The following is a 55,365-nucleotide window of genomic DNA, read 5'->3' as shown; positions in this document are numbered from 1 at the left end:
GGCGGACCGCGGCGGGACATGGCCCGAAGGCCGGGAGAATTCCTCGGATACCAGTGCCAGCTCGCGCTCGGGAAGTTCGGGGAGAATGATGTCGATCATTTCCGTGCCCCCTTTGCGGCTCAGGATTGGTAGAGCGCCTCGATTTCGACGGCGTACGCCTGCTCGATCGCCTTCCGCTTCAATTTCAGGGAAGGCGTCAGGAGACCATGCTCCTCCGAGAACTGAGCGGCAAGTATCCGGAACGTACGAATCGACTCCGCCTGGGAAACCTGCGTGTTGGCGGCGATCACCGCCCGCCGTATCTCCATTTCCAGATCCGGCTCGCGCACCAGCTCCCGCGCCGCCAGCTCCGGCTTGCCGCGCATCGCCAGCCAGTGCGAGACCGCCTCCGCGTCCAGCGTCACCAGCGCCGCCACGTACGGCCGGTCATTGCCGACCACGATGCACTGCGCGACCAGCGGATGCTCCCTGACCCGCTCCTCCAGGACCACCGGCGAGACGCTCTTGCCGCTGGAGGTCACCAGGATCTCCTTCTTCCGCCCGGTGATGGTCAGATAGCCGTCGTCGTCCAGCGTGCCCAGGTCGCCGGTGGCCAGTCGGCCGTCCCGCAGCACGGCGCCGGTCGCCTCCGGGTCGTCCAGGTAGCCCGCGAAGACCTGGTCGCCGGCCAGCAGCACCTCGCCGTCGTCCGCGATGCGCACCGTGGTGCCCGGCAGCGGGACGCCCACCGTGCCGAAGCGGGTCCGGTCGGGCGGATTGGCGACGGCCGCCGCGGTGGACTCGGTCAGCCCGTACCCCTCGAAGATCGTGACCCCGGCGCCCGCGAAGAACAGCCCGAGCCGCCGCTCCATCGCCGAGCCGCCCGAGAAGGCGTGCCGGACCCGGCCACCCATCGCCGCCCGCACCTTGCTGTAGACCATCTTGTCGAAGAACTGGTGCTGCACCCGCAGCGAGGCGCTCGGCCCAGGGCCCAGCCCGAAGGCCCTGGCCTCCTGCGCCTCCGCGTACCGCACCGCGATGTCCACGGCCTTCTCGAAGGGGCCGGTCCGGCCCTCCGCCTCGGCCTTCCTCCGCGCCGCCGCGAACACCTTCTCGAAGATGTACGGCACGGCCAGGATGAACGTCGGCTGGAACGACTGCAGATCGGGCAGCAGCGCGGCCGCGGTGAGGCTCGGCTGGTGGGCGAGTTTCACCCGGCCCCGGATCGCGGCGACCTCCACCATCCGGCCGAAGACGTGCGCGAGCGGCAGGAACAGCAGCGTCGATGCCTCGTCGCCCCGCTTGGAGTGGAAGACCTCCTCGTAGCGGGCGACCACGGTGTCGCACTCGGCCATCAGATTGGCGTGGGTGATGACACAGCCCTTGGGGCGGCCGGTGGTGCCCGAGGTGTAGACGATGGTCGCCGGGTTCTCGGGCTGCAGCGCCTTGCGGTGGCGGTGCACCACCGCGTCGTCCACCGCCGCCCCCGCCGCGGTCAGCTCGTCCACCGCGCCCGCGTCCAGCTGCCACAGCCGGGTCAGCCGCGGCAGCCGCCCGACCACCGAGCCGATCGTCATGGCGTGGTCCTCGTGCTCCACGACACAGGCGGAGACCCCCGCGTCGTGCAGCATCCAGAAGACCTGCTCGGCGGAGGAGGTGGGGTACATCGGCACGCTCTGCGCCCCGATGGACCACAGCGCGAAGTCGAACAGGGTCCACTCGTAGCGGGTGCGGGACATCACGGCGACCCGGTCGCCGAACCGCACACCCTGCGCCAGCAGCCCCTTGGCCAGCGCCAGCACCTCGTCACGGAACTCGCCCGCGGACACGTCCCGCCACTGACCCTCCGCCGTCCTGCGCCCCAGGGCCGCCCGGTCCGGATCCGCGTCCGCGTGCTCGAAGACGGGATCCGCCAGTCCTCCGGCCCGCGGCGGGCTCGTCAGCGGGGGGACGGTGAACTCGCGCAATGACATGCTCCTCGAAGCGCTCCGCACGGCGCCGTGACCGTATCTGATCTGGTCCTATGAGCCCGATGTGCGACTCATGTGTGACGACTTTCTCCACCGAATCTCTCCCATCGGGGCACAGCTCGGGGCCGAGCCCGGGGAGCGGGTGGGGGCACGGCGTGGGCGCGCGGGGGCATGGCGCGAGGCATGGCGCGGGGCTTGGGGCAGGGTACGGCTCAGGGCACGGGGCCCGCAGGGTACGGCTCAGGGCACGGGGCCCGCAGGGTACGGCTCAGGGCACGGGGCCCGCAGGGTACGGCTCAGGGCACGAGGCCCGCAGGGTACGGCTCAGGGCACGAGGCCCGCAGGGTACGGCTCAGGGCACGGGGCCCGCCAGGATCGCGGCGGCCAGCCGGTCGGCCGCGGCCCGGGCCGCCGAGTCCCGCTGCCGCCTCCCGTGCAGCAGGACGAACTCCACCGGCCCCAGATCGGGCAGCCCGGCCCGGTCCGGGACCGGCGCCAGGCCGGGCGGGATCAGACCGCGCGTGTGCGCCATGACCCCCAGGCCCGCACGCGCCGCGGCGACCAGCCCGTTGAGGCTGCCGCTCGTGCACACGATCCGCCAGGGCCTGCCGTGCCGCTCCAGCACCTCCAGCGCCCTGGCCCGGGTCAGGCCCGGCGGCGGGAAGACGATCAGCGGCAGCGGGCGGTCGGGGTCGAGCCGCAGCCGCTCCGCGCCGATCCACACCAGCTTGTCCCGCCACACCAGCCGGCCCCCCGGCCGGTCCTCGGAGCGCTTGGCCAGCACCAGGTCCAGCTTCCCCGCCGCCAGCCGCTCGTGCAGCGTGCCCGACAGCTCGACGGTCAGCTCCAGGTCCACCTCGGGGTGGTCCCGGCGGAAGCCCTCCAGGATCTCGGGCAGCCGGCTCAGGACGAAGTCCTCCGAGGCGCCGAAGCGCAGCCGCCCGCGCAGCCGGGTGCCCCGGAACCAGCTCGCCGCCCGCTCGTTCGCCTCCAGGATCGTCCGCGCGAAGCCCAGCATCGCCTCGCCGTCCTCGGTCAGCTCCACCCCGTGGGTGTCCCGCGCGAACAGCGGCCGGCCGACCGCGGCCTCGAGCCTGCGCACCTGCTGGCTCACGGTGGACTGGCGCAGGCCGAGGCGGTGGCCGGCCTGGGTGAAGCTCAGCGTCTGGGCGACCATGAGGAAGGTGCGCAGCTGGGACGGGTCGTACACACCGCCAGTGTAGGCGGCGGTCATCACGGAAGGCGATGACAGTCAGAGCGGTCAGTGGGATTCCCGATAGCGGTGATCAAGCGCAAGCTGGAGAGGGCACCGTCCGTGTCGCCGCTGGGTGCCGTGCCGCGCCCGGCCGTTGTCGAGGACATGCCGAGAACAGGACGCCGAGAAAGAGAGCACATGCGCCGCCGTAAGATCACCCTCCCGTCCTGGCTCCCCCTCGACTGGTTCATCCTCGCGCTGATCGGCACCGTCGGCCTCGCCGCGCTGCTCCCCGCGAGCGGCCGCGCCGCGACCGTAGCCGACGGGGCCACCACCGTCGCGGTCGCCTTCCTCTTCTTCCTGTACGGCGCGCGTCTCTCCACCCGCGAGGCGTTGGACGGGATACGCCACTGGCGGCTCCACCTGACCGTGTTGGCCTGCACCTTCGTGGTCTTCCCGGCGCTCGGCGCGGCCGCCCGCGGCCTGGTGCCGTACGTGCTGACGCACCCGCTGTACACCGGCCTGCTCTTCCTGTGCCTGGTGCCCTCCACCGTCCAGTCCTCGATCGCCTTCACCTCGATCGCCCGCGGCAATGTCCCGGCCGCCATCTGCGCGGGCTCCTTCTCCAGCCTGGTCGGCATCGTCCTCACCCCGCTGCTGGCCGCCCTGCTGCTGGGCAGCGGAGGCGGCGGGTTCTCGGCGGACGCGATGGTGAAGATCGCCCTGCAGCTGCTGGTGCCCTTCCTCGCCGGGCAGCTGCTGCGCCCCTGGGTCGGCGGCTTCGTCGCCCGCCACCGCACAGTTCTCGGCTACGCCGACCGCGGCTCCATCCTCCTGGTCGTCTACGCCGCCTTCAGCGAGGGCATAGTCCGGGGCATCTGGCACCAGGTGACCCCGGTCCGGCTCGGCGCGCTGCTGGCCGTCGAGGCGGTGCTGCTCGCGGTGATGCTCCTGCTCACCTCGTACGGATCGCGGCGGCTGGGCTTCGGCCGCGAGGACCGGATCGCGATCGTCTTCGCCGGGTCGAAGAAGAGCCTCGCGGCCGGACTGCCCATGGCGAGCGTGTTGTTCGGCGCGCAGGCGAGCCTGGCTGTGCTGCCGCTCATGCTCTTCCACCAGATGCAGCTGATGGTGTGCGCGGTGCTGGCCCGGCGCTTCGCCAGGACGGCGCCGGAGCAGGCGGTTCCGGGGCAGGACGCCCCCGGGCCGGGCCGCGCGACGGCGGCGGCGCGCGAGACGAGGGCGCCGGCCGGCGTCTGACCGGACCGTTCCTTCCACGGGACCCCTCCTTCCCCGGGACCGCTCCTTCTCGGGCCCCCTCCCGGAAACGGCGGCGAACAATGGGCCGACCCATGCCCGTTCCCCCGAACAGGAAGGCGGATCCCGTGACGCGCATCCGCAGCATCGCCCTCGCGGGCCTCACCGCGGTCGCCTCGACGGCCGCCCTCGCGCTCCCCGCGCAGGCCGGCACCCCCACCGCCCGCCTGACCCCGCCGTCGCCGGGGTCGGGTTCGGGGTGACGCCGTGGACGTCGTGGACGTCATGGACGTCATGGACGTCATGACGGTGGCCGCACTGGTCGCCGTCACCCCGAACCGAGAACCTCAGCGGTCGTCCGCCGGGCGGACGCGGTCCAGGGGGAGCCGGACCAGCGCGGCGTAGTCCTTGCCGCCCCGCTCGACCCGGTCGCCGTGGCCGTCCGGGTCGCCGCGTCCGTCCGGGGTGGCGTTGAACTCCCGGACCTGCCGCAGCTCGGTGTCCGACAGCGCGCGCCCCCACACCCGGACCTCGTCCAGAGCACCCGTCAGGTGCGAGCGGCTGTCGACGGCCTCGCCCACATGGATGCCGAACGGCGAGGTGCGGGTGACCGGCCCGGGCACGTCGGCGGCGGAGACGGGCGTGCCCCCGTCGATGGCCAGGCTCAGCCGGCCCCCGGCGCGGATGAGCGCGGCGTGGTGCCACTGCCCGTCGTTGTACGCCGAGCCGGTGCTCACCGAGGCGCTGGCGAAGGTGGCGGTGCCGTTCACCGTGGTGATCAGCGCCCGCACCCGGCCGCTCGAGGGCTCGCCGCGCAGCCACACCTGCGGCTGTTTGTTGCCGATGCCGCCCATCCACAGGAACGGCTGCTGGCCCGTGGCGGCGGTGTAGCGGAACCACAGGCTCACCGTGAAGTCACGGGTGCCGAGCGGCAGCGTGGGCCGGAAGGGTACATGGACGGCGTCGTCCGTGCCGTCGAACGAGAGCCCCCGCCCGAACCGCCCCTCGGTCCCGGCCGGGCCGCCGAGGACGGTGGCCGGGCGGGCGCCGGGCGCCCGGTCGGCGGTGGTCGGGTCGGGGCCGCGGCGCGGCCCGAGCCAGTCCTCGGTGAACCGCGCGAAACGGATCTCGTCCCGGGCGTCCACCGCACCACCCTCGTACATCAGCCCCACCTCGTCGGGCGAGACGCGGACCATGTCGGAGTAGCCGGACCAGTCGGTGGTCACCACCTTGCCGCGGTCGGCGCTGTCCCAGTCGCGCCCCTCGTTCCACGAGGACCGGATGGTCATGGTGCGCCGGCGGTCGGGGTCGGCGGGCGCGGCGAGCAGCAGCCGGCCGTAGCCGTCCCGGCCCTCGCTCCGCAGCCGCAGGATCGAGCCCTGCACCTGGGGCGTGTACAGGTCGGGGATGGTGCGGAACGGCCCGGTGAAGCTCTCGCCGCCGTCGCGGCTGACGGCGAAGTCGCGATGGCCGAGGTCCGTGCCGTCCTGCTCGCGCCCGTTGACGTAGACCGAGCCGTCCTCGCGCTCCACCAGCGTCATCTCGGAGGGCTTCTGGCGGAATGTGCCGTCCGCCGCGACCGGCCAGCTGTCCACCGCGCCGACGCGCCAGGTGTCGCCGCCGTCGTCGCTGTAGGCCAGCGCAGCGTGGTTGGCGGTGATCCGGGTGCCGTCGTGGCTCTCGGTGTTGATGGTGAAGAGCAGCCGCCCCCGGTGCCGGCCGTGGGTGAGCTGGATGCCGTGCACGGGCCCGGTGGCGTACCAGGAGTTCCACGAGGCGGGCAGCAGCGAGTCGCTCAGATCGCGCGGGGTGGACCAGGTGACGCCGTCGTCGTCGCTGTACTGGAGGTGCGGGGTCCGGTCGCAGGGCACATCGCAGCCCTGGGAGTCGTCGCGCCCGGTGTTGTACGTGCTGGCCAGCAGGATGCGGCCGGTGCGCAGGTCCACGACGGGGGCGGGATTGCCGTGGGTGTCCCCGGCGCCCTCGTTGATCACCTGCAGCGGGCCCCAGGTGCGGCCGCCATCCGTGGAGCGCTTCAGGACGAGATCGATGTCACCGGCGTCGCCGCAGTTGTTCACCCGCCCCTCGGCGAAGGCCAGCAGCGTGCCGTCCTTCGACTTGACGACGGCGGGGATCCGGAAGCACGAGTACCCGCTGTCCTGGGAAGACTTGAAGAGAACTTGCTGCTCGAAGTCGGTACGGGCCGCGGAAGCGGAGGATTCCGCCTCCGCGGCCCGGACCGGAACCGGAATCAGGGCCAGCGCGGCGGCGGCGAGGAACACCGCCGCCCGGCGCCGCCATGGTCTGGACCGCTTGCGTGGAGCGCGAAGATCTGAGGTCATCGTCACCGACCTGCCCTTCAGCGGCATCTGGACATGCGACTGGACATCACGAGAGACGTGCATCTGGACGTCACGACATCAAGACATCCAACGTCTGATCGAGTGGTGCCGGAGAAGTGTCCCGTCTCGCCCCCGCGCCCCACAAGGAGCGTGCGTCAGATCGTGTGCGCTCCCGCCGGGTCGGCCGCCTTGCCAGCCGGCCGGGTCAGTCGGCTATGGCCAGTTGGGTGCGGTGGGTCTCGGGCTTCTCGATCTCGTCGAGGACGGCGATCGCGAAGTCGGCGTGGGAGACCCGGCCGCCGCCCGGGGGCAGCTGACCGCCGTAGCGGCGGTAGCGGCCGGTGCGCGTGCCCTCCGGCTCGAAGGACATCGGCGGGTTGACGACCAGCCAGTCCACCCCGTCGGGCGCGGAGCGCAGCACATCGAGGCCCGCCGCGTGTCCGAGGCTGAAGGTGCGGAACGCCTCGGGGAAGTCGGGCGCGTCCAGCACCCGCACGCCCGGCTCCGTCTCCAGCGTGGAGGCGAGCCCGACGACGACCAGCCGCCCCACCCCGGTCTCGCCCAGCCCCGCGAGCAGCGCCCGGGCCGCGCCCCCGTACAGCTCCTTCGCGTCGATGTCCTCCCGGTAGATCGAGCTGATCACCGCGTCATGTCCGGTGACGGCCGCCGCCACGCCCGCCGGGTCGGTGACATCGCCCGCCATGACCGTGACATTCCCGGCGGCGAGCCCGGGGTACTTGGCCGGGTCGCGGACGACCGCGGTGACCTGGTGACCGCGGCCGTCCGCCTCGGCGACAAGATGCCGGCCGACCCTTCCGCCGGCCCCGAAAACAGCGATGCGTGCCATGGCGGCACTCCCTTCGGTTCAGTAGCTGGACTGCTGGACTGCCCGGACCGTAACGGCGGAAGTGCCGGTTACTTCAACGATATCGGCGGCCGTCGGCGGCTACTGGCGGCTGCCGGCGGCGCGGGCCACCCGCGTCGGCTACCGTCGGAGCGGTGACCGACTCGCTTACCGAGCCCCTGCCCGGGCCGTCGCCCCAGCCGCTGACCGCCGACATGTTCGACCCCGAGTGCCCGAACCGCGCCATGCCCATCCGGCTCGAGGCCAAGTGGGCCTGGCTGATCATCCGCTGTCTGGAGGGCGGCCCCCGTCGCTTCTCCGAACTGCGGGTGCCGCTGGCCCGGGTGACCCCCAAGGTGCTCAGCGAGTCGCTGCGCGCGATGGAGCGCGACGGCCTGATCACGCGGACCGCCTACCCCGAGAACCCGCCCCGCGTCGAGTACGCGCTGACCGACCTCGGGCGCTCGCTGCTCGGCCCGATGGACGCCGCCTGCGAATGGGGGCGGCGCCACCTGGGCCGGCTGCTCGACGCGCGCGAGGCGTACGAGCGGCGGCGCGCGCCCGGCCCCTCCGAGCCGGCTAGGCCGTCGTCGCCAGCCCGGCCATGATCACCGAGTCCAGCAGCGAACGCGAGGTCTCGAGCTCCTCGATGGCCGAGGTCATCCGGGCCCGCTCCGCCCGCAGCTGGGCGATGAGGTCGGGGCAGGTGGGCACCAGACGCTCGTCCTCCTCCCGCAGACACGGCAGGATCTGCGCGATCGTGGCGGTCGACAGCCCGGCGGCCAGCAGCGAGCGGATGCGGTTCACCGCGGCCACGTCCGACTCCCGGTAGACGCGGTAGCCGCTGGGCAGCCGCTCCGGCTGGAGCAGACCCTGCTGCTCGTAGTAGCGCAGCAGCCGCTCGTTCACCCCGGTGCGCCGGGTCAGTTCACCGATGCGCATGACATGTCCCCTCATCGCGCCACAGGCCTCCAACGGATGTCAGAGTTTACCCGGCGCGCCGGCACAGCACGTCGTCTATGAGCGCCTTCACCGCCTTGTCCGTCCGCTCCTGCCGTGCCGTGTCCGACTCGTCGAAGCTGTTGGTCGACACGGTCACCGCCCGTCGCCCGTCGTCGGTGACGCCGTTCTCGCTGGAGTAGCCCAGGGCGTTGCCGCCGTGGTGCCAGTAGAAGCCGCCGCAGCTCAGCGGGGTCGTCTCGAGGCCGAGACCGGCACCGCGCCCCGGCTGGTCGGGCATCGGGACGGTCCGCCGCATCTCGGCCAGCTCCGCCGGGCGCAGCAGCCGGCCGGTGAGGAGCGCGCTGAAGAAGCGGTTGACGTCGTGCGGGGTGGTGACCAGGTCGCCCGACGCGTCGGCCGCCGTGGCGTTGAAGACCGTGGTGTCGACACGGCGCCCGTCCTCCGCGTAGGTGTGGTACCCATGCGCGTACGGCGCGGGCAGATACGGGTGGTCGCCCGGCAGGGTCGTGCCGGACAGCCCCAGCGGTCGGACGATCCGGTCGCGGACCTCCGTGCGCCAGGGGCGCCCGGTGACCCTCTCGATGATCATTCCTGTGACAACGTAGTTGGTGTTGGAGTAGCGGTACGCCGCCCCGGGCTCGGAGTTCGGAGGACGGCCCACCGCGGCGGCCACCAGCTCCCCGGCGGTGTAGTGGCGGAAGCGGTTCTCGTAGTAGCCGCGCGCGGAGTATCCCGCCGGGAAGAGTTCGGGGATGCTCGTGTAGCCCCGCAGCCCGCTGGTGTGCTGGAGCAGCTGCCGGACGGTGATGTGGCGCCCGTCGTTGCCGTGGCCCGACACCAGGCCCGGCAGCCACCGGTCCACCGTGTCGTCCAGCGCCAGCCGGCCCTCGCCGACCAGTTGCAGGGCGACGGTGGCCACGAAGGTCTTCACCGTGCTGCCCGCGCGGTAGTGGGCGTCGGCCCGCATGGGCGCGCCGGTGCGCAGATCGGCCTTCCCCGCGCCGGCCGTGGCCGTGCCGGACGGGGTGTCCACCACGGCCGCCACCCCCACCGCCCCGGCCCGGTGGACCGCCCGCGTGTCGCGGCGCAACACCTCCGCGCCGCTCCCGCCGCTCCCGCCGGGGGCGCCGGGGGCGCCGGGGGCGCCGCTCCCGCCCGGGGCGCCACTCCCGCCCGGCGCGTCGGGCGCCGCCGCCACCAGAGCGGCGACACCCGCCAGGGCGGCCAGGGACGCGGCCAGGCGGCGCCCGACGGTGCTCACCGGCGCACCACCTGCCCGCACATCACACGGTCCAGAAGCGCCTGCATGGCCTTCTCGGCCTTGAGCAGCCGCTCGTCGTCCGACGTGGTCCCGCTGGCACTGATCACCACCGAGCGCCGCCCGTCCGCGCTGAACGCCGTTCTCACCGTGCCGCCTTCGAGGTCGCCGCCGTGACCCCAGCGGTCCCCGCCGCAGCTCAGCGGCTGCTGCATCAGCCCGAGCCCGTACCGCAGCCCGGGGAACGCCATCTCGAAGTCGGCGCCCACGGGGACCGTCCGGCGCATCTCGGCCAGCTGCGCGGCGGGCAGGAGGCGACCGCCGAACAGGGCCGCGAAGAACCGGTCCAGGTCCCGCTGGCTGGTCACCAGCGACCCGGCGGCATCGGCCCAGGAGATGTTCCGAACGGTGGTGTCGGTCCACCGGTCGGAGCCGGTGAAGCGGTGGTAGGCGTGGGCGTACGGCTGCTTCAGATAGGGGTCGTCCCCGGGCTCATAGGTGTCCTTCAGCCCCAGCGGCCGGATGATGCGGTCGCGCACCTCCTCGGCCCACGGCCGCCCGGTGACCTTCTTGATGATCATTCCGGCGAGCATGTAGTTGGGGTTCGAGTAGTTCCATTTCGGTTCCGGGTCGTCCGGGTCGGCGGGCGGGAAGTCGGGGCTGTGCCGCATCGCTCCGGCGATGCTCTGCTCCGGGTCGACGTGGTAGAGCTTCGTCCGCTCGAAGTCCTCGGCCGTGCCCCCCAGGTCCTCCTCCAGGCCGTAGTTGTAGATGCCGCTGGTGTGCTGGAGCAGATTTCGGATCGTGATGCGGCTGCCGTCGTTGCCATGGCCCGACACCACGCCCGGCAGCCACTTCTCCACGGTGTCGTCCAGCGACAGCCGCCCCTCGGCGACCAGCTGCAGCACGACCGTGGCCACGAACGCCTTGGTGGTGCTGGCGGCCCGGAAGTTCGCGCCGTACGGCACCGGGCGGCCGGTGTCCAACTCGGCCTCGCCCGCGCGGGCGTGGATCCGGCGGCGGCCGTCGCGCACCTCCACGGTCATGCCGATGTACCCGGCCTCGCGGAGGGTGTCGGCCACCTCGCGCCGCAACTCGTCCTGGCTGAGCGAGGCGCCGGGCGAGGAGTGGGGCGCCGCGGCGGCCGGGGCCGCTCCGGCCGGGACCGCCGCGACGCCACCGACCGCGGCCACGGCGAGCGCCGCGGCCGCGACGGCCCGACTCCTTAACCGGAGCTTTTTCCCCGATGTCGGGGCGGAGGATGACGTACAGGTCATGGTGGGCTCTTTCATGCCCACCACCATCGCGGAGCCGGTGGTGCCGGGACCATCACGCCAGCCCTAGTTCCAAGGTCGCGCCAGCCCTACTCCGCGGGTATGGCCAGCCCTACCCCTCCCGCCCCGCCCCTCCCGCGATCCGCGCGAAGGGCCCTCAGGCCGAGGCCCCGCTGTCGATGACCAGGTCCGCGCCGACCACCGCGCCGGCCGCGGGCGAGGCCAGGTAGAGCACCGCCGCGGCGACCTCGTCCACCTCGGCGACCCGGCCCAGCGGGGTCTCCCGCTTCATCCGCTCGGCCCGCTCCGCCTCCGTCTCGCCCGGCCGCAGCGACATCGAGGTGGCCGCGGCCCCGGGGCTCACCGCGTTGATGCGGACGCCCTGGTGGACGTGGTCGAGGGCGGCGGCGCGGGTGAGCGCGGACACCGCCGCCTTCGAGGCGATGTACGCGGCGAGGCCCGGGGCCCGGCGGTGCGCGCCCAGGTTGGAGGAGATGTTGACGATGGCGCCGCCGCCGTGCTCCTTCATGTGCGCGATCTCGTGCTTCATGGCTAGCCAGACCCCGGTCACATTGGTCCGCTGCACGGCCTCCCAGTCCTCCTCGCTCACCTCGGCCACGGGCCCGGTGCCGCGCAGTATCCCGGCGTTGTTCACCGCGATGTCCAGCCCGCCGAAGCGGGTGACGGCCTCCTGGACGAGCACGCGGACCTCCCCGGAGTCGGTCACGTCGGCCGCCACGGCCGCGGCCGTCCCGCCCGCGGCCTCGATGAGCTCGACTGTCTCCTCCAGCGTGGCCGCGGTGCGCCCGGCGACGACCACGGACGCGCCCTCGGCGGCGAAGGCGAGCGCGATCGCGCGGCCGAGGCCGGAGCCCGCGCCGGTCACGAGCGCGGTCTTGCCGGGGAAGCGGTTCATGGGTGACTCCTTGAGTGATAGTGAAGCGGAACAGGTTGGGAAAAAGGGAGGTGGTTCAGGAAGGGCATCGGCTCAGCGCGGTGAGCGCGGCCAGCGCGGCCAGCGAGGTCCCCGTCACGGCCAGGGACGAGGCGTCGCCGCCGAGGGTGAGCACGACGGCGAACAGGACGGTCGGGCCGAACTCCATCGCCGTGTTCATCACGCCGCCCGCGAGCCCGGACTGCTCCCGCGGCACGCCGTCGGTGGCGAGCACGGCGGCGCCCGCGAAGGAGGCCGCCGTGCCGGCCGGCAGCAGCACCAGCCCGGGCAGCAACCCGGAGGCGTACGACGTGTCCGTGTCGAGCCCGCCGAGGGCGAGGAGCACGAGTCCCGCCCCGGCGGTGCCGAGCCCGGCGGCGGTGACGGCCCGCGCGCCGTACCGGGCGACGAGCGGTCCCGCCGCCCGCCCGGAGACGAGCAGTGCGGCGGCGAACGGCGCGAAGGCGGCCGAGGTGCGCAGCGCCGACCAGCCGCGCTCCTGCTGGAGGTGGAGCGAGAGGATCACGAAGGTCATCGCGGTCCCGCAGGCGGTCAGCGCGATCGCCGCGAGCGCCAGGGCCCGCCGCCGGTCGAGCAGGAAGCGGGGCGGCAGCAGCGGGTCGCGGACCCGGCGCTCGGCGCACCAGAAGGCGGCGAGCAGTGCCGCCCCGGAGAGCAGCGGCACCAGCACGTCGGCCGATGACCAGGGGCGGCCGTCGGTGACCACGAGCCCGTAGCTGGCCAGCGTGATCCCTGAAGTGGCCAGCGCGGCGCCCGGGAGGTCGAGCGCCCTGCCCCCGCTGGGCGCGGTGTCCGGCAGCAGCCGCGGCGCGAGGGCGAGAGCCGCGCCGGCCACCAGGAGCGGCACGGCGAAGTTCCAGCGCCACGACAGCAGCGTCGAGATGACGCCGGAGAGCAGATTGCCCGCGGTCGCGCCGAGCACCGAGAGGCCGCCCCAGGTCGCCATCGCCCTGCCGAACGCGGCGGGGGAGGGGAAGAGGGCGCGCAGCACGGCCATGGCGGCGGGCGCGCTGAGCGCCGCCCCCGCGCCCTGTGCGAAGCGCGCCGCGAGCAGGGCCTCGATGCCGGGGGCGAGCGGGGCGGCGGCCGAGGCGGCGGCGAAGAGCGCGAGCCCGGCGGTGAGGGTCGGCCGCCCGCCGTAGCGGTCGGCCAGGCGCCCGCCGAACAGCAGCAGTCCGGCGAAGGTCAGCCCGTAGGCGGCGCTCAGCAGGATCACGTCCGAGCGCTGAAGGCCGAATTCGCGCCCGATGCGGGGGAGCGGTACGGAGATGGCGGCGAGCGTGAAGATCAGCGTGGCCTGGACGCCGCCCAGCAGGACGAAGGCGCCGCGCTGCCGGGTGGTGGCGGTCATGATCCCCCCGATGTCGTGACCTGATTATTGACCGAACGGTTCATTATGTGGGTGTGAACAAGGGAGTCCCGTAAGACTCCGAAGCGGCGAGTACGGCTCAGCCGAGGCCCGGTTTGCGGCCCGGTTGCGGCTCAGTCCAGCAGGGCCAGCGCCTGCTCGGCCGCTTCCTTCACCCTGGCCGGGTCCTGCGACGCCTTGCCGACCACCCGCAGGCCCTGCAGCAGCACGAAGAGCATGCGGGCCAGCGCGCGCGGGTCGCGGTCCTCGGCCAGCTCGCCCTGGGCCTGGGCGCGGACCAGCGCCGCGTACAACGGGGTCTCGACGTGCTCCCAGCTGATCTCGACCCGCCGGGCCACCGCCGGGTCGTGCGGGGCCAGCTCCGCCGCGCTGTTGGTGACGAAGCAGCCGTGCCGCCGCTCCTCGGGGGAGGCGGCCTCGGCGGCGAACCGGCGCACCACCGCCCGCACCGCCGGCAGCGCCGGGCCCGGCTGGGACAGCTCGCCCAGCACCGCCGGGTCGCGCGTCTCGGCGTACCGGTCCAGGGCCTTCAGATACAGCTCGCGCTTGTTGCCGAAGGTCGCGTAGATGCTGGCGCGGCCGATACCGAGGTGTTCGACGAGGTCGGCCATCGAGGTGGCCTCGTAGCCGCGCCGCCAGAACAGCTCAAGGGCCGACTGCAGTGCGGCGTCGGGGTCGAATTCCTTGGTTCTGGCCATGGCGAAGACTCTACGGTCAACCAGAACGATCGGTCAATATAGGTTCGTCATGGGTCTGGCGAGCGATGCGTGTCACGAGGCGCCGGGGGAAGGACCGGCCGGCGCAGGGGGCGCTCCTCACCGGCCGGTCCGTCATCCCGTGCAGCGGGCGGGCGTACCGGTGTGCGGACCGGTACGCGGACCGGTGTCAGGTGCCGCCGGCCACCGTCCGCAGGGCAAGCCGGTGCTCGCCCGCGTACACGTTCATCGAGGCGCCCCGCAGAAAGCCGACCAGCGTCAGCCCGGTCTCGGCGGCCAGGTCGACGGCCAGCGACGAGGGCGCCGAGACGGCCGCGAGGACCGGGATCCCCGCCATGACCGCCTTCTGCGCGAGCTCGAAGGAGGCCCGGCCGGAGACCAGCAGCACCGCCCCGGACAGCGGCAGCAGCCCCTGCTGCAGCGCCCGCCCGATCAGCTTGTCCACCGCGTTGTGCCGGCCCACGTCCTCCCGCACGTCCAGCAGCCGGCCGTCCGGCGTGAACAGCGCCGCCGCGTGCAGCCCCCCGGTCCGGTCGAAGACGCGCTGCGCCGAGCGCAGCCGGTCGGGGAGGGCCGCGAGCGTCTCCGGGTCGATCCGCACCGGGTTGTTCTCGTCGTCGCCCACCGGCCAGCGGGCCGTGGTGCGCACCGCGTCCAGGCTGGCCTTGCCGCACAGCCCGCACGAGGAGGTCGTGTAGACGTTGCGCTCCAGGGTGATGTCGGGGATCGGGACGCCGGGCGCCGGCTTCACGTCCACCACGTTGTACGTGTTGACGCCGTCCTCGGTCGCCCCCGCGCAGTAGACGATGTTCGCCAGCTCGTCCGCCCGCCCCAGGACCCCCTCGCTCACCAGGAAACCGGCGGCCAGCGCGAAGTCGTCGCCCGGCGTCCGCATGGTGATCGCCAGCGGCTTGCCGTTCAGCCGGATCTCGAGGGGCTCCTCGGCGACGAGGGTGTCCGCACGCGCGCTGATCGCGCCGTCCCGGATCCGGATGACGCGGCGGCGCTCGGTGACCCGTCCCATATCGATATCAGTCCCGTCAGTCCCTGTCCTGCACGTGCTGGTAGCCGAAGCGCCCCTTGATGCAGAGATTGCCGTGGGTCACCGGGTTGTCGTGGGGTGAGGTGACCTTCACGATCTCATTGTCCTGCACATGGAGCGTGAGGTTGCAGCCCACACCGCAGTAGGCGCACACGGTCGTGGTCCGCGTCTGCGCCGACTCGTCCCAGGTCCCGGCCGCCCGCATGTCGAACTCCGACCGGAAGCCGAGCGCGCCGGTCGGACACACCTCGATGCAGTTGCCGCAGTAGACACAGGCCGAGTCGGTCAGCGGGGCGTCGTGCTCGGTGGAGATCCGGGCGTCGAAGCCCCGGCCCGCGACCGCGATGGCGAAGGTGTTCTGCCACTGCTCGCCACACGCGTCCACACACTTGTAGCACAATACGCACTTGTCGTAGTCGCGGACATAGAGGTCGTTGTCGATCTTCGGCTCCTCGTCCACCCGGGCGGCGTCCGGCCCGAAGCGGCCCGGCTCGGCCCCGTACTCCTCGATCCACTCCGCGGCGCGCGGCGTCGTCGACATGTCGACCGAGGAGGCCAGCAGCTCCAGGACGACCTTTCGGCTGTGCCGGGCCCGCTCGGTGTCCGTACGCACCTCCATCCCCGGCTCCACGCGGCGCAGTTCGCCGCTCGCGGGGTTTCGCACGAGCGGGTGGGTGAGACGGGGGTAGCGCCTGGGCTGTCGGTCGCGGTGACGGGCCACGGCGGGCTCCTTAAGGCGGCATGACGGCTCGTACATCGTCGGCAACGCGGGCATGTCGACAGGATATTGAATACAGTATGCCTGCCAGAGTTGTCAGGGAAGGGCTCCACAGCGCCCTTGCAGCGCAGCCGCACCGTACGCGCATTACCCCTGACGTAATCGACCGTCCGAAATCCGCCGGGCAGAGTGGTTTCCACCAGGCCACGGGCCGGCGCACTCCGGCCCGAGACCCTGGCAGACCACCCCACGGGACCCCGACGCACACGGAGGCCGATCCGTCATGTCCGCTGTTCAGCTCGCCGCCCTGGCCCGCACCTCCGAGCCGCAGACCATGCTGCGCCGCTTCCTCGCCCTCGACGCCGTCGTCACCACCGGCAACGGGCTCGCCTACCTCGTCGCCTCCGGGCCGCTCGGCCGCCTCCTCGGCATGGGCCAGGGGCTGCTGCTGGGACTCGGCGCCTTCCTCACGCTCTTCGGCGCGGGCGTCGGAATCCTCGCCACGCGCCAGAGGCCGCCGGTGCTGCCGGTCCGTGCCGTCATCGAGTCGAACGTGGCCTGGGCCGTGGTCAGCCTGATCGCGCTCGCCACCTGGCTGGCGCCGACGACGGCGGGCGCGGTGTGGATCCCGGTGCAGGCCGTCACGGTCGGCGGCTTCGCGGCCCTCCAGTACGCGGCGCTGCGCGCGACGCGGACCTGACGCAGACCTCCGGACAGCGAGCTGGTTCCGGAGTGCGATCACCTCCACCCGTGACGCTGCCACTCAAGGCCGAAACCGGCTCATGAACCCGCGAGACTTCCTCTCCGGACCGAGCCCCCGGGCATTTCCCCATGCCCGGCGACGAGACGAAGAGGCCCCGGCCCGCTCTGACCGGGCGGCCGGGCCTCTGCCTACGGGTCCGCCCGTAGCGTTGAATGGGCCGGGTGCCCCGGCCCATTCGGGCTCAGCCGGTGAAGAGCTGGGTGGCCTTGCGGACGAGCTCGTAGACCCCGTAGCCGAACTGGAGGACCACCCAGGCCCAGACGGCCATGGTCAGCGCCGTGCGGTTCCTCATCGGGCGGTTCCCTTCTCGGCGGGGGCGGCTTCTTCGGTCACGGCCGGCTCTCCGGCGGGCTCGTGGAAGCGCGGATGGACCGGCCGGATCAGCTCGTTGGCCAGGAAGCCGACGACGAGCAGGCCGATCATGATGGACATGGAGAGCGAGTAGAGGCCGGGGCCGGTGTGTCCGGCCTCCTTCTGGTGGTCGGCGACCTTGTTGACGATGAACGGGCCGAGGACGCCGGCCAGCGACCAGGCCGTCAGCAGCCGCCCGTGGATCGCGCCCACCTGGTAGGTGCCGAACAGGTCCTTCAGATACGCCGGTACGGTCGCGAACCCGCCGCCGTAGAAGGAGAGGATCACCAGCGCGCAGACCACGAACAGCGGCTTGGAGGAGTCGCCGAGCCGCGCGATCGCCAGATACATCAGCGCGCCCACGCCCAGGTAGATCCGGTACATGTTCTTGCGGCCGAGCAGGTCGGAGGTCGACGACCACAGCAGCCGCCCCGTCATGTTCGCCGCCGAGAGCAGCGCCACGAAGCCCGCGGCGGCGGAGGTGGTGACGGAGGCCGAGGTGTCCCTGAAGTAGTCCGTGATCATCGGCTGGGCCTTCTCGAGGATGCCGATGCCGGCCGTGACGTTCATGCACAGCACGACCCACAGGCACCAGAACTGGGGGGTGCGGACCGCGTTGCGGGCGGAGACGTCGGCGGTGCTGACGAGGCGGCCGGACGCGCTCGGCGGCTCCCAGCCGTCCGGCCGCCAGCCGTCCGGCGGCACCCGCACCAGCAGCACGCCGAGCGTCATGAAGGCCGCGTAGGTGAGCCCGTGCACCAGGAAGGTGGACGCGATGCCGGAGCTGTCGGTGCCGAACGCCTCCAGCAGCCGGGTCGACCAGGGGGAGGCGATGAGCGCGCCGCCGCCGAAGCCCATGATGGCGATGCCGGTGGCCATGCCCGGCCGGTCGGGGAACCACTTCATCAGCGTGGAGACCGGGGAGATGTACCCGATGCCGAGGCCGATGCCGCCGACGAACCCGTAGCCGAGGACCACCAGCCAGTACTGGCTGGTGGCGGCGCCCAGCGCGGCGATGAGGAAGCCGGAGGAGAAGCAGACCAGCGACACGAACATCGCCCAGCGCGGGCCGTTGCGCTCGACCAGCGTCCCCCCGAAGGCGGCCGAGAGGCCCAGCATCACGATGCCCAGCTGGAAGGGGAGCGCGCTCGCCGTCCCCGACAGGCCGAGCGAGGACTCCAGCGGTGGCTTGAACACGCTCCAGGCGTACGCCTGGCCGATGGCGAGATGGACGGACAGCGCGGCGGGCGGGACCAGCCAGCGGCTCCAGCCCGGCGGCGCGAGCGAGCGGGAGCGGTCGAGGAGGCCGGGGCGGGGAGTGGAGGGCATGGCCGCGACTCTATGGATTCGGCCACGGCCTGACCAGATGTCAGGCCGCTATGTGTGGACAGTATGAGTAAACTGTAGACAATAGCCAATCCGGAGAGTCCGTCCCTAGGGGGCCCGATGACGGTGAGAGGACTGCCGCAGGGTGCCGTGCCCAGGCTGGAGCGGCCGGGGCCGCTCCGCGAGCGCGTCTACGAGGCCCTGCTCGAGCTGATCACCACGCGCGCCCTGCGCCCCGGTCAGCACCTCGTCGAGAGCGAGCTCGCCGCCCAGCTCGGCGTCTCCCGCCAGCCGGTGCGCGAGGCGCTCCAGCGGCTCAACACCGAGGGGTGGGTGGACCTGCGCCCCGCCCAGGGCGCGTTCGTCCACGAGCCCACCGAGGAGGAGGCCGACCAGCTCCTCACGGTCCGCACCCTCCTGGAGGCCGAGGCCGCCCGGCTGGCCGCCGCGAGCGCGGGCCCGTCCGGGGTCGCGGCCCTGGAGGAGCTGTGCGCCCGGGGCGAGCGCGCGGTGCTCGCCGACGACGTGGACGGCGCGGTCGCGGCCAACGCGGAGTTCCACGCCAAGGTGATGGAGCTGGCGGGAAACGCGGTCCTGGCCGAGCTGGCCGCCCAGGTGGACCGCCGGGTGCGCTGGTACTACACCCCGGTGGCCCGGCAGCGCGGCAAGCAGTCCTGGATCGAACACCGCGAGCTGATCGCGGCCATCTCCGACCACGACGAACAGCGCGCCACGGCCGTCATGCGCACCCACACCGAACACACCCGCCGCACGTATCACGAGCGCGAGCGCGACTGACGGGCTGACGGGTCGCCGCGGAGGCGTGTCACCCCATGCGGTCGACCGCCTCCTTGGCCTCCTTGAGGTCCGCGCCCGCGATCTCCCGGTAGGCCTTGACGGCGTGGATCTTCTTCCCCTCCACGATGAGGGCCCGCACCCGCGCCAGATCCGGCTGGGGCTCCTCGATGCCCAGGTGTTCGAGTATCAGGTCGACCTTGCGGTTCAACTGCGCGGCCCTGCGGTTGAGCTTGTCCACCTTGCGCTCGATGGCCGACCACATCGTCGCGATGACCATGATGAGCAGGGCTACCACTGTCAGTTCCATGCTCCGCGATCCTAACGAGGACGCGGGTCCGTCGCCCCGCCGGGAAACGGGACGGCGGCACGCCCGTGGTGCCGGGCGTGCCGCCGTCCCGAACCGGCCGCCGTCGGGCGGCCGTCCTCATATCGCCGTCACACCGCCTCCCGGCTGATCGGCCGCGGGTTGGGCGCGATGTCGCGGACCCTCGGGCGGCCCGGCTGGCGCAGCAGCAGGGCGACCCCGGCGGCCAGCATGGAGATGCCACCGGCCAGCGCGTAGGCGCCGTCGTAGCCCCAGGCGTCGACCACCATGGAGCCGAGGCCACCGCCGAACAGCCCGCTGACCAGCTTTCCGCTGTACACCAGGCCGTAGTTGGTGGCGTTGTAGTTCTCGCCGAAGTAGTCCGGGGTCAGGGCGGCGAACATCGGGTAGAACGCGCCGCCGCCGAAGCCGGAGAGGAAGGCGAAGGCCAGGAACAGCGCCTCGTTGTGCAGATGTCCCGCCCAGATCACCCCGAACTGCGCGAGGCCCAGCAGCACGATCACGACCACCAGCGTCGTCTTGCGCCCCCAGATGTCCGAGAGCCAGCCCACGACCCCGCGCCCCACGCCGTTGACGACGGACATGATGCCCATCGACGAGGCCGCGACCAGCGGGCCGAAGCCCACGTCCCTGGCGTAGTCGACCTGGAAGGAGATGCCGAAGATGGACACCCCGGCGGTCATCACCAGCGCCAGCCACATCAGCGGCAGCATGCCGGACCGGATGGCCTCCTTGGGCGTGTACTGCCGCACCGCGGGCGGGTTCTTGGCCAGGCTCGCGGCGCTCTTGGCGGTGCCGCCGACGCGGGTCGGGTCGATGTGGGCCGGCCACCAGTTCTTGGGCGGGTCCTTGAAGAACCAGGCGCAGACCGCCACCACGAGCAGGACGTAGACACCGATGAGGTCGAGTACCTCGTGGTAGTTCCCGGTGTCGAACCAGTAGTTGAAGATGAAGATGAACGGCAGCGCGCCATAGGCGAAGCCGCCGTTGACGAACCCGGTCTTCGCGCCGCGCCGCTCCGGGAACCACTTGCCCACCATGTTGATGCACGTGGCGTAGACGAGCCCGGAGCCGAGCCCCCCGATGACGCCGAAGCCGCAGATCGCGGCGAAGACGTTGTCGAGGTGGGAGAGGGCGAGGAAGCCCACCAGGCACAGGCCCGACCCGGTGTACATCGCCCTGCGGGCGGTCAGGATCCCCCTCTCCCGCAGCCAGCCGGCGGGGAAGGCGATCCCCGCCTGGAAGAACACCCACACGCTCAGGATCCAGAACGTGTTGCTCTGGCTCCAGCCGTGGGCGTCGGAGAGCGTGTCCTCCGCCGATCCGTACGCGTACTCGGACACGCTGATGGCCATCATCGCGATCCACGGCAGGTAGACCATCAGCTTCCGGCTGTGGCCGAGAATGTCGCGGTCCGTCTCACCGACGCGGTAGACGCGCCCCTTGCCGTCCCGCACTTCCCGGTACGGCACGGTCCCGTTCCGGTGTTGCTCTGTGCTCATGACGTCCCCTTGGCTTCGAAGGAACTGGCCAGCGCCCCCTGTCCAAACTCTTCGTGCTCGGGAGAACGGCGGGGTCTACGTGAGCAACCCCGCTGACCGGGCCCAGCGGTACTTCGCGCCCAGGACGGCCACCGGCTTCTCGGTGGTGTAGGGGTAGGCCACCACACCGCGCTCGAAGAGGTACTGGCTCGCCTCCTCGACCTCGGTGTCGCCCGCGAGGGAGGCCACCACCGGCTTGTGGATCCCGCGCGCCCGGAACTCCGCCACGACCCGCGCGGTCAGCTCGGCGAACACCATGGGCGGGGTGACGATGGTGTGCCAGTAGCCGAGGACGAGCGCGTGGATCCGCGGGTCCGTAAGGCCCAGCCGGATGGTCGCCTCGTACGTGGCCGGCGGCTCGCCGCCGGTGATGTCCACCGGGTTGCCGGCCGCGCCGAAGGGCGGGATGTAGCGGCGGAAGGCCGCATCCAGGTCCGCCGGGATCTCCATCAGGGACAGCCCGTTGTCGACGATCGCGTCGGACAGCAGCACCCCGGAGCCCCCGGCGCCGGTGATGATGACGACGTTGTCACCTTGCGGCGTGGGCAGCACGGGCAGCGCCCGCGCGTACTCCAGCATCTCGTTCAGCCCCGGGGCGCGGATCACCCCGGCCTGGCGCAGGATGTCGTCGTAGACCGCGTCGTCACCGGCCAGCGCCCCGGTGTGCGAGCCCGCGGCCTTCGCCCCCGCCGCCGTACGGCCCGCCTTGAGCACCACGACCGGCTTCTTCGGCACGGTGGCGCGCGCGGCCTCGACGAAGGCGCGGCCGTCCTTCAGGTCCTCCAGGTGCATGGCGATGCACCGGGTGTTGGGGTCCTCGCCGAACCAGGTGAGCAGGTCGTCCTCGTCCACGTCCGACTTGTTGCCGAGGCCGACGATGGCCGACACGCCGGTGCGGGTGGTGCGGGCGAAGCCGAGGATCGCCATCCCGATGCCACCGGACTGCGAGGTCAGCGCCACCGGGCCCTTGACGTCGTACGGGGTGCAGAAGGTGGCGCACAGGTCCTGCCAGGTCGAGTAGTAGCCGTAGATGTTCGGCCCCAGCAGCCGGATCCCGTGCTCCTCGGCGATCGTCACGATCCGCCGCTGCAGCTCGTGTTCGCCGGTCTCGGCGAAGCCGGACGGGATCAGCACGGCGTTGGGGATGCCCTTGCGGCCGACCTCCTCCAGCGCGGCGGGGACGAACTTGGCGGGGATCGCGAACACCGCCACGTCCACCTCGCCGGGCACCTCCGTCACCGACCGGTACGCCTTACGGCCCAGGATGTCGTCGGCCTTCGGGTTCACCGGATGGATCTCGCCGGGGAAACCGCCGTCGATGAGGTTGCGCATCACCGAGTTGCCGATCTTGCCCTGCTCGTTGGAGGCGCCGATGACGGTGACCGAGCGCGGCCGCATCAGCCGCCGCATCGCGGCCAGGATCTCCTCCCGCGAGTAGCGGCGCCGCTCGGCGGGCGGCGCGTCGCCGATCAGGATCCGTACGTCGGCGGCCAGCACCCCGTTCGGCGAGGCGAACACCGGGTTGAGGTCCACCTCCGCGATCTCGGGGAAGTCCGCGGCCAGCCGGGAGACCCGGACCACCAGGCCGGCCAGCGCCTCCCGGTCCACCGCCGCCCCCCCGCGCACCCCGCGCAGCACCTCGGCCGCGCGGATGGAGTCCAGCATCGACAGTGCGTCGTCCCGGCTCGCCGGGGCCAGCCGGAAGGTGATGTCCTTCAACACCTCCACCCGCACCCCGCCCAGGCCGAACGCGACGACCTTCCCGAAGGTCGGGTCGGTGACCGCGCCGATGATGACCTCCTGGCCGCCCGCCGGCACCATCTGCTGCACCTGCACGCCCTGGATCCGGGCCTCGGGGTCGTACGCCCGGGCGTTCGACACGATCGCGGTGAACGCGCCGCGCACCTCCGCCGCCGACGCCAGCCCCACCCGCACCCCGCCCGCGTCGGTCTTGTGCAGGATGTCCGGGGACACGATCTTGAGCGCGACCGGGAAGCCGATCCGGTCCGCGAGCGCCACCGCGTCGTCCGCGCACTCCGCCAGCCCCTCGGCCGGGGTGGGAATCCCGTACGCGTCGGTGATCCGCTTGCCCTCGGGCGCCGTCAGCGCCGAGCGGCCCTCCGCGCGGGCGGTGTCCAGCACGGCCCGCACGGCCGCTGTGTCATACGTTGGCTCCGCCACCGTCAGATCACTCCGTTCGCCTTGAGCAGCCGCACTTCCTCGCCGTCGAGGCCCAGCTCCCCGACGTACACCTCTTCGTTGTGCTCGCCCAGCAGCGGCGAGCGCTCCACGTCCACCGGGGAGTCGGAGAGCTTCAGCGGCGAGCCGACGGTGGTGAAGGTGCCGCGCTCGGGGTGGTCGACCTTCACCACCATCCCGTTGGCCGCGAGCGACGCGTCCTCGACGATCTCCTTGGTGGACAGGATCGGCCCGCAGGGGATGTTGTGGGCGGTCAGCGCCTCCAGCACCGCCCACTTGGGCAGAGTGGCGGACCACTCCTCGATCAGCTGGAACATCTTGGCCAGCTTGGGCAGCCGCGCCTCCGGTGTCGCCCACTCCGGATCCTCGGCCAGCTCCGGCCGGCCGATCAGCTCGGTGATCGGCTGCCAGCCGACCGGCTGCACGATCACATAGACGTAGTCGTTGGGCCCGCCGGGCGCGCACTTGACCGCCCAGCCCGGCTGCCCGCCGCCGCTCGCGTTGCCCGAGCGCGGCACCTCGTCCCCGAAGCTCTCGTTCGGGTACTCCGCGAGCGGCCCGTGCGCCAGCCGCTGCTGGTCGCGCAGCTTGACCCGGCACAGATTCAGCACCGCGTGCTGCATGGCCACATTGACCCGCTGGCCGCGCCCGGTGCGGGTGCGCTGGTAGAGCGCGGCCAGGATGCCCGCCACACAGTGCACCCCGGTGCCCGAGTCGCCGATCTGCGCCCCCGTCGCCAGCGGCGGCCCGTCCTCGAAGCCGGTCGTGGACATCGACCCGCCCATGGCCTGCGCGACCACCTCGTACGCCTTGAACCTGGTGTACGGGCCGTCGCCGAAGCCCTTGATCGAGGCGTAGACGATCCTCGGGTTGATCTCCTGGATGCGCTCCCAGGGGAAGCCCATGCGGTCCACGGCCCCCGGGCCGAAGTTCTCCACCATGACGTCGCTGCGCCGGATGAGCTCGGTCAGGATCTCCTTGCCGCGCTCCGTCTTGGTGTTGAGGGTGATGCTCCGCTTGTTGCAGTTGAGCATCGTGAAGTAGAGGGAGTCGACGTCGGGGAGGTCGCGCAGCTGCTTGCGGGTGATGTCCCCGGTGGTGGACTCCAGCTTGATGACGTCCGCGCCGAGCCAGGCGAGCAGCTGGGTGGCGGAGGGACCGGACTGTACGTGCGTCATGTCGAGGACGCGCACGCCCTCGAGAGCCTTGGTCATCTCGCGGCCCCTTCACTTGTACATGGTCTGGTTCATCGTTCCGGGGGCGTACGCGTCCGGGTCCACCCAGACGTTGATCAGCGACGGCTTGCCGGACTCGCGGGCGCGCCGCAGGGCCGGGCCGATGTCCGCCGGGTCGCGGACCTCCTCGCCGTGGCCGCCGAGCATCCGCGCGAACTGGTCGTACGGCACATCGCCCAGGGTGTTGCCGACCCGCTCGCGCCCCTCGCCGTACTTGGCCTTCTGGCCGTAACGGATCTGGTTCATCGAGGAGTTGTTGCCGACGACGCCGACGAAGGGGAGGTCGAAGCGGACCAGCGTCTCGAAGTCCCAGCCGGTGAGGGAGAACGCCCCGTCCCCGAAGAGGGCCACGACCTCCTTGTCGGGGCGGGCCTGCTTGGCGGCCATCACGAACGGCACCCCGACCCCGAGGGTGCCCAGCGGCCCCGGGTCCATCCAGTGGCCGGGCGACTTGGGCTGCACCACCTGGCCGGAGAAGGTGACGATGTCGCCGCCGTCGCCTATGTAGACCGAGTCCTCGGTGAGGAAGTCGTTGATCTCGCTGACCAGCCGGTACGGATGGATGGGGGAGGCGTCCGAGCGCAGCTGCGGCAGCCTCTTCCCGATCGCGTTCTGCTCGGCGGCGCGCAGCTCGTCCAGCCACTCCTTGCGCTTGCCGGCGCCCCCGTCGATGCGGCCCGAGGCGGCCTGGGTGACGGCCGACAGGACGAGCCCGGCGTCGCCGACGATGCCGAGGTCGATGTCGCGGTTCTTGCCGACGGTGCGGTAGTCGAGGTCGATCTGGACCACCGCGGCGTCGGGGGAGAGCCGCTTGCCGTAGCCCATGCGGAAGTCGAACGGGGTGCCGACGATCACGATCAGGTCGGCGTTGGCGAAGGCGTAGCGGCGGGAGAGCTGGAAGTGGTGCGGGTCGCCGGGCGGCAGCGTGCCGCGCCCCGCGCCGTTCATGTACGCGGGCACGTTCAGCGTCCGCACCAGCTCGATGGCCGCGTCCGTGGCCCGGCAGGTCCACACCTGGCTGCCGAGCAGGATCGCCGGCTTCTCGGCCCGCACCAGCAGGTCGGCCAGTTTCTCGACGGCCTCGGGGTCCCCCGAAGTGCGGGTGGAGGCCCGGTACTTCCCGGCCTCGGGGACCCGGGCCTTGGTGACCGGGACCTTGGCGTCCAGGACGTCGCGCGGGATCTCCAGGAAGGAGGGCCCCGGCGCGCCGTGGAAGCACTCGCGGAAGGCCATGGAGACCATGTCGGCGGCGCGGGCGGTGTCCGGGACGGTGGCGGCGAACTTGGTGATCGGCGCCATCATGTCCACGTGCGGCAGGTCCTGGAGCGACCCCATCTTGTGCTGGGTGTGGGCGCCCTGGCCGCCGATGAGCAGCATGGGGGACTCGGCGCGGAAGGCGTTGGCGACGCCGGTGACCGCGTCGGTGGTGCCGGGTCCGGCGGTGACGACCGCGCAGCCGGGCTTGCCGGTGATCCGGGCGTAGCCGTCGGCGGCGTGGGCGGCCACCTGTTCGTGGCGTACGTCGATGACGTCGATGCCCTCGTCGACACAGCCGTCGTAGATGTCGATGATGTGGCCGCCGCAGAGGGTGTAGATCACGTCGACGCCCTCTGCTTTGAGTGCCTTGGCGACCAGGTGCCCGCCGGAGATGAGTTCCTGGCTGTCGTCGGGCATGGCGATGCGCGTCCCTTCGTCGGGGGGTGGGGGTGCGGTCTCGCGTGTCTCACATGGAGGCAGATTGCATACAGTCGACGTTATGCGGTATGAACATTGTTATCCCGCATCGACTGATCGATGTCCAGGGGGCGTTCGGCAAGGGTTTGACCAAGCGCTGCGACCGGGCCGCTGCGACCCGGACCGAAGGAGCGGGCATGGACCTGTTCGAACATCAGGCACGGGAACTCTTCGAGCGCTACGGCGTGTTGGTGCCACGGGCGGAGGTCGCCGACTCGGCGCCCGAGGCCCGCGCGGCTGCCGAGCGGCTGGGTGGCCGAGTCGTCGTCAAGGCGCAGGTGAGGACCGGGGGACGGGGCAAGGCGGGTGGCGTCAGGCTCGCCGCCGACCCGGCGGCCGCGTACCTGACCGCACGTCAGATCCTCGGCATGGACATCAAGGGGCACACCGTCCACCGCGTGATGGTGGCCGAACCGGTCGAGGTCGAGCGCGAGTTCTACCTCGGCTACGCCCTGGACCGCGCCGCCGGCCGCTTCCTGGCCATCGCCTCCGCCGAGGGTGGCATGGAGATCGAGGAGGTGGCGGTGCGCCGCCCCGAGGCGGTGGCCCGGATCCCGGTGGACCCGGACGAGGGCGTCACCGAGGCCAAGGCCGCCGAGATCGCCGCGGCCGGCGGGCTGCCGGCCGAGGCGGCGCCGACCGTGCGCCGCCTGTGGCGGGCGCTCACCGAGCAGGACGCGCTGCTGGTCGAGGTCAACCCGCTGGTGCGGACGAGAGACGGGGCGATCGTCGCGCTGGACGGCAAGGTCACGCTGGACGACAACGCGCGCTTCCGCCGCCCCCGCGCGTACGCGGCGGACACCGCCGAAGCCGATGACCCCCGGGAGGCGGAAGCGGCGGCCAGGGGCCTGAACTACGTCACGCTGGACGGCCACGTGGGCGTCATCGGCAACGGCGCCGGCGTTTCCGCCACCCGCACAACCCCGACCGCACCCCCGGCAACGTCCTCGACTACCGCCTGATTCCATCCGGCCACCCACCGTGACCTCCACCGGCTCCCCGCTGGCGTCCCCGCAGGTCGGCGCGGCCCAGGGCCGGGCCCTTACGCAGGTGAGACGCACTCCAAAACCTTGGTATCGTTGTCCATGTCGCCGCGGGCAACCGCGGGGCACACCTTGTCCGGGTGGCGGAATGGCAGACGCGCTAGCTTGAGGTGCTAGTGCCCTTTATCGGGCGTGGGGGTTCAAGTCCCCCCTCGGACACGATCCACACAGACGGATGGCGCGGGCCGTGACCCAAGGGTCACGGCCCGCGCCGTTGTGCTAACCGGCGCGGCCGCGGCCGGGCCTCAGGGCCGCCGCGAGGCCGTTCAACCGCAGGCGGGTGGCGCCGCGCAGGTGGGGGAGGTCGTGGTCGGGCTCCGCGGAGGCGGTGAGGAAGGCCGCCTGCTCGACCCACCGCAGCTGGGTGCCGGCGGCCTCCGGGAGCAGTTCGACGGTCACCAGCGAGGTCCACCGCGGCACGTCGTCCACGCGGGCCGTATACGTGTAGACGATCCTGGAGTCCGGGACGATGTCGAGGTACCGGGATTCGTACCCGAGCCGTTCCGGCGCCGCGCCGGGAACCGGGAAGACGCTCGAGGCCGTCTCGCCGCCGCCCACCGTGAAGTCGTGTGCGTACGACACGTGGCGGCCCGGCAGCTTGGACCACCGGCGCCGGATGGAGGTGTCGGCGAAGGCCTCGAAGACCGCGCTCGCGGGTGCGGCCAGGTGGAGACCGACCGTGAAGGTGTCGTGCCGCACCCCCGGGACCGGGTCGCCGACGTGCCCGTCGGCGGATGGGTCCGGTGCGGTGGCTTCCGTGGTGGCCATGCTTCCCTCAGGTGGCAGTCGCGGATCGGGGCGGGCGCCCCGTGGTTACCATCCGTATGTAACGGGGACGCGGTCGTCACGATCAAGGGCCCGCCGTCACGCACTTTGAAGTCAGCTACGCACTGGAAGCTACGCACTGGAGGGGAACAGACCCATGGGCGCCGCGCTGCGTTCCCAACTGGCGGCCGCCGGGGTCGCCCCGGAGTGCGCGGCGACCATCGAGCTCGTGCGGGACGTGCTCGCGCGCGTCGGCGACAAGTGGACCGTCCTGGTCATCACCGCGCTCGCCGAGGGACCGCTGCGCTTCACGACCCTGCACCAGCGGATCGCCGGGGTGTCCCAGCGGATGCTGAGCCAGACGCTCCGCTCCCTCACCCGCGACGGCCTGGTCACGCGAACCGCCTACGCCGAGGTACCGCCCCGGGTCGAATACGAGCTCACCCCGCTGGGCCGATCGCTCAGCGACTCCGTCGCGCATGTCGTGGGCTGGGTGCGGGAACACCAGGCGGAGATCGTCCGGAACCGCGAGGTGTTCGCAGGAGACGAGCCCGCGGCGCGGTGAGGCGGGCCGGAGGGGGCAGGGGGTAGCGTCAGCGCCGTGGAGATCAAGGCCGTTGAGACGGATCGGCTGAGCCTCGTGCCGCTCGCCGTCGAGCACGCGGACGAGATGGCCGAGGTGCTCTCCGACCCGGCTCTGCATGTCTTCATCGGCGGCGCCCCGCACTCTCCGCAGGCCTTGCGGGCACGGTACGAACGCCTGGTGGCCGGCTCGCCCGACCCCGCCCGGACGTGGTGGAACTGGGTGATCCGGCTCCGCGAGGAGCAATGTCTGACCGGGACGGTGCAGGCGACGATCACCACCGCGGGGCGCGGCTGTACGGCCGAGGTCGCCTGGGTGGTCGGGACCCCGTGGCAAAGGCGCGGGATCGCCACCGAGGCGGCACGAGGGCTGGTCGGGTGGCTGCGGGAGCAAGGAGTGCGGGCGATCCGCGCCCACATCCATCCCGACCATCACGCGTCCGTCGCCGTCGCCGCCGCTGCCGGCCTGGCCCCCACCGATCACCGGCACGAGGGCGAGGTCAGGTGGGAGCTTCCGCCGGCGTAGCCCCGAGGGGCGGGCCGCGACCGCCCGGGGCGCGCTCCCCGGCACGCGCGCCGCGTCGGCGGTGAAGGGCTCCGGCACTTCCTCGGCGCCAGGCTGCATGAGGGAGCGGCCGCCGCCGGGGCGCGGGCGATCGCGACGAGTGAGGGCCGGCCGGGGCGCTTTTCCAGTGGCGGATCTCGACGCCGCGGGAGCGGCGTGAGCGGTCAGTCCTGGTCGGCCAGGCGCAGCAGGGTGGTGGCCAGGACGTCGACGCCGTGGGCGCAGGCCTCGGGGGTGGAGTACTCGCGGGGGTTGTGGCTGATGCCGTCGTACTCGCCGCGTACGAAGATCATGGCGGTGGGGCAGAGGGCGGCGATCTCCTGGGCGTCGTGTCCGGCGCCGGAGAGCAGGGAGACGTGGTCCAGTCCGTGGTCGTCGGCGGCCTGGGCGATGACCTTCTGCACGCCCTCGTCGAAGGGGACGTAGGCGGTCCTGGCCATGCGCCGGGTGGTCAGCGACAGGCCCGGCCACCTGTCCTCCAGGTCGCGCAGGAACGAGGCCAGGGCCTCCTCCGCCCGGGCCATCTGGCCGTCGTCGGGGTTGCGCAGATCGACGGTCAGCTCGGCGCGGGCCGGGACGATGTTGGTCAGGTCCGGGTGGACGGTGAGGTGGCCGACGGTGGCCCGCAGGTCTCCGTACGCGCCGGAGTCCACCAGGGACCGCAGGTGGACGACGATCTGCGCGGCGGCGAGGCCCGCGTCGGCGCGCAGACGGGTGGGGGTGGTGCCGGCGTGGGCGGCGCGGCCGTGGATGGTGATCTCCTGCCAGGAGATGCCCTGCACGCCGGTGACGACACCGATCTCCACGCCGCGCTCGGCGAGTACGGGGCCCTGTTCGATGTGGCACTCGACGTAGGCGTGCGGCGGGGCGAGGCGTACGTCAGCCGGGCCGTCGAAGCCGGTGCGGGCGAGTTCGCCGCCGAGGGTGAGGCCGTCGCGGTCGGTCAGGGCGTGGGCGTACTCCAGGGTGAGGCGGCCCGCGGCGACGGCGCTGCCGAGCATGTCGGTGCCGAAGCGGACGCCCTCCTCCTCGGTGAAGACGCCGACCTCGATCGGGCGGCGGGTGGTGATGCCGCGCTCGTCGAGGGTGCGGACGACCTCGATGCCGCCGAGGACGCCGAGGCAGCCGTCGAAGGCGCCCGCGGTGGCGACGCTGTCGATGTGCGAGCCGGTCAGCACCGGGGCCGCGGTGGGGTCGGTGCCCTCCCGGCGGCCGTAGATGTTGCCCATCCGGTCCACGCGGACGGCCAGGCCGGCCTGTTCCATCCAGGCGATGACCTGGCGGCGGCCGGCCGCGTCCGCGTCGGTCAGGGCAAGGCGGTTGACGCCGCGCAGGCCGGTGCGCTCGTCGTCGTACGCCCCGATCTCGGCGAGGTCCATCAGCGACTGCCACAGGCGGTCGCCGTTGACGGTGATCGTGGCGGGGCTGGGGGCGGGCATGGGCTCTCTCCCGGGTGTCTGGTGTCTCGGTGGCCGGAAACCGGCGAATGGCGCGGTGGGCGGTGGTCAGTGGGCGGTGGCCGCGTGGGGGTTGGCCGCCGGGCCCTCCGTGCTGAGCAGCACGACCACCGACGACGGGCCGAGCCCCAGCGCCGCCCGGCGCTCCTCGGCGCCCGCGCCCGTGAGCGCCGCCCGCAGGCCGGCGAGCGTCGCGGCCCCGCAGGGGCCCGAGGCGACGCCGAGGGCGGCGAGGCGAGCGGCGGCGCGGGCGGCGGCCGAGTCGGGGACGGCGACAGCGGCGTCCAGGCCGCCCCGCAGGTAGGGCCAGGCGATGCTGGAGGGGGTGCCGCAGTTCAGCCCGGCCATGGTGGTGTCGCCGGTGGCGACGCTGACCGGTTCGCCGCGGGTGAGGCTTTCCAGGACGCAGGCCGCGGCCTCCGGCTCCACCGACAGCAGCGCCGGAGCCCACCCCGACGGGCGGCTGCGGTAGTGGGTGATCACGGCCTGGGCCAGGGACCCCACGCCCACCGGTACGGAGACGAGACCGGGTCCCTCGGTGGCCCCCGCGGCCGCCAGCTGCTCGTCGATCTCGACGCAGAGGGTGGAGTAGCCCTCCACGATCCACCCCGGGATCCGCTCGTAGCCCGGCCAGGCGGTGTCCTGGACCAGGACCGCGTCCGGCGCGGCGGCGGCTTCGGCCGCCAGGCGCACGGCCTCGTCGTACACCCCCGCGACCTCGGTGACCTCCGCCTGCTCGGCGGCGATGGCCGCCACGGCGCCCGGATGCACACCCCGCGGAACGAAGACGTGGGCACGCTGCCCGAGCAGCCGCGCGGTGCGCGCCACCGCGCGGCCGTGGTTGCCGTCGGTGGCGGTCACCAGGGTGACCGGGCGCGGCTCGGCGCCGTCCGCGGCCCCCTCGGCAAGGACGCGGTGGACCGCCCAGGACGCGCCCAGCGCCTTGAAGGCGGGCAGTCCCAGACGGCACGACTCGTCCTTGACGAAGACCCGGCCGACCCCCAACTCGGTTGCCAGGGAAGGGAGTTCGGTCAGCGGGGTGGGGGAGTAGCCGGGCAGCGCGGCGTGGAAGCCACGCACCTCGGCGGGGGCGGGTGCGCAGCGCCAGCCGCGGGCGGCCGACCGCGCGGTCCACGGCGGCGTACGGAGGGAGGGCGTGTGGAGGGCGGGCGCACGGAGGGAGGAAGCGTTCTCAGGCACACGATCAGGGTCCACGGACGGCCACGATCGGTCCAGCGAATGTTTTCGACCTATAGTCGTCGGAACAACCGATGATTGCTGGGTGGCGAGTCCAGAGGAGGCCGCCGGTGTTCGACCTGCACCGACTGCGTCTGCTGCGCGAGCTGAAGCACCGCGGCACCCTCGCGGCCGTCGCCGCCGCCCTGTCCTACGCCCCCTCCTCCGTCTCCCAGCAGCTCTCGCAGCTGGAAGCCGAGGTCGGTGTCCGTCTTCTGGAGCCCGTCGGGCGGCGGGTGCGGCTGACCGAGCAGGCGGAGATCCTCGTCGCCCACACCGAGGCCGTCCTCGAACGCCTGGAGCGGGCGGAGGCCGACATCGCCACCTCCCTCACCGACCTGACCGGCACCCTGCGCGTCGCCTCGTTCCAGACGGCTGCCCTGGCGCTGGTCCCGACGGCGCTCGGCCTGCTGCGCGACCTCCACCCGCGCCTGCGCGTCCACGTGACCCACATGGAGCCGGAGAGGTCCCTGCCCGCCCTTCAGGCCCGCGACTTCGACCTCGTCATCGCCGAGGAATACCCCGGCAACCCCAACCCGCGGCCCGCCGGACTGGAAGAGGAAGACCTGCTCGACGATCCCCTGCACCTGGCCCTGCCCGCCCCGGCCGACCGCCCGGAGGTGCCCACCGGCGGCCCGATGGCGGCGCTGCGCTCACTCGCCGACCGGCCCTGGGTCATGGAGCCGGAGGGCACCGCCGCCCGGCACTGGGCCATGACCCTGTGCCGCAACGCGGGCTTCGAACCCGATGTGCGATTCGAGACCACCGACCTCCTGCTCCACCTCCGCCTCGTCGAGCAGGAACACGCCGCCGCCTTCCTGCCCGACCTCGTCTGGAGCGCACAACCCCCGACCGTCACCCTGCGGCCGCTGCCCCGCGGCCACCGCACCCGCCGCATCCTCACCGTCGTACGCCGCGGCCGCAGCCGACACCCCGCGATCCTGGCCTGCCGCGACGCCCTCCTGCGCGCGGTCGGCCTCCGGTGCGGCCAGGCGGGGGCAACCCCGGGGCCATGAGCGCGTCGGCCGGCCAGGCCCCGTGCGTCGGTTCTGGGCCTCGGCTACGTCAACGGATCCAGACGGCCCGGCCCAGGATGGCGATCTCGCCCTCCTGGGAGCGTCCGCCGGGCGGGATCACATCGATGACCGGTCCGCTGCAGTCGTTGTTCGCGTAGGCGAGAGCGTATTCGTTGGTGTCGTTGTACACGTGGAACCTGTTGTCCTCCAGCTGCACCCGGACGCAGCCCGTGGGGTTGACGACACGCCAGGTGCTGTTGAACAGGTCGCCGTGAGCGGCGGACGCCGAGGTGGCCATCGAGAGGGTGAGGGCTCCCGCTGCGGCCAGAATCCCGGCAGTGGTGGTGAGGCGGCGCATCATGCCTGACTCCTTCCGAGGGCTGCGGTCGGTGTGGCCGTCCCAGACCGACCGACAGCCCCTGGATACCGGCACGCACCGGAATTCCGGTGGAGCCGCGAGAGGGAGGAGGCCGACTCGGAAGAGGCGCGTCCGCTCCATCGGCGGTGTGACACACTGCGCTCCCAGGCCCCGACTGCCCAGGACGCGCGGGGACTTGCCGGAGCGACTGCGAGGAGAGTTATGAGGGCGAACGAACTCGCCTGGACCCGGTTCCTGCGATTCGCCACCCACCGATGAGCGCGCAGACCGGCACCCTCCAGCCGGTGGCCGACGGCGTCTACGGCTGGGTCCAGCCGGACGGCTCGTGGTGGGTCAACAACGCGGGGGTCGTGGCCACGGACGACGGGGTCGTCCTGATCGACACCTGCGCCACCGAGCGCCGCACCCGCAATCTGCTGCGCGCCGTCGCCGAAGCCACCGGTGGCGCGCCCGTGCGGTACGCGGTCAACACCCATCTGCACGGCGACCACACCCATGGGAACAGCCTGCTGCCCGAGGCCACGACGATCGTCGCGCACGAGGCGACCCGCGAGGGGATCCTGGCGGACACCGTGATCGACGGATGTCCGCCCGCGTGGCATCCGCTGCCGGACTGGGGCGGGGTGGCGCGGCGGGCGCCCGGGGTGACCTTCCGTACGGCGCTGACGCTGCACATGGGGGAGCGGCGCATCGAGCTGCATCACCCGGGGTACGCCGCGCACACCCCCGGGGACGCCGTCGCGTGGCTTCCCGGGGAGCGTGTCCTGTTCGCCGGGGACCTGCTCTTCCACCAGGTCACTCCGCTGGTGTTCATGGGCTCGCCGGAGGGCGCGCTGCGCTCGCTCGACTGGATCGCCGCGTTCGAGCCCGAGCGTGTCGTACCCGGGCACGGCCCGCTCATCGACGCGGACACCCTGCCGGAGGTGCTGGACACCCACCGGCGCTACTACCGGCTGGTGGTGGACACCGCCGAGGCCGGTCTGCGGGACGGGCTGACGCCGCTGGAGGCCGCGCGGGGCTGTGCGCTCGGCGAATTCGGCGGTCTGCCCGACGCCGAGCGCATCGTCCTCAACCTGCACCGCGCGTACGCGGACCGCACCGGTGGAGACTTCGACCCGTTCGGGACCTTCGCCGACGCGATCGCCTACAACGGAGGGCCGCTGCCCACCCGGGTCTGAGCGAGGTGTCAGGGACGAGTCTGCTCCGACGTGTCAGGAAGCTGCCGCCGCGTTGTGGCTAGTGGGGTGTGTGGGGCGGGTAGGGACTGGGCGACCTCGGGGTCGATTCACTGGATCAATCTCTGGAGGAAACCCATGGAGAAGCAGTCGAGAACGGACGAGACCGTCGAGAGCTACGAGCCGCCGGCGCTGGTCGGCGTGGGCGAGTTCTCGGAGGACACGCTGGGGTTCGGCCACCGGTACGAGGACGTGCTCGGCGAGCAGGGCTGGGGGTGACGGTAGCCTTCCGGACCGTTTGAGATGAGCGCCGGGTTTGTCGTCCTTCCGGACGTGCCGGGTACACAGCTCTCGTTTGATGCGTATCCCTTTGAGGCTCCCCGGGTGATCCCGCACCCGTCCGGCCGACCGTGGCTGGTGGGGCGGTGGGAGCCGGATGAGATTCGTCAGGTGGCGACCGGGCCCGTGCGACTGGTGGTGATCGGGTTCTGCCCGGTCACCACCGGCCGGCTCGAGGAGCTGTGCCGGCGGGTTCGCACGGTGGCCGATGTGGACGCCGTGGCCAAGGCGCTGCCGGGGAGCTTCCATCTGGTCGCCGCCGTCGGCGCCACCACACGCGTGCAGGGCGGCGTGACGGGCCTGCGCCAGGTGTTCCACACCAGGCTGGGCGGGGTGCCGGTCGCCGCCGACCGGGCCGATGTGCTCGCGGCGATGACCGGGGCCGGGATCGACGCGGACACGCTGGCCGTGCGCGTCGTGTGCGGGGGCATGCTGCCGCCGCCGCTCGCCGACCGGAGCGTGTGGGCGGGCGTGGCCACGGTGGCGCACGACCACAGCCTGTGGCTGGAGCCGGGTGGGGCGCGCGAGGTGCGGTGGTGGCGGCCGCCCGCTCCCGAACTCGGTCTGGAAGAAGGCGCATCGGCGCTCAGGGAGGCGCTGATCACCGCCGTGGACGGGCGCCGCCGCGCGGGAGGCGGGCTCAGCGCGGACCTGTCCGGCGGCATGGACTCGACCACGCTGAGTTTCCTGGCCGCACGGCACACCCCCACCCTGCTGACCTTCCGATGGGCCGAGGCCGAGGCCGGAAACGACGACACCCGCTTCGCCGAACAGGCCGCCCGCTCGCTGCCCGAGGCGCGCCATCTGGTCGTGGCGCAGCGGGACCTGCCGCCGATCTTCACCGACCCCGGAGCCCTGGCCGACACCGAGCGGCCGTATCTGTACCCGCGCACCCTGGCGCGCGTCCGGTACACGGCGCGGCTGCTCGCCGAGCGCGGGTCCCGCGCGCACCTGGCCGGACACGGCGCCGACGAACTCTTCGGGCCGGTCCCCGGCTATCTGCACCGGCTGGCCCGCCGCCGGCCCCTGACGGCGCTCCGGCATCTGCGCGGACACCGCGCGCTCAGCCGCTGGTCCCTCGCCCCGACCCTCGCCCAACTGGTGCGGACGGACAGCCCGGCCGGGTGGTGGCTGACCCAGGCCGAGCAGCTGACCAGCCCCGCCCCGCCCCGCAGAGTCCCCTCCCTCGGCTGGGGTCTCACACCGCTCCGCGCCCCGGTCTGGGCGACCGCCGACGCCGTGGACGCGGCGCGCCGAGCGCTGCGCGAGGCCGCCGAACACGCCGCGCCCTTCGCCGAGGACCGGGGGCAGCACCAGTACCTGACCGCACTGCGGATCACTGCGCCGGCGTACCGGCAGGTTTCCTGGCTCTTCGGCGCGGCGGGGGTGGAACTGCACCAGCCCTACCTGGACGACCGGGTCGTGGAGGCGGCGCTGGCGGTGCGCCTCCACGAGCGCGTCACACCATGGCGGTACAAGCCGCCGCTGGCCGCGTCCATGCGGGGCCTGGTGCCGGACGTGGTGCTCGACCGCATCACCAAGGGCGACTTCAGCGCCGATGTGCGGGCCGGGCGGCGACGCAACCTGTCCGCGCTGCTCGAGGTGTTCTCCGACTCCGCCCTGGCCGACATGGGCCTGGTGTCCCCGGGGGCGCTGCGCGACTACCTGCTGACACCGCACGCCGACATCTCCCGGGACATCGCCACCGAGAAGCTCCTGGGCTGTGAGACCTGGGCCCGCGCGGCACGGCAACCTCAACCCCTGGGGAAGCCCCACGGGAAACCTCTTGGGAAGCGATGATGTCCCTGAATCTGCATCAGGACGTGTCCATGGCCGAGACCGACGACGGCGCCGTGCTGCTCCACCAGCGCACCGGACGCTACTGGCAGCTCAACCCCACCGGGGTGTTCGTGCTGAAGACCCTGCTGGACGGCCGTACGGACGAGCAGGCCGCCGACCGGCTCGCCGCCCGCCACCGCCTCGACACCGCCGACGCCCGCCGCGACGTGTCCCGCCTGGTGTCCCAGCTGCGGGCCGCGCACCTGCTCACGGAGGCCCGATGAGCGCCCCGGTGGCGCTGCCCGACCGCGACCGGCTGCCGCTCCACCGGCGGGTGATGCCCTGGCTCGCGGTGGTCGTGGCCCGTCTGCTCGCCCGCGCCAAACCGGCCCGGGTGCGCGCGGTGCTGGAGTTCCTGCGGCGCGGCGCCCGGCCCGCCACCGCCGAACAGGCGCTGGCCGCCCGGCGGGCCGTGGTGGCGGTGAGCCTGCGCTGCGCGGGCCAGGCGTGTCTCCAGCGGTCGATCGCGGCGGCACTGCTGTGCCGCGGCCGGGGCGTGTGGCCCACCTGGTGCACGGGGGTGCGCACCAGCCCGTTCGAGGCCCACGCCTGGATCGAGGTCGCGGGCGAGCCCGTCGGGGAGCCCTACCCGGCGGGGCACTACCGTCCGCTGCTGTCCGTGGCCCCGGTGGCCCGGCCGTGAGTTCCCGGTGGGTGTTCGCGGTGAGTATTTCGCGGTGAGTACGAGACAGCGACACGCCATGGCATCGGCGTGTCGCCGTCCCGTACTCACCACAACTCGAACTCACCACAAACCGGCGGCGTCGAGGGGCTACACGTTGGGGACGCGCAGCTTGTCCCAGCTGGTGCGGCCCGGGGTACCGTCCGCGTCATCGCCGGAATACCCCAGCTTGCGCTGCCACGCCGCGTAGGACTTGCGGTCCGCCTCGGTCCACTCCGGGCCCGGCCCCTCCTCGTACCGCCCGCAGCCCTCGGCGACCAGGCGCTTGCCCATCGCGGTGATGATCCTGCTCTCGCGGCCCGTCCGGAAGAAGGCCGAGCCCGGGAACGGCTCGTACTTCGCGGGCGGCTTCGGGGGCTGCGGCTTGGGGCCGTCCGGCTTCGCGCCCAGGCGCTTGGCGATGCGCGAGCGCATGGTGTCCATCGAGAAGCCCCGCGGGTCCACCTTGCCCGGCTGCCACTCCAGGTGGCCGATCACCGACCGCTGGGACCAGCCGTGGGCACGGCAGATGGCCGCGGCCACCTTCTCGATCGCCAGCTTCTGCGCCTCGGGCCACGGGTCCTGGCCGTCGCCGAGGTTGATGCACTCGAAGCCGTAGAAGTGGCGGTTGCCGTCCGTGTCGGCCTCGTTGTCGCGGGGCAGCGCGGTCTCGTTGACCACGGCGTTGAGCACGTCGCGGTCGCCGAGGCCCGCGTGGTTGGCCCGGCCGTTGCCGACCAGGTGGACCGCGCCCGACTTGTCGATGACGCCGTGGCACAGCGGCCCCGGCAGGGAGGAGTGGCCCTCGTAGCACAGCTCTACGGAGGAGGCCGTGCCCTTGGTGACGGTGTGGTGGATCATCACCCCGTTCACCGGGCCCCAGGGCCCCTTCGAGTTGCGGTTGTGGGTGCGCCAGCTGCGGTACTCGTGGACTTCCAGTCCCTCGTCGCGCAGCGCCTTGAGCAGGCGGTCGGCGGTCAACGGAGTGGCCATCGTGATGTGCTCCTTCGATGAGGGGGACGTGGTGGGGTACGGATCTGGTGGGCGCGGGGCTCAACCCGCGTGCCCCGCCTCCCGCTGAGGCCCGGTCTCCGCCTCCGCTTCGGTCGCCGCCCGGGTCTCCGCCTCCGCTTCGGCCGCCGCCGCGAGCGCCGCCGCGTCCGCCACCGGGGCCGGCGTTACGGTGCCGCAGCGGGCTGAGCGCCAGGATCTCCGGAGGGCCGGGGTGGGCCTCGCCGCACCCCGGGCAGGCGAGCCGCAACGTCACCTCGGCGGCGGGGCCGGCCTGTTCCGCGGCCTCGGCGATCCGGCGCTGCACGGTTTCGGGCAGCCGCGGGGTGGGCAGTTGGTCGGCGGCGTCGGCATTCCCCCTCCATTCCCCGAGTGCATCAAGAGATGAGGAGAGGAAGTGAAGGACACGCGCGGCCATGCGGCCGCTTTGTGCACTCTTTCTCCGGCACTTCCCCCGTCACGCACCCCGCGAATCGGTATCGCAGGGTTGAGCCGTCGCTTGCGGCTCCCGATGCATCAGTGCGTCTTTGAGTTTCTTTCCCCTCTTCGACGCGGGTCAAGGAAGCGTTCCGGTCATTTCGGTGATCTCGGAATTCTAGATCGTTTTACCTTGGGAGCGACTTGAGTCGGTCATTGCGCTGCGGAAATGCGGCGGCAATTCTTGATCGAATTCCGGGGGAAGGGAGCGGCCGGGGCGGGAACGAGCCGAATGGGCGGGCGCTTCGGCGCGCCGCTTCGCGGTCCGCCGGACCCTGGGATATCGCGCGCGGGTCCGGGTCAGCCGAGCTTGGCGGAGATGATCGGGGCCAGACGGTCGGCGATGGCGCGGTGGCCCTTGTCGTTCGGGTGGACGGGGTCGGAGAGCTCGTCGGCGGCGAGCCGGCCCGTGGTGTCGACGTAGGAGACCTTGGCGTCCCCGGCGCTGTTGCGGGCGCTGACGGCGGCCTTCGTCTCGGTCACATACCGCTTCTTGAGGGTCTGGACGGCGAAGAGGACCGCGTTCGGGTACATGGCCCGGATGTCGCGGAGCAGGCCGGTGTACGCCGCCTGGAACTCGGGCCCGGTGACGCCGTGCCCGATGTCGTTGGTGCCGAGGTTGATGACCACTGCGCTCGCCTGGTAGCGGGAGAAGTCCCAGTTCCGGTCGCCGGTGGAGGCGGTCTTGAAGAACTGGGTGGCCAGCCCCGTGCAGCCGTCCTTGCCCACCAGGCAGTAGCCCGAGCGGGCGATCTGGGTGTGCCGCATGCCCAGCCGTTCGCCGGTCTTCCAGGCGTGGGAGTCGAGCGCGAGGCGGTCGGTCAGGGCGCCGGCGGTGATGGAGTCCCCGACGAACTCGATCAGCTTCGCGGGGACCCGGGGGGTGGTCGTGCCCGCGCCCGGGTCCAGGACGAGGCCCTGGAAGACGGTGTCACCCGAGCGGTAGGAGATCCGGAGGGTGTGATTGCCCTGGGGCAGGGGCCGCGGGGTGAGGTCGACGGTGCCCCTGACGCCCGCGTAGAAGACGTCGGCGCCGCCGTCCACACCGGCGTAGAAGTTCACCGCGTCGCGGGCCTTGACCTTCACGGTCGTCCCGGTGAAGGCCGTCTGGAGATAGCCGCCGGTCCAGTTGGGCACGGCGGCGGTACCCGAGCTCAGGTCCCAGCGGCCGACGTAGGAAATGTTCGGGTCGGTTACCGAGCCGTTGCCCAGGGTCTGGGTGGCGTGCGCCGCCGCGTGCGCCCGGGGGCCGCCCGGGGCCAGACCCCAGACGATCACAGACGTGGTCATGACAAGCAGAACCATTCCGCGTGCCGTGCGGTCGCCCGCACGGGCGGGTGATCTCCTGGCGTGCGGTGCGGTCGGCTGCATGGGCCGTCCTCCCTGGCGGGGGTGGGCGCGGGCGCCGGCCCGGGAACCGGGGGAGCGCTCCCATCGCGGGCGCGCCCACGATGAAAGCGTTGAATCGGTTCATCATCAAGAGAGGTGACCAGGTTCGAAAATCCCTGTCGAAAGTTCGAACCGAAAGGTCGTCAAAAGGTTTCGTCCGGGCTGCCGATGACATCCCGGACGGTCTCGACGATCTCCGGTACCGCCCCCGCGGGGGCCGGGTCGAGCGCCACCTGGCGCTCGAACTCGGCCAGTGCCTCCCGCATCATGGTGGGGTGTTGCACAAAGGTGAGCTGGACGACCTCGGCCCCACTGTCCACATAGTCCCGCTCCCCCTTCTCCAGGGCGGTGACCAGGTCCCACATCAGGCCGACCGCCTCGCTCGCGTCCTGCGGTGAGTGCATGACATCCTCCGCTGGTCCCGTGACTCACGTACGGTCCCGTTCCTCGGACTGAGAGTGTCCCGCCTCGCCGCGGCGTCGCGCAGCCGTAATGCGATAAGCGACAACGCGCGTCGGGCTTCGACCGGTTTCCGTACGGTCTGTGTACGGTCGGCCGTCGCGGACTACCAGCGCGGAACGGAGGGGGTGACCCAGTCCGGCTCGACGACGCGCATGGCCGCCGTGTCGTCCCGGTCCCGCAGGGTGCCGTCGTCGTCCAGCCACCGCTGGTGGAGGGCGGCCAGCTGGGCGCGGTCGAGCTCGACGCCCAGGCCCGGCGCGTCGGACACGTCCAAGTGGCCGTCGCGGAAGGTGAGCCGCTCGGTGACCACGTCCTCGGTCTGCCAGGGGTAGTGGCTGTCGCACGCGTAGTCCAGGTTGGCCACCGTCGCCGCCACATGGGTCATCGCGGCCAGGCTGATGCCCAGGTGGGTGTTGGAGTGCATGGACAGGCCCACCCCGAAGGCGCGGCAGATGGCGGCCAGGTCGCGGGTGTTGCGCAGTCCGCCCCAGTAGTGGTGGTCGGACAGCACCACCTGCACCGCGTCCCGGGTGAAGGCCTCGCGGATCTCGCCGAAGGTGGTCACGCACATGTTGGTGGCCAGCGGCACCCCGGCCGCGGCGGCGACCTGGGCCATCCCCTCGGTGCCCGTGGTGGGGTCCTCCAGGTACTCCAGGACGTCGCGCAGCGCCCCGGCGACCTTCAGGGAGGTCTCCACCGACCAGGCGCCGTTCGGGTCCAGCCGCAGCGGCCGCCCGGGGAACCGCTCGGCCAGCGCCCGGATCGCGGCGATCTCCTGGTCCGGCTCGAACACCCCGCCCTTGAGCTTGAAGGAGCCGAAGCCGTAGTCGCGGGCGAAGCGTTCGGCCTGCGCCACCACGCCGGCCGGGTCGAGCGCCGCGTCCCAGTCGTCGGGCTCGCCCGCGCCGCCCGGGTGCTCGGCCCAACGGTAGAACAGATACGCGCTGTACTCGACGCGGTCGCGGACCTTGCCGCCCAGCAGGGCGTGCACCGGCATCCCGACGGCCTTGCCCCAGGCGTCCAGGCAGGCCACCTCGAATCCGGAGAGGATCGACAGCCGCAGCTTGTCCGCGGTCTGCACCCCGCGCTGCCCGCCGACGTCCAGCGCGTTCTCGACCTGGGCGGGGTCCACCGCGACCTCGTCGGCCAGCGCGAACAGCGCGTTCAGGTCGTTCGCGGCGCGCCCTTCGAGCTTGGCGGCCAGCGGCCGGGCGAGTTCCAGGTACTTGGTGTCGCCGTAGGTCTCGCCGAGGCCCGTCACCCCGCCGGCCGTGACCACCTCGATGATCAGCCGGGGCGTGTAGGGCTGGTGCACACCCTGGGTGTTCAGCAGCGGCGGATCGGCCACCAGGATCGGGGTCAGCCGCACCTCGCTGATGGTCAGGTCGGGGATGCGGGCCGTCGGGGTCATCGGGTGTCTCCCGCGAGGCCGGGGGCCGTTACGCGGGCCGTTACGCCGGTCATGGCGTCTCCCTATATAGATAGCGTCTATGTATGAAGATGGAGGCTAGGGAGGTGGACGAGGGCCCGTCAATACCCGTGACGGCGGTCGTCGCGGCGCGCCGTTTACGATCTGACGCATGTCCGAAACCGGCGGCGTACGCGAAGTGAAGTCCGCGGCCCGCACCGTCGAGCTGCTGGAACTGCTCGCCGCGCGCGGCGACCGCCCGGCCCGGCTGCGCGAGCTCGCCGACGAGCTCGGGGTGCCGCGCAGCAGCATGTACGCGCTCCTGCAGACGCTGATCGACCGGGGCTGGGTGCGCACCGACGCCACCGGCTCGCTCTACGGCATCGGCATCCGCGCCCTGCTCACCGGCACCAACTACCTGGACAGCGACCCGCGGGTGCGCGCCGCCCGGCCGTACCTCGACGAGGCGTCCGACGCGCTCGGCGAGACCATCCACTTCGCCCGGCTCGACGGCGGCGACGTCGTCTATCTCGCCACCCGTGAGTCCCATGAATATCTGCGGCCCTTCAGCCGGGTCGGCCGCAGGCTCCCCGCGTACGCCGGCGCGCTCGGCAAGGCGCTCCTGGCCGAGCGGGACGAGGCCCGGCTGCCCCTGCCCGACGGCCCCTGGGAGCGGCTGACGCCCAACACCCACGCCGACCTCGCCTCGCTGGCCGCGGATCTGGCGCGGGTGCGGGAGCGGGGCTACGCGATCGACCGTGAGGAGGGTGTCGCGGGGATCACGGGCTTCGGGTTCGCCCTGCGCTACGACTCGCCCGCCATCGACGCGATCAGCTGCTCGGTGCCGACCGCCCGGCTGACGGAGGAACACGAGCGGCGGATCGTCACCGTCATGCGCGAGATCCGCGGCCGCATCGAGGCCGCGACCCCCGGCGCCGCGGCATCCGCCCCGCAGTGGCGTTAGAGCCCGGGGGCGTCGGTTCCCGCCGTGGCGCCGAGTGGTCCGCCCCGGCATTAAGTTTGATGACGGTCGAAATTTGACAGTCATCGTACTTTCCGCTTGGGTTGAGCCACGGCGGCGCGGCCCGGCGCGGCCGTCACCGTGTGCGAGAAGGGGGAGACGTGATGGCCAGAACAGTGCGGTTCCATGCGCACGGCGGGCCGGAGGTGCTGCGGCTGGAGGACGTGGAGGTCGGCGAGCCCGGCCCCGGGGAGCTGCTGATCCGCGTGGAGGCGATCGGCCTCAACCGCGCCGAAGTGCTCTTCCGCGACGGCCATTACATCGAGCAGGTCAGGCGGTTCCCCGCCCGGCTCGGTACCGAGGCGGCCGGCGTGGTCGAGGCCGTCGGCGCTCAGGTGACGGGGTTCCGGATCGGGCAGCCGGTCAGTGTGGTGCCCGCGTTCTCCATGAACGACTACGGCGTCTACGCGGAGCGCGCGATCGTCCCCGCCGCCGCCGTCGTACACCGCGCCGAGGGGCTCGACGCGGTGGCCGGGGCGGCGGTGTGGATGCCGTATCTGACGGCCTACGGCGCGCTGGTGGAGGTCGGCGGGATGCGCGCCGGCGACACCGTCGTCCTGACCGCGGCGTCCAGCAGCGTGGGTCTGGCCGCCCTCCAGATCGCCCGACGTGTCGGAGCGGTGCCCCTCGCCACCACGCGCACCGGCGCCAAGAAGGACGCGCTGCTCGAGGCGGGCGCGGCCGAGGTGATCGTCACCGGCGAGGAGAACCTCGTCGACCGCGTCCTCGACCTGACCGGGGGCCGGGGAGCCGAGTTCGTCTTCGACGCCGTCGCCGGACCCGGAGTGGTGGACCTGGCCAAGGTGGTCGCCCCCGACGGCACGCTCTTCCTGTACGGCGCGCTGAGCGGCGAGACGACCCCCTACCCGGGGTTCGAACTGGGCATGCCCGCGATGAACATGCGCACCTACACCGTCACCCGCGAGCTGACCGCGCACCCCGAGCGCCTGCGTCGCGCCGAGGCGTTCGTCTCCTCCGGCCTGCGCACCGGTGCCTTCCGGCCCGTCGTGGACCGTACCTTCCCCCTGGACGAGATCGCCGAAGCCCACCGGTACATGCAGGCGGGCGCCCAGGTGGGCAAGATCGTCGTCACCGTCGACCACTGACCGCCTCCGCGGGCGGCCGGGCCCGGCGTCTTCCGTCAGAGGGGGCGGGGCGGCGTCCCAGGCCGTCCGGGCCGCAGGCACAATCCCTGCCATGGCCCGTGATCCCGAAGCCTCGCCCGCCCTGGCCGACGAGCTGCTCGCCGCCCTCGATCCGCTGCCCTACCCGCGCCGGATGCGGGAGCTGGCCCTCCGGGCGAGGGCGGCGAGCGCGCGCGGGCAACTGTCCGGGCTGCTCGACGAGCTGTCGCGGCGCGGCGGATACGAGCGGGCGCTGGCCGTCACCGCCGCCGCGGTCGGCGGCCGGACCGACTACCTGGAACAGCGGCTGGCCGACCCCGACCCCGTCGTGCGCGGGCACGCCCTCGGGGCCGCGCGCCGCGGCCGGCTCGCCGACGCCGCGCTGGAGGCGGCCTTCGAGGACGCCCCCGCCGCCGTACGGCGGGGGCTCATCCGTACGGTCGTCGCCGGCCGGCGCACCGCGCTCGCCGACCGGCTCGTCGACCCCCTGCGGGAGCGGTGGGGCGACGCCCCGGCCGCCCGGCTGCTGCCCGCCTGCGGGCCCGCGACCGTCACCCGGCTGCTCCCCGACCTCTTCCACGCCGTCGGCAGCTGGCGCGCCCTCTCCTCCCGCCATCCCGCGGCCGTCCTCGACGAGGCCGAACGGCAGCTGTCCGCGCTCCCGGAGGCGCTGCGCGGCGACTGGTGGTTCCGCCACGCCCCCTGCGTCGCCCTCGCGGCGCCCGCCGAGCCACGGCGCGCCCTCGACCTGCTCGAGCGGCTGTGCCACAGCCCACTGCCGCTGCCCGTGCGGCACCGGCTGGGGGCGCTCGCCGCCGCCGAGCCCGACCGCACGATACGGCTCCTGCTGACGCCCGAACACGTCGGTCTCCTACGCGGCCGGGGCCTGGAACAGGCCGTGCTGCGCCGCCTGGTCCGCGCAGACCCGCCCGAACTGGCCGAGCTGGCGCGGGCGCTGGGCCACGACGCCCACGCCCTGGCCCGGCTGCTGGCCGCCCTGCCGCCCGCCCGCCGCCCCGACGTCTTCGACGCGGCCGTCGCCGAGCGCGACCTGAGCCACGCCGACGTGGAACCCGCCCTGCTCGAGGTGCTGCCCCGGCCGCGCCGGGAAGCGGAGGCGCGCCGGATGGCCGCACGGGCGCGCGAGCGCGGCGCGCCCTGGACCACGGTCCTGGAAGCGGTCGCGTATCTCCCGGTCGGCGAGGCGCGCGACGACCTGCTGGAGGCCACCCGCCGCTCCTCGGCCGAGGACCGCGCACTGGCCTACCCGCTCCTCATACGCAACACCGCCCGCTCCGGCGACCCGGACGCCGTCACCTCGCTGCTGGCCCTGCTGGAGCGGCTGCGCAACGAGCGGGACCCGGTGCGGTCGGCCGCGCTGGGCGCCCTCGCCGGCACCCACCCCTCCCTCTTCCTCGACGCCGCCGCCGAACACCTCGACAAGGTCGCCACCGACGCCATCCAGGCCCGCGACTCCTCGGCCGCCACCCGGCAGGCCCTACGCCGGCTCGCCGTCGCCCTCCTGCGGGAACACGCGGTCACCGGGCGGCGGGAGCTGATCGGCTGGGCGCTGCGCACCATCACCCGGCTCGCCGGAAACATCGGCCCCACCGACCTCGGGCGGCTCGACCACACCCTGCGGCGCGGCCAGGAGCAGGCGGTCCTCGAAGCGCTGCGGCCATGGCTGGAAGCGGGCGCCGACCGGGTCGACCACGAGCTGACCTTCGCCCTCGCCCGCTCGCTCGGGCGCCGCGCCCACGCCCTGCCGGAACTCCAGGACCTGCTGCGGCAGGCCATCCGGTTCGGCGGCGACGCCACGGTCCGCACGGCCGTGGGGCTGTGGCTGGACGACCCGGCGCGGCGGGACGCGCGCGTCGCCGAACTGCTGGCGCAGGAGCCCTCGGCGGCCGTGCTGCCGCCCGTCCTCGCGGTGCTGACGCACCGCCGCACCGACCTGCTCGACCTCGTCCTGGACGACATCCCTCCCTACGGCCGCTTCCTGACGCCCGGCAGTCACTGGACGCCACCGGTCGACCACGGCACCAGCCGCTGGCTGCCCCGGCAGCGCGCCGCCGCCGCCCGGATCCTCGCCCGCGCCGCCGCGGACGACTCGCTGCGCACGGACCAGCGCACGAGCGCCATCGCCGCCGCCGCGCGCATCCCGGGCCACGGCGCCGAGGCCGCCCTGGCCTGGACCGACGCGGACGACGTGGTCCTCGCGGAGGCCGCCCTCGCCGCCCTGGCCCAAACCGACCGCCCGGGCGAGCAACTGCCCCTGCTGCTCGCCCACGCGGGCGGCGACCGGGCCCGGGTGGCGGTCTACGCGGCGACGAGGGCGTCCCTGTACGTGGCGCCGTCGCGGCTGGAGGTCCTGCTGCGCGGGGTGCTCGCGACGGCCGTGCCCGCCAAGGTCACCAGCCGGAAGGAGGCCGCGCGGCTGGCCGCCACCCGGCTGCCGGCCCCCGCCGCGGCCGCGCTGCTCGCCGACGCCTACGACGCGCCGGGCCAGCACCACGACGTCCAGGCGGCCTGCGTGGCCTTCGCGACCGGGCTGCTCGGCCGCGAGTCGGCCTGGGAGCTGCTGTCGGCCGCCGCTCGCGGCCGGCGCGAGCTGCGCTGGGCCGTACTGCGCACCCGCCCGCTCGACCTGCCCGAGCCCCATCGCGCCCGCTACGCCCGGCTGGTGCGGGATGTGTGCGACACCGACGACCCCGAGGTCGCCCGGGCGGGCCACGCCGCGCTCGCCGTCTGGTCCCCCTGGGCGCCCGACGCGGCGGCGGTGTTGGTCGCCGCCGCCACCGACCTGGACAACCGGGCGAGCTGGCACTCCGCCGCCGACGCGCTGATCGACCTCATGGCCGCCGCCCCCGGCGGCATGCCCGAGGACAACCCCCTGGCCTGGGTACTCGCGGCCCTCGCCGCCGCCGACGCCCACCCGCACACGCCCGACGCCGAACCGGACCGCGACCGCCCGGCCCGCCGCCGCATCGGGCGGATCACGGCCCGGCTCGCCCAGCACACCCGGATGCGGCCGGGCACCATGCGGCCCGTCGCCTCCGCGGCCGGCGAACTCCTCGCGGGCTACGAGCCCTTCGTCGCGGACGCCGCCCACGTCCTGGTCAACGCCATCGACCTGGACGCCGAACCCGGTGAGCTCACCGCCGCGCTCGGCCGGCTCGCCCGGCTGCACGCCACCCGGCCGGCCCTCGCCGCCCGCACCGCCGACACCCTGCACGGCAGGTTGCGCAGCGCCGCGCGGCCCGGACGGAGCGAAGCCCTGCTGCGGGCCGCCCAGGAGCTCGGCGACGACGGAGCGCTCGCCTCCGGGCTGTTCGCCGTCACCCTCACCGGTGTGGGCGGGGCGCGCGCGGAATGGGCGGAGCCCTGGCGGACCCGGCTGCGCGCGCTGCGCCACCACCGGCACCCGGACGTCCGCGACGCCGCGCTGCTGCTCGCGACCGCGCAGGAGTGACGCGCCGCGAGCCTGACGCCGAGGGGCCCGGTGCCCGGGGACCCGATGCCCGGGGACCCGACGCCCGGGAGCTTGACGCCTAGTCATTCCTGCGCCATACGCCCTCGTCGTACTGATAACCGTACTCCGGGCGCCCCTTGACGCCGCTGGTGCGGAACGGCGCGCCGTGGTCGTCGATCCGTATCGTCCCCTCGCGGTCGCCACTGGTCCAGTCGAGCTCCAGGTACCAGCTGCAGTCGCAGCCGGACGTACGGGCGTTGACCAACAGCACTTCCGGGTCCGTGGCGGACACCCGGTACGGGAAGCGCACGGCGGGTATCGGCTCGCCCGCGTCGCTGCCGTCCGTGGGGATGGGCAGCGGGCGGTCGGCGTCCAGATCGACGGAGAAGGCGCGCGGGGTCAGGGAGCCCCCGCAGCCGTTCTCCATCGCGAAGGACGACCAGGGCAGCGGGGCGCGCCGCCCCACGACGCGGACGTGCAGGTCCTGCAGCACGACGGCCGACTCGGACCGGCCCTTCACCGTCACCTCCACGTTCGTGGTGCCGCCGTGCACCGCGCCGTGGGCGGAGGCCCAGGCCGCGGCGTCCTGCTCGACGGGCGGCGGGGCGACCTGGGACGGGGGCCGGTCGATGAGATAGCGGTGATCACAGCGGTTCTCCCAGACGTGGGAGCGGGTGCTGAGGGTGAGCGGGGTGCCGCCGCCGGGCTTGTCGTCCCGGCCGCCGCCCCCCGAGCCGCCGGTGCCGGATCCGTCCCGCCTCGGCGACGCGGAGGCGGACGCGCCGTCGCCGCGCCGCCCGCCGCCCCGGGGCGAGGCCGAAGCGCGCTCCTTGGTCGTGTCGTCCTTCTTGAGCTCGCCACGCGCGGTGGGGCCCGCCGCCGGCGCGGAGCCCGACGCCGCCGAGGAGGGCGCGGGGGACGCGGCGGCCTCCTTCCGCTCGTCATCGGTGGTCGGCCGGACCTGCACGGCCGTGACGGCGAGCACGGCCGCGGCGGCCACCCCCATCAGTAACGCCCAAGGCCGGGTCCGCCAGGCGTGGAGCCCGCCCGACCGCCCGGCGGCCCCACCCACCACCGGCACGGGCCGCAGCCGCCCGCGCGCCACGGCGCCCCGGGCCCCGGCCTTAGGGTCGCGCAGGTCGGTGGTGTTGCCCCGCTCGGTCGCCTCTTCCGCCGGGCGGTCCGGCTCGTCCGAGGGGTCCTGCGGTGCGCCGGTCGCCGCGTCGCGGTCCTCGGCCCGGGCGGCCGGGCCGCCTCCGGCCGTGGGGCCCGGCGGGCCCGACGGGGCGGCATCGTCGGGCGGTGACGGATCACCGTCCGAGGACGCACCCGCCGGAGCGAGGCCCTCCCCCCGGGGCCCGCCCCGGCCGGAGGGCGACCGTCTCGCCGCGTCCGCCAGGATCCACCGGCGGTGCAGGGCGATCAGCTCCTCCGGACTGGCTCCGCACAGCCGCGCGAACCGCTCCACCGCCGCGTATTCCGCGGGCACCGCTTCGCCGTTGCAGTAGCGGTGCAGCGTCGAGGTGCTGACGTGCAGCCGCGCGGCCAGCGCGCCGTAGCTGCGACCCGAACGGTCCTTCAGTCCGCGCAGACTCTCCGCGAACTCCATGATCTCTTCCCCGCCGGCCACCTGTGACCACCCCCCACATATCCATACACCGCCACCCGCGCTCACGTTCCACCGTCCCGCGGGCGCGTTCCAGGCTGTTGTCATTCCCCCAAGTCAGAGTACGTGCAGGCATTCCGGCGTCCCGGATGCCACGCCATCCGTAGCGGCCCCGGCACGGCGGCGCCCACGCTGGGGACCAGTCGCCGCGACCGCAGCGGCGGATCACCGACCCGGACCGCGGGGACGCGGACCGAAGAGACGGGAAACACCTCATGCACAGGCACAAGCACAAGCGCTCCCACCGCGCCGCCGCCCTCGGCGCGGTGGCCGCGGCGGCCGTCGTGGCCGTCGTCGGGACCGGACCGGCCCAGGCGAGCGCTCAGGCGGTTCCGGCTCACCTGGTGCCCAGGGAACTGCCGCCGCACCCGGCGTCGGACTGGTACGCGAGCGACGTCATCAAGGGGCTGCCGGAGAACGCCCCGTTCTGCGTGGAGAACACGCTGCCCTCCGCGGGAGCCACCCACCGGACGTTCTGGACCGAGTACGACACGAACGCGACCCAGATCGTGGTCAGGACCGGGACCGTGGACGCGGCCCGCAAGCTCGCCGCCGCGGCCGAGAAGAAGATCCAGAACTGCGCGGCCGACTGGGAGCGGAAGTTCCCCGCGGGCACCGCCTCCTGGCGGGACTACGGGGCGGTCCAGGCCGAGGACGGGGCCCATGTGTACGGCGTGCACACCTCGCATCCCGACTCGGAGCCGGGCATCCACCTCTTCGGGGTGGGCCGCGACGGGCGGACCGTCACCATCGTCCGATGGGGCGAGATGGGCGGCTACGACCAGGCCCCGGTGGACGCCTTCAGGCACACCACGAAGACCGCGGTCGTCAAGCTCTACCAGGAGTAGCGGCTCGTACGGCACTCGCCGGCCACGGGGCACCACATCCGGACGTGGCGGCTACGCGCGCGCAAGGGGGGCGCGCGTCGTCGTCACGCCGGGTGTGGGCGAGTGGCCTACGTCGCGGGGATCAGGCCGGACCCGGGCCCGCTGAGGAGAGGCCGATCGGTCAGGGGCGGGTTCGGCGGTCAGGGGGTGCTCCCGCTGCGCTTCAGACCTCCCGCAGCAGCGCGGCCAGGGCGTGGTCGAGGTCCAGCCGGCCGCTCTCGCTGCCCTCGGGCACCAGGGCGTACGAGCGGTCCAGGAAGAGCCGCAGATCGTCGGTGTCGAACTGGACCATGGCCATGCCCTCCGGGGCGTGGAACTCCAGAACGGTGCGCTGCGGGCCGCACGGCCACACCTGGACGTCGCCGCTGCCCGCCGGGCCCCTCAGCCCGGCCGTCAGCAGCTCGCGCCCGAAGGTCCACTCCACCGCCGCCCCGTCGAGGGACGCGGCGGGCGGGAAGGAGACGTGGACGGCGAACGGGTCCTCGCGCTCGTAGCGCAGGTACGCGGGGATGGCGCGTGCCTCGGGCGTCGACGCGATGAGGCGTGCCTGGACGGCTTGATCGATGACGGTGGTGGTCACAACGCCTGCTCCCTTGCGATCGGGCGGGTCCTTGGCCGCTCTCTACGTCCTTAAGACGTATGGGCGATCACCCCAGTGCACCCGCGGCGGACGTGACGTGTGTCACGACCATGTATTCGGGTGGAGATGCGACATTTAGGCTTGCGGAATCCACGCAAAGTCTCAGGTGCCGTGCTGAGCTGTTACAAAACCGCGGCTGCGGCGAGGCACCACTTCAGGGGTTGTTCCACCATGACCGAAGGTCCCGCAGAGCTGGACGCGGACGCCTACGTCCGGCTCCATCAAGACCACCGTTCGGCGCTCCTCGTCTACGCCCGCACCCTCATCGGCACTCCCTGGCCGGCCGAGGACGCCGTCGCCGAGGCGTACTTTCTGGTCTGGCGGCGCCTGCGGTCCGGTGAACCCGTCGATGACGTCCCGGCCGCCCTGAAGGCCACCGTGCGCGATCTCGCCAGGTCCGCGGCGAGCCGCGACCGCGCGCAGCGCGTCTCCTACGTCGACCTGCTGGCCCGCGTCATCGAGGAACTGCCGCAGCGGTGGGTCAAGGCGCTGTGGCAGGCCGAGGCGGAGCGGCAGCCGCCGGTGGCCGCGGGCCGCCGGCCGGCGGCGGGCGCGAGCCCCGCCGCCGCCCTGGAGCGGGCCCGGGACGGCGTGCGCCAGCACTTCCTGCGGGCCCAGCCGGGCACCCCGGCCGATCCGGCCTGCGGCTGGTGCTGGGAGCGGCTGCCCGAGCACGTACGGGGCGTGGACTCGCCGTCCCAGGCGGAGCAGGTCGCCGTCCACGTGGCCGGCTGCGCCGACTGCCGGGCGCGGACGGAGCGGCTGATGGCGGCCGACGCCCGGCTGTCCGCGCTGCTGGGCCCGGCGCTGCTGACCCTGCTGGCCCGGGAGACCGCGGACTACCTGGTGCCGCTGGCCCGCGCGGGCGGCGCGGTGGCCGCCCTGTCCGCGGGCGGGGCCCACGCCGCCCCCTCGGGCACCCTGACCTCCGCGGCCCGCTCCGCGGGCCATCTCGTGCGCCGCCGGGTGACCCGGGCGGGCCGGCCGGTCGCCGTCGCGGCCGGGGCCGGCGCGCTGGCCCTGGCGGGGGCGGCGGTGGCGGCCGGGCTCGTCCTCACGGGCGGCGATACGCCCGGTGACGAACAGCGCACGATGGCCTCGGCGCCCGACTCGGGCTTCGGCTCCCCGCCGTGGGGGCAGGAGGCGACGCGGTCGGACCCGGCGGGACACGGGACGGCGTCGGGCGTCGCGCCCTCGGGGCGCCCCGGCGCGGGTACCCCGTCCGGCGCCGCCGACCGGTCACCGGAGCGGTCGCCGTCCTCCTCCTCGGGGTCTGCCTCGCCGTCCTCGCCGTCCTCGCCGTTCTCGTTGGCTCCCGGCGCGCCCGGGAGCACGCCGGCGTCCGCGGCGCCGTCCACACCGTCCGGGAGCGGCGCGAAGACCCCCACCCGGCCGCCGGCCACGCAGCCGACCGCGAAGCCCTCGCAGAGCGCCACGCCCAAGCCGACCAAGACCCCGGAACCGACCGGGACCGCGACGGCCGGGCCGACCGCCACGCCGACCGAGTCGCCCTCGACGGAGCCGGCCACGCCGACCGCTCAGCCCACACCGACCGATTCGGCCAAGCCTGCCAAGCCGACCGAGCAGCCCCCGGCGGCCGGCCGCGACGGCCGCGACGGCCGGGACGGCTGGGAGAACGGCTAGGCCCTCAATACGGCTGGGCGGTGCCGACGGCCAGGCCCGTGCCGCGGGGCGAGGTCCGGCCGTCGCAGGGCCCGAAGCCGTCGCAGTACGGGGCGTTCGCGCTGGTCCCGCAGCCGCACAGCGTCGCGCGGGTCTCCCGGCGGGGCCCGGCCGCGGTCTCGACCACGAGGTCGCCGCGGACGAGGATCTGCCCCGAGTCCGTACGGGCGACCGCCGTGGGGCGGACCGGCGTCTCGGTCTGGCCGTTGGCCATCCGGTAGCGGAGCGCGCCCGACGTGCAGCGCCGGACGATCTCGGCGACCACGTCGGCCGGCGCGCCGTCGGGCTGGATCCACGGCTGCCGGTCCGGGTCGAAGACCTGGGGGAGCGCCCGTACGCACTCGCCCGCGCGCAGACATCGCTCCGCCTCGTAGTGGATCGTGACCATGGCTCCCACATACGGCTTCGAGCGCTCGCCGTCCATACCGCCGCCTCCTCGCTCCCCGCCCCGCCCTCACCATAGGAAGGCCCCGCCCCGTCCCGCGATTCGGCGTCCGGGCTCACTCGTCCGGCGTCCGGGCTCACTTCTGCGTGGACGGAGTCCCGCCGATGGGCTAGCTTCCGGCCCCATGAGGGACCAGGGGATCATGAGCATGATGAGACGTGTGGTGGCGGTCGGGCTGTGCGGCGCGGCGCTCGCCACGGCCGTCGCCGCCGCGCCCGCGCAGGCCCGGCAGGCGCGCCCGGAGGGCGTGTCGGGCGCGGGGTGGCGGCTGAAGGACAGCGGCACGGACGCCCGGTTCCGCGGGCTCGCCGCCGTCAGCCGTACGACCGCGTGGGTGGCGGGCTCGAAGGGGACCGTGCTGCTCACGCACGACGGCGGGCGCGATTGGCGCGATGTGTCGCCCCCGGGCGCGGAGGGGCTGGAGTTCCGGGACGTCGAGGCGTTCGACGGGCGGCGCGCCGTGGTGCTGGCCATCGGTGAGGGCGAGGCCTCCCGGGTGTTCCGTACGGACGACGCCGGGGCGACCTGGACGGAGACCTTCCGCAACACCGACCCGCGCGCCTTCTACGACTGTGTGACTTTCTTCGACGCGCGCAACGGGATCGCGCTCAGCGACCCGGTCGAGGGGAAGTACCGGGTCCTGGCGACCGGCGACGGCGGGCGCAGCTGGCGCGTGCTGCCCTCGAACGGCATGCCCGCCGCGCAGCCGGGCGAGTCCGCGTTCGCGGCGAGCGGGCAGTGCCTGGTCAGCGCCGGGCGGCGGGACGCGTGGTTCGCCACGGGCGGCGCGGCCGGCGCCCGCGTCTTCCACTCCGCCGACCGCGGCCGCACCTGGACGGTGGCCGACACGCCGCTCCCGGCGGGCGACCCGGCCCGCGGCGTCTTCGGGCTCGCCTTCCGCGACGCCCGCGTCGGCCTCGCCGTCGGCGGCGACTACCGGGCCGGGCAGGCCTCCCCGAAGGCGGCCGCCGTCACGGCGGACGGCGGGGCCGGCTGGACGGAGGCCGCCGCGCCGCCGCCCGCCTACCGCTCGGGCGTCACCTGGCTGCCGCACAGCCGCCGCACCGCCCTCGCGGTCGGCCCGACGGGCACCGATGTGACGACGGACGGCGGCCGCACCTGGCGCACGGTGGACCCGGGCTCGTACGACACCGTCGACTGCGCCCCGGACCTCGGCTGCTGGGCGGCGGGGGAACAGGGCCGCGTGGCCCGGCTGGAGCCGGCCCGGAGCTGAGGGACGAGGGGGTGAAGGGCCAGGGGGCGAGGGGCCGGGGGAGGAAGGGCGGAGTTCAGGACGGCAGCTGCTGGCGGTAGGCCTCCAGCTCCGGAGCGGTCTTGGTGGCCAGGAACTCCGTGATCCGGTACTCGCACACGCCCGCGACCGAGAACGGGTCGGTCGCCACCAGCTCCTCGATCCTGGCCCGGTCGTCCCCGACCGCCAGGATGACCCCGCCCTCCCGGGGCACCTTGCGGCCGGAGGCGATGAAGTCCCCGGAGGCGTAGTGGCCCTCCAGCCAGACCACGTGGTCGGGGAGTACGGCGTCGACGCGCTCGAGGGGCGCGGTGTAGGTGAGTTCCAGAACGAACATGATCGCGAGGCTAGTACCGTGGAGCGCATCATGACCAGCACGTCCGACCCCCGGCCCCCCGCCGCTCCCCGCTACGAGCTTCCGCCCGGCTGGCCCGCGACGGAGGCCGAGGCGGCCGCCGTCCAGGAGCGGCTGCGGGGCTCCGTCCTGGTGGACGGGGATCTGCCCGCGCCGGGCGCCGGCACGGGCGCCGTCGTGGGCGTGGATGTCGCGTACGACGACGAGCGGGGACGGGTCGCGGCGGCCGCCGTCGCGCTCGACCCGCGCGGCCTGACGGTCGTGGGGGAGGCCACGGCGGTCGGCCCGGTCGCCTTCCCGTACGTGCCTGGCCTGTTGGCGTTCCGCGAGATCCCGGCCGTCCTCGACGCGCTGGCCACCCTGGACCGGCTCGGCCACCGCCCCGACGTGGTCGTCTGCGACGGCTACGGCCTCGCCCATCCGCGCCGCTTCGGGCTGGCCAGCCACCTGGGGGTGCTCACCGGGCTGCCCACCATCGGCGTCGCCAAGAACCCCTTCACCTTCCACCACGACGCCCCGGGCCCGCGCCGCGGCGACTGGTCACCGCTCCTGGACGGCGCGGAGGAGGTCGGCCGCGCGCTGCGCACCCAGGACGGCGTCAAACCGGTCTTCGTCTCCGTCGGCCACCGGGTAACCCTCGCGGTCGCCTGCGCCTACGCCCTGCACCTGGCCCGCGACTACCGGCTGCCGGAGACGACGCGGCGTGCCGACACGCTGTGCCGCCAGGCGCTGGCGGCCGCCTGAGGGACCCTCACGGGGCGCGCCGCCCGCGCCGCGCTGGGCGCGTCGGCCGCCCCCAGGCGCGCCGCCGCACTGGGCGCGCCACCCGCAGGAACCGCGCCCGCCGCGCCGGGCGCGCCCG

At 73.3% G+C, this 55,365-nt stretch carries 51 protein-coding genes, 1 tRNA gene and 2 pseudogenes (1 of these 54 only partly in view); 22 read left to right on the top strand and 32 right to left on the bottom strand.

Annotation, left to right across the window (positions count from 1 at the left end):
* From ABFY07_RS21805 to ABFY07_RS21795, 3 genes are all read right to left on the bottom strand, one after another.
* On the bottom strand, positions 1 to 99 hold the beginning of the coding sequence (locus ABFY07_RS21805) for a hypothetical protein (RefSeq protein ID WP_346176115.1). It extends 615 nt beyond the left edge of the window; 99 of the gene's 714 nt are visible here — the first part of the coding sequence; it begins with the start codon at positions 97 to 99; the stop codon falls past the left edge of the window.
* 20 nt (positions 100 to 119) lie between these two features.
* On the bottom strand, positions 120 to 1,946 hold the full coding sequence (locus ABFY07_RS21800; RefSeq protein WP_346176199.1) for an AMP-dependent synthetase/ligase: 1,827 nt from the start codon (positions 1,944 to 1,946) through the stop codon (positions 120 to 122).
* Between the two features lie 355 nt (positions 1,947 to 2,301).
* Entirely contained in the window at positions 2,302 to 3,159 is an 858-nt protein-coding gene (locus tag ABFY07_RS21795) for a LysR substrate-binding domain-containing protein (protein WP_065965875.1), read from the bottom strand.
* 183 nt (positions 3,160 to 3,342) lie between these two features.
* Between ABFY07_RS21795 and ABFY07_RS21790 the strand changes: the two genes are divergently transcribed.
* The gene (locus ABFY07_RS21790; RefSeq protein ID WP_346176114.1) at positions 3,343 to 4,404 is read left to right on the top strand and encodes a bile acid:sodium symporter family protein; all 1,062 of its coding nucleotides are present in this window, start codon (positions 3,343 to 3,345) and stop codon (positions 4,402 to 4,404) included.
* A gap of 125 nt (positions 4,405 to 4,529) precedes the next feature.
* Positions 4,530 to 4,664 carry a hypothetical protein gene (locus ABFY07_RS21785; RefSeq protein ID WP_346176113.1) on the top strand — a complete coding sequence of 45 codons (135 nt, stop codon included), beginning with the start codon at positions 4,530 to 4,532 and terminating at the stop codon, positions 4,662 to 4,664.
* An 84-nt stretch (positions 4,665 to 4,748) separates the two neighbouring features.
* Here ABFY07_RS21785 and ABFY07_RS21780 read toward each other — a convergent pair whose 3' ends face one another.
* Together ABFY07_RS21780 and ABFY07_RS21775 are read right to left on the bottom strand one after the other, a co-directional pair.
* Positions 4,749 to 6,743 carry an exo-alpha-sialidase gene (locus tag ABFY07_RS21780; RefSeq protein WP_346176112.1) on the bottom strand — a complete coding sequence of 665 codons (1,995 nt, stop codon included), beginning with the start codon at positions 6,741 to 6,743 and terminating at the stop codon, positions 4,749 to 4,751.
* A 205-nt stretch (positions 6,744 to 6,948) separates the two neighbouring features.
* Complete coding sequence (locus ABFY07_RS21775) at positions 6,949 to 7,590, bottom strand: NAD(P)-dependent oxidoreductase (protein WP_346176111.1); 642 nt, start codon at positions 7,588 to 7,590, stop codon at positions 6,949 to 6,951.
* Between the two features lie 212 nt (positions 7,591 to 7,802).
* Here ABFY07_RS21775 and ABFY07_RS21770 point away from each other — a divergent pair, with 212 nt between their 5' ends.
* Positions 7,803 to 8,195, top strand: coding sequence for a winged helix-turn-helix transcriptional regulator (locus ABFY07_RS21770; protein ID WP_346176198.1), 393 nt, complete (start codon positions 7,803 to 7,805; stop codon positions 8,193 to 8,195).
* On the opposite strand, the gene ABFY07_RS21765 is transcribed toward ABFY07_RS21770, so the two are convergent.
* The 8 genes and pseudogenes from ABFY07_RS21765 to ABFY07_RS21730 form a co-directional block, all read right to left on the bottom strand.
* Positions 8,167 to 8,529, bottom strand: coding sequence for a MerR family transcriptional regulator (locus ABFY07_RS21765; protein ID WP_346176110.1), 363 nt, complete (start codon positions 8,527 to 8,529; stop codon positions 8,167 to 8,169). The genes ABFY07_RS21770 and ABFY07_RS21765 overlap by 29 nt on opposite strands.
* A gap of 46 nt (positions 8,530 to 8,575) precedes the next feature.
* The gene (locus tag ABFY07_RS21760) at positions 8,576 to 9,811 is read right to left on the bottom strand and encodes a serine hydrolase domain-containing protein (protein ID WP_346176109.1); all 1,236 of its coding nucleotides are present in this window, start codon (positions 9,809 to 9,811) and stop codon (positions 8,576 to 8,578) included.
* Positions 9,808 to 11,085 (bottom strand): serine hydrolase domain-containing protein, encoded by a 1,278-nt coding sequence (locus ABFY07_RS21755; protein WP_346176108.1) that lies wholly within the window; start codon positions 11,083 to 11,085, stop codon positions 9,808 to 9,810. The genes ABFY07_RS21760 and ABFY07_RS21755 overlap by 4 nt, the downstream gene beginning before the upstream one ends.
* A gap of 154 nt (positions 11,086 to 11,239) precedes the next feature.
* A complete protein-coding gene (locus ABFY07_RS21750; RefSeq protein ID WP_346176107.1) occupies positions 11,240 to 11,998 on the bottom strand; it encodes an SDR family NAD(P)-dependent oxidoreductase in 759 nt (252 codons plus the stop codon).
* Between the two features lie 55 nt (positions 11,999 to 12,053).
* Positions 12,054 to 13,388 (bottom strand): MFS transporter, encoded by a 1,335-nt coding sequence (locus tag ABFY07_RS21745; RefSeq protein ID WP_346176106.1) that lies wholly within the window; start codon positions 13,386 to 13,388, stop codon positions 12,054 to 12,056.
* A gap of 131 nt (positions 13,389 to 13,519) precedes the next feature.
* The gene (locus tag ABFY07_RS21740; protein WP_346176105.1) at positions 13,520 to 14,104 is read right to left on the bottom strand and encodes a TetR/AcrR family transcriptional regulator; all 585 of its coding nucleotides are present in this window, start codon (positions 14,102 to 14,104) and stop codon (positions 13,520 to 13,522) included.
* 187 nt (positions 14,105 to 14,291) lie between these two features.
* Positions 14,292 to 15,146, bottom strand: a complete 855-nt coding sequence (gene fdhD / locus ABFY07_RS21735; protein WP_346176104.1) for a formate dehydrogenase accessory sulfurtransferase FdhD — start codon at positions 15,144 to 15,146, stop codon at positions 14,292 to 14,294.
* A 16-nt stretch (positions 15,147 to 15,162) separates the two neighbouring features.
* Positions 15,163 to 15,801 (bottom strand): annotated as a pseudogene (locus ABFY07_RS21730) (4Fe-4S dicluster domain-containing protein); the annotation flags it as partial.
* A 364-nt stretch (positions 15,802 to 16,165) separates the two neighbouring features.
* Here ABFY07_RS21730 and ABFY07_RS21725 point away from each other — a divergent pair.
* Positions 16,166 to 16,582, top strand: coding sequence for a hypothetical protein (locus ABFY07_RS21725; RefSeq protein WP_346176103.1), 417 nt, complete (start codon positions 16,166 to 16,168; stop codon positions 16,580 to 16,582).
* 244 nt (positions 16,583 to 16,826) lie between these two features.
* Here ABFY07_RS21725 and ABFY07_RS43185 read toward each other — a convergent pair whose 3' ends face one another.
* Positions 16,827 to 16,937, bottom strand: a complete 111-nt coding sequence (locus tag ABFY07_RS43185; protein WP_428836981.1) for an MFS transporter small subunit — start codon at positions 16,935 to 16,937, stop codon at positions 16,827 to 16,829.
* Positions 16,934 to 18,325: an L-lactate MFS transporter gene (locus ABFY07_RS21720; protein WP_346176102.1), complete on the bottom strand. Its 1,392-nt coding sequence runs from the start codon at positions 18,323 to 18,325 to the stop codon at positions 16,934 to 16,936. Before ABFY07_RS21720 ends, ABFY07_RS43185 begins: the two co-directional genes overlap by 4 nt.
* 117 nt (positions 18,326 to 18,442) lie before the next feature.
* Between ABFY07_RS21720 and ABFY07_RS21715 the strand changes: the two genes are divergently transcribed.
* Complete coding sequence (locus ABFY07_RS21715; protein ID WP_346176101.1) at positions 18,443 to 19,120, top strand: GntR family transcriptional regulator; 678 nt, start codon at positions 18,443 to 18,445, stop codon at positions 19,118 to 19,120.
* Between the two features lie 28 nt (positions 19,121 to 19,148).
* Here the strand turns inward: ABFY07_RS21715 and ABFY07_RS21710 are convergent, their stop codons facing one another.
* The 5 genes from ABFY07_RS21710 to ABFY07_RS21690 form a co-directional block, all read right to left on the bottom strand.
* Positions 19,149 to 19,427 carry a hypothetical protein gene (locus ABFY07_RS21710; RefSeq protein WP_346176100.1) on the bottom strand — a complete coding sequence of 93 codons (279 nt, stop codon included), beginning with the start codon at positions 19,425 to 19,427 and terminating at the stop codon, positions 19,149 to 19,151.
* Positions 19,428 to 19,555: 128 nt separating this feature from the next.
* Positions 19,556 to 20,947, bottom strand: coding sequence for an OFA family MFS transporter (locus ABFY07_RS21705; RefSeq protein WP_346176099.1), 1,392 nt, complete (start codon positions 20,945 to 20,947; stop codon positions 19,556 to 19,558).
* 75 nt (positions 20,948 to 21,022) lie between these two features.
* Positions 21,023 to 23,167, bottom strand: a complete 2,145-nt coding sequence (locus tag ABFY07_RS21700; RefSeq protein ID WP_428836980.1) for an acetate--CoA ligase family protein — start codon at positions 23,165 to 23,167, stop codon at positions 21,023 to 21,025.
* A gap of 2 nt (positions 23,168 to 23,169) precedes the next feature.
* Complete coding sequence (gene frc / locus ABFY07_RS21695; protein WP_346176098.1) at positions 23,170 to 24,399, bottom strand: formyl-CoA transferase; 1,230 nt, start codon at positions 24,397 to 24,399, stop codon at positions 23,170 to 23,172.
* A gap of 12 nt (positions 24,400 to 24,411) precedes the next feature.
* Positions 24,412 to 26,094 (bottom strand): thiamine pyrophosphate-binding protein, encoded by a 1,683-nt coding sequence (locus ABFY07_RS21690; RefSeq protein ID WP_346176097.1) that lies wholly within the window; start codon positions 26,092 to 26,094, stop codon positions 24,412 to 24,414.
* Positions 26,095 to 26,291: 197 nt separating this feature from the next.
* On the opposite strand from ABFY07_RS21690, the pseudogene ABFY07_RS21685 reads away from it, so the two are divergent.
* Together ABFY07_RS21685 and ABFY07_RS21680 are read left to right on the top strand one after the other, a co-directional pair.
* Positions 26,292 to 27,059, top strand: a pseudogene (locus ABFY07_RS21685) (ATP-grasp domain-containing protein); the annotation flags it as partial.
* A gap of 212 nt (positions 27,060 to 27,271) precedes the next feature.
* A tRNA-Leu gene (locus tag ABFY07_RS21680) sits at positions 27,272 to 27,356 on the top strand.
* A gap of 60 nt (positions 27,357 to 27,416) precedes the next feature.
* On the opposite strand, the gene ABFY07_RS21675 is transcribed toward ABFY07_RS21680, so the two are convergent.
* The gene (locus ABFY07_RS21675; RefSeq protein ID WP_346176096.1) at positions 27,417 to 27,965 is read right to left on the bottom strand and encodes an SRPBCC domain-containing protein; all 549 of its coding nucleotides are present in this window, start codon (positions 27,963 to 27,965) and stop codon (positions 27,417 to 27,419) included.
* 154 nt (positions 27,966 to 28,119) lie between these two features.
* Here ABFY07_RS21675 and ABFY07_RS21670 point away from each other — a divergent pair, with 154 nt between their 5' ends.
* On the top strand, positions 28,120 to 28,527 hold the full coding sequence (locus ABFY07_RS21670; protein ID WP_346176095.1) for a winged helix-turn-helix transcriptional regulator: 408 nt from the start codon (positions 28,120 to 28,122) through the stop codon (positions 28,525 to 28,527).
* A gap of 36 nt (positions 28,528 to 28,563) precedes the next feature.
* A complete protein-coding gene (locus ABFY07_RS21665) occupies positions 28,564 to 29,070 on the top strand; it encodes a GNAT family N-acetyltransferase (RefSeq protein ID WP_346176094.1) in 507 nt (168 codons plus the stop codon).
* Positions 29,071 to 29,273: 203 nt separating this feature from the next.
* Here ABFY07_RS21665 and ABFY07_RS21660 read toward each other — a convergent pair whose 3' ends face one another.
* Entirely contained in the window at positions 29,274 to 30,548 is a 1,275-nt protein-coding gene (locus ABFY07_RS21660; protein WP_346176093.1) for a M20 family metallo-hydrolase, read from the bottom strand.
* A 66-nt stretch (positions 30,549 to 30,614) separates the two neighbouring features.
* Positions 30,615 to 31,766 carry a diaminopropionate ammonia-lyase gene (locus ABFY07_RS21655; protein ID WP_428836979.1) on the bottom strand — a complete coding sequence of 384 codons (1,152 nt, stop codon included), beginning with the start codon at positions 31,764 to 31,766 and terminating at the stop codon, positions 30,615 to 30,617.
* A 107-nt stretch (positions 31,767 to 31,873) separates the two neighbouring features.
* Here ABFY07_RS21655 and ABFY07_RS21650 point away from each other — a divergent pair, with 107 nt between their 5' ends.
* Positions 31,874 to 32,818: a LysR family transcriptional regulator gene (locus ABFY07_RS21650; RefSeq protein ID WP_346176092.1), complete on the top strand. Its 945-nt coding sequence runs from the start codon at positions 31,874 to 31,876 to the stop codon at positions 32,816 to 32,818.
* 49 nt (positions 32,819 to 32,867) lie between these two features.
* Here ABFY07_RS21650 and ABFY07_RS21645 read toward each other — a convergent pair whose 3' ends face one another.
* A complete protein-coding gene (locus ABFY07_RS21645) occupies positions 32,868 to 33,179 on the bottom strand; it encodes a hypothetical protein (RefSeq protein ID WP_065965870.1) in 312 nt (103 codons plus the stop codon).
* A 272-nt stretch (positions 33,180 to 33,451) separates the two neighbouring features.
* On the opposite strand from ABFY07_RS21645, the gene ABFY07_RS21640 reads away from it, so the two are divergent.
* From ABFY07_RS21640 to ABFY07_RS21620, 5 genes are all read left to right on the top strand, one after another.
* The gene (locus tag ABFY07_RS21640) at positions 33,452 to 34,375 is read left to right on the top strand and encodes an MBL fold metallo-hydrolase (RefSeq protein WP_346176091.1); all 924 of its coding nucleotides are present in this window, start codon (positions 33,452 to 33,454) and stop codon (positions 34,373 to 34,375) included.
* Between the two features lie 135 nt (positions 34,376 to 34,510).
* Positions 34,511 to 34,651, top strand: a complete 141-nt coding sequence (locus tag ABFY07_RS21635) for a lasso RiPP family leader peptide-containing protein (protein WP_104531406.1) — start codon at positions 34,511 to 34,513, stop codon at positions 34,649 to 34,651.
* Between the two features lie 171 nt (positions 34,652 to 34,822).
* Entirely contained in the window at positions 34,823 to 36,511 is a 1,689-nt protein-coding gene (locus tag ABFY07_RS21630) for an asparagine synthase-related protein (RefSeq protein ID WP_346176090.1), read from the top strand.
* Entirely contained in the window at positions 36,508 to 36,774 is a 267-nt protein-coding gene (locus ABFY07_RS21625) for a lasso peptide biosynthesis PqqD family chaperone (RefSeq protein ID WP_346176089.1), read from the top strand. Before ABFY07_RS21630 ends, ABFY07_RS21625 begins: the two co-directional genes overlap by 4 nt.
* Positions 36,771 to 37,193, top strand: a complete 423-nt coding sequence (locus ABFY07_RS21620; protein ID WP_346176088.1) for a lasso peptide biosynthesis B2 protein — start codon at positions 36,771 to 36,773, stop codon at positions 37,191 to 37,193. Before ABFY07_RS21625 ends, ABFY07_RS21620 begins: the two co-directional genes overlap by 4 nt.
* Before the next feature lie 129 nt (positions 37,194 to 37,322).
* Here the strand turns inward: ABFY07_RS21620 and ABFY07_RS21615 are convergent, their stop codons facing one another.
* From ABFY07_RS21615 to ABFY07_RS21600, 4 genes are all read right to left on the bottom strand, one after another.
* A complete protein-coding gene (locus ABFY07_RS21615) occupies positions 37,323 to 38,204 on the bottom strand; it encodes a peptidoglycan-binding protein (protein ID WP_346176087.1) in 882 nt (293 codons plus the stop codon).
* 795 nt (positions 38,205 to 38,999) lie between these two features.
* A complete protein-coding gene (locus ABFY07_RS21610; protein ID WP_346176086.1) occupies positions 39,000 to 39,989 on the bottom strand; it encodes an SGNH/GDSL hydrolase family protein in 990 nt (329 codons plus the stop codon).
* Between the two features lie 242 nt (positions 39,990 to 40,231).
* The gene (locus ABFY07_RS21605; RefSeq protein ID WP_065965881.1) at positions 40,232 to 40,492 is read right to left on the bottom strand and encodes a hypothetical protein; all 261 of its coding nucleotides are present in this window, start codon (positions 40,490 to 40,492) and stop codon (positions 40,232 to 40,234) included.
* Between the two features lie 161 nt (positions 40,493 to 40,653).
* Positions 40,654 to 41,961: a glucarate dehydratase family protein gene (locus tag ABFY07_RS21600; protein WP_346176085.1), complete on the bottom strand. Its 1,308-nt coding sequence runs from the start codon at positions 41,959 to 41,961 to the stop codon at positions 40,654 to 40,656.
* A gap of 169 nt (positions 41,962 to 42,130) precedes the next feature.
* Between ABFY07_RS21600 and ABFY07_RS21595 the strand changes: the two genes are divergently transcribed.
* The 3 genes from ABFY07_RS21595 (at position 42,131) to ABFY07_RS21585 (ending at position 47,575) form a co-directional block, all read left to right on the top strand.
* Positions 42,131 to 42,922 (top strand): IclR family transcriptional regulator, encoded by a 792-nt coding sequence (locus ABFY07_RS21595; protein ID WP_346176084.1) that lies wholly within the window; start codon positions 42,131 to 42,133, stop codon positions 42,920 to 42,922.
* 161 nt (positions 42,923 to 43,083) lie between these two features.
* Entirely contained in the window at positions 43,084 to 44,085 is a 1,002-nt protein-coding gene (locus ABFY07_RS21590; RefSeq protein ID WP_346176083.1) for a zinc-dependent alcohol dehydrogenase family protein, read from the top strand.
* Between the two features lie 91 nt (positions 44,086 to 44,176).
* Positions 44,177 to 47,575 carry a hypothetical protein gene (locus ABFY07_RS21585; protein WP_346176082.1) on the top strand — a complete coding sequence of 1,133 codons (3,399 nt, stop codon included), beginning with the start codon at positions 44,177 to 44,179 and terminating at the stop codon, positions 47,573 to 47,575.
* Positions 47,576 to 47,654: 79 nt separating this feature from the next.
* On the opposite strand, the gene ABFY07_RS21580 is transcribed toward ABFY07_RS21585, so the two are convergent.
* Entirely contained in the window at positions 47,655 to 49,184 is a 1,530-nt protein-coding gene (locus ABFY07_RS21580) for a helix-turn-helix domain-containing protein (protein ID WP_346176081.1), read from the bottom strand.
* Between the two features lie 272 nt (positions 49,185 to 49,456).
* Here ABFY07_RS21580 and ABFY07_RS21575 point away from each other — a divergent pair, with 272 nt between their 5' ends.
* Entirely contained in the window at positions 49,457 to 50,089 is a 633-nt protein-coding gene (locus ABFY07_RS21575) for a hypothetical protein (RefSeq protein ID WP_346176080.1), read from the top strand.
* A 202-nt stretch (positions 50,090 to 50,291) separates the two neighbouring features.
* On the opposite strand, the gene ssgD is transcribed toward ABFY07_RS21575, so the two are convergent.
* The gene (gene ssgD / locus ABFY07_RS21570; RefSeq protein ID WP_346176079.1) at positions 50,292 to 50,708 is read right to left on the bottom strand and encodes a spore wall synthesis regulator SsgD; all 417 of its coding nucleotides are present in this window, start codon (positions 50,706 to 50,708) and stop codon (positions 50,292 to 50,294) included.
* 231 nt (positions 50,709 to 50,939) lie between these two features.
* Between ssgD and ABFY07_RS21565 the strand changes: the two genes are divergently transcribed.
* On the top strand, positions 50,940 to 52,412 hold the full coding sequence (locus ABFY07_RS21565) for a zf-HC2 domain-containing protein (RefSeq protein WP_346176078.1): 1,473 nt from the start codon (positions 50,940 to 50,942) through the stop codon (positions 52,410 to 52,412).
* A 4-nt stretch (positions 52,413 to 52,416) separates the two neighbouring features.
* On the opposite strand, the gene ABFY07_RS21560 is transcribed toward ABFY07_RS21565, so the two are convergent.
* Entirely contained in the window at positions 52,417 to 52,875 is a 459-nt protein-coding gene (locus ABFY07_RS21560) for a (4Fe-4S)-binding protein (RefSeq protein ID WP_346176077.1), read from the bottom strand.
* A gap of 163 nt (positions 52,876 to 53,038) precedes the next feature.
* Between ABFY07_RS21560 and ABFY07_RS21555 the strand changes: the two genes are divergently transcribed.
* Entirely contained in the window at positions 53,039 to 54,130 is a 1,092-nt protein-coding gene (locus ABFY07_RS21555) for a WD40/YVTN/BNR-like repeat-containing protein (RefSeq protein ID WP_346176076.1), read from the top strand.
* Positions 54,131 to 54,185: 55 nt separating this feature from the next.
* On the opposite strand, the gene ABFY07_RS21550 is transcribed toward ABFY07_RS21555, so the two are convergent.
* A complete protein-coding gene (locus ABFY07_RS21550) occupies positions 54,186 to 54,485 on the bottom strand; it encodes a YciI family protein (protein WP_346176075.1) in 300 nt (99 codons plus the stop codon).
* Between the two features lie 30 nt (positions 54,486 to 54,515).
* Here ABFY07_RS21550 and ABFY07_RS21545 point away from each other — a divergent pair, with 30 nt between their 5' ends.
* Complete coding sequence (locus ABFY07_RS21545; RefSeq protein ID WP_346176074.1) at positions 54,516 to 55,247, top strand: endonuclease V; 732 nt, start codon at positions 54,516 to 54,518, stop codon at positions 55,245 to 55,247.
* Positions 55,248 to 55,365 lie beyond the last annotated feature (118 nt).

The sequence above is a fragment of the Streptomyces sparsogenes subsp. cuspidosporus genome (genome assembly GCF_039532705.1).
GTDB classification, from domain to species: domain Bacteria; phylum Actinomycetota; class Actinomycetes; order Streptomycetales; family Streptomycetaceae; genus Streptomyces; species Streptomyces sparsogenes.
Note: the sequence above shows the minus strand (reverse complement) of the source record. Positions and strands in the feature narration are given on the sequence as shown.

Coding starts and splice junctions, on each gene's coding strand:
- ABFY07_RS21790 (WP_346176114.1), top strand. CDS start 3,343: ATGCGCCGCCGTAAGATCACCCTCCCGTCCTGGCTCCCCCTCGACTGG.
- ABFY07_RS21780 (WP_346176112.1), bottom strand. CDS start 6,743: ATGACCTCAGATCTTCGCGCTCCACGCAAGCGGTCCAGACCATGGCGG.
- ABFY07_RS21775 (WP_346176111.1), bottom strand. CDS start 7,590: ATGGCACGCATCGCTGTTTTCGGGGCCGGCGGAAGGGTCGGCCGGCAT.
- ABFY07_RS21770 (WP_346176198.1), top strand. CDS start 7,803: ATGTTCGACCCCGAGTGCCCGAACCGCGCCATGCCCATCCGGCTCGAG.
- ABFY07_RS21765 (WP_346176110.1), bottom strand. CDS start 8,529: ATGCGCATCGGTGAACTGACCCGGCGCACCGGGGTGAACGAGCGGCTG.
- ABFY07_RS21755 (WP_346176108.1), bottom strand. CDS start 11,085: ATGACCTGTACGTCATCCTCCGCCCCGACATCGGGGAAAAAGCTCCGG.
- ABFY07_RS21750 (WP_346176107.1), bottom strand. CDS start 11,998: ATGAACCGCTTCCCCGGCAAGACCGCGCTCGTGACCGGCGCGGGCTCC.
- ABFY07_RS21745 (WP_346176106.1), bottom strand. CDS start 13,388: ATGACCGCCACCACCCGGCAGCGCGGCGCCTTCGTCCTGCTGGGCGGC.
- ABFY07_RS21740 (WP_346176105.1), bottom strand. CDS start 14,104: ATGGCCAGAACCAAGGAATTCGACCCCGACGCCGCACTGCAGTCGGCC.
- fdhD (WP_346176104.1), bottom strand. CDS start 15,146: ATGGGACGGGTCACCGAGCGCCGCCGCGTCATCCGGATCCGGGACGGC.
- ABFY07_RS21725 (WP_346176103.1), top strand. CDS start 16,166: ATGTCCGCTGTTCAGCTCGCCGCCCTGGCCCGCACCTCCGAGCCGCAG.
- ABFY07_RS43185 (WP_428836981.1), bottom strand. CDS start 16,937: ATGAGGAACCGCACGGCGCTGACCATGGCCGTCTGGGCCTGGGTGGTC.
- ABFY07_RS21720 (WP_346176102.1), bottom strand. CDS start 18,325: ATGCCCTCCACTCCCCGCCCCGGCCTCCTCGACCGCTCCCGCTCGCTC.
- ABFY07_RS21715 (WP_346176101.1), top strand. CDS start 18,443: ATGACGGTGAGAGGACTGCCGCAGGGTGCCGTGCCCAGGCTGGAGCGG.
- ABFY07_RS21710 (WP_346176100.1), bottom strand. CDS start 19,427: ATGGAACTGACAGTGGTAGCCCTGCTCATCATGGTCATCGCGACGATG.
- ABFY07_RS21705 (WP_346176099.1), bottom strand. CDS start 20,947: ATGAGCACAGAGCAACACCGGAACGGGACCGTGCCGTACCGGGAAGTG.
- frc (WP_346176098.1), bottom strand. CDS start 24,399: ATGACCAAGGCTCTCGAGGGCGTGCGCGTCCTCGACATGACGCACGTA.
- ABFY07_RS21690 (WP_346176097.1), bottom strand. CDS start 26,094: ATGCCCGACGACAGCCAGGAACTCATCTCCGGCGGGCACCTGGTCGCC.
- ABFY07_RS21675 (WP_346176096.1), bottom strand. CDS start 27,965: ATGGCCACCACGGAAGCCACCGCACCGGACCCATCCGCCGACGGGCAC.
- ABFY07_RS21670 (WP_346176095.1), top strand. CDS start 28,120: ATGGGCGCCGCGCTGCGTTCCCAACTGGCGGCCGCCGGGGTCGCCCCG.
- ABFY07_RS21660 (WP_346176093.1), bottom strand. CDS start 30,548: ATGCCCGCCCCCAGCCCCGCCACGATCACCGTCAACGGCGACCGCCTG.
- ABFY07_RS21645 (WP_065965870.1), bottom strand. CDS start 33,179: ATGATGCGCCGCCTCACCACCACTGCCGGGATTCTGGCCGCAGCGGGA.
- ABFY07_RS21640 (WP_346176091.1), top strand. CDS start 33,452: ATGAGCGCGCAGACCGGCACCCTCCAGCCGGTGGCCGACGGCGTCTAC.
- ABFY07_RS21635 (WP_104531406.1), top strand. CDS start 34,511: ATGGAGAAGCAGTCGAGAACGGACGAGACCGTCGAGAGCTACGAGCCG.
- ABFY07_RS21625 (WP_346176089.1), top strand. CDS start 36,508: ATGATGTCCCTGAATCTGCATCAGGACGTGTCCATGGCCGAGACCGAC.
- ABFY07_RS21620 (WP_346176088.1), top strand. CDS start 36,771: ATGAGCGCCCCGGTGGCGCTGCCCGACCGCGACCGGCTGCCGCTCCAC.
- ABFY07_RS21615 (WP_346176087.1), bottom strand. CDS start 38,204: ATGGCCACTCCGTTGACCGCCGACCGCCTGCTCAAGGCGCTGCGCGAC.
- ABFY07_RS21610 (WP_346176086.1), bottom strand. CDS start 39,989: ATGACCACGTCTGTGATCGTCTGGGGTCTGGCCCCGGGCGGCCCCCGG.
- ABFY07_RS21605 (WP_065965881.1), bottom strand. CDS start 40,492: ATGCACTCACCGCAGGACGCGAGCGAGGCGGTCGGCCTGATGTGGGAC.
- ABFY07_RS21600 (WP_346176085.1), bottom strand. CDS start 41,961: ATGACCCCGACGGCCCGCATCCCCGACCTGACCATCAGCGAGGTGCGG.
- ABFY07_RS21595 (WP_346176084.1), top strand. CDS start 42,131: ATGTCCGAAACCGGCGGCGTACGCGAAGTGAAGTCCGCGGCCCGCACC.
- ABFY07_RS21590 (WP_346176083.1), top strand. CDS start 43,084: ATGGCCAGAACAGTGCGGTTCCATGCGCACGGCGGGCCGGAGGTGCTG.
- ABFY07_RS21585 (WP_346176082.1), top strand. CDS start 44,177: ATGGCCCGTGATCCCGAAGCCTCGCCCGCCCTGGCCGACGAGCTGCTC.
- ABFY07_RS21580 (WP_346176081.1), bottom strand. CDS start 49,184: ATGGAGTTCGCGGAGAGTCTGCGCGGACTGAAGGACCGTTCGGGTCGC.
- ABFY07_RS21575 (WP_346176080.1), top strand. CDS start 49,457: ATGCACAGGCACAAGCACAAGCGCTCCCACCGCGCCGCCGCCCTCGGC.
- ABFY07_RS21565 (WP_346176078.1), top strand. CDS start 50,940: ATGACCGAAGGTCCCGCAGAGCTGGACGCGGACGCCTACGTCCGGCTC.
- ABFY07_RS21560 (WP_346176077.1), bottom strand. CDS start 52,875: ATGGACGGCGAGCGCTCGAAGCCGTATGTGGGAGCCATGGTCACGATC.
- ABFY07_RS21555 (WP_346176076.1), top strand. CDS start 53,039: ATGAGCATGATGAGACGTGTGGTGGCGGTCGGGCTGTGCGGCGCGGCG.
- ABFY07_RS21550 (WP_346176075.1), bottom strand. CDS start 54,485: ATGTTCGTTCTGGAACTCACCTACACCGCGCCCCTCGAGCGCGTCGAC.
- ABFY07_RS21545 (WP_346176074.1), top strand. CDS start 54,516: ATGACCAGCACGTCCGACCCCCGGCCCCCCGCCGCTCCCCGCTACGAG.